The following is a 57,671-nucleotide window of genomic DNA, read 5'->3' as shown; positions in this document are numbered from 1 at the left end:
ATTAACAATCCACATTTTTCCATATTAGATAAGTATGTAGATATTGTAGATTGAGATAATCCTGCTTTTTCTTGAATATAAGTAACACAAACTCCATCATTAAAATGTTTTAACGTTTCATGAGGAGGAAAGTTTTTCTCTGGCTCTTTTAACCATTCTAATATTTGTAATCTAGTTTTATTAGACAAACATTTTCCTATTGCTGTTGCCAATTTAAAATTCATATAATAAATATATCTATATTTTTCGATATATAGAATTATAATTTAAAATATTTTTATAAGCTTTCTTTTGTATGTATAATGTCAGGCTTATCTATATTAGTTCCATCATCTTCCCAAAAACAAACCGGACAAATTAAATGACTTCCTCTCTTTGGTAACGTAACATAATCGTAACAAGAACACTGCTCTGTTGGTGTTGTATTTTCAAATTCTTACCAGTGGCTTTTATCTTTTCTTCGGATATAAATCAGTGTAATAAATTTCTGCTACTATAAACAATATTAAAACTACTTTCATAATCTACTCCTTATTAAATTCACCAATCAACAAATAATAAATCCATAAAATTAAAGGCAATCCAATAGATGAAACCATATCAGTTTTTGTAATTTCTTCATTTCTGAATAAAGAAAATATAATATCAACAATCAATCCTATTAAACAGAAAAGAACTAGAAAAAGAATACTTATGAAAAACTTGCTAATAAAATTCTTTGTTGAAAAAAATGCCTTTTTAGAAGGGGGGGGGTAAATTTTAACAATCCATGTAAAGTTATACTTTCAGGAAAACGACTTCCTCCAATAGCATAAATAATTATATAATATTCTTTATTAAAGAGTTATGAAACTAAATAATAGTTATCATATCTATATTTTTCATGATAAATTTTACACTCTTTATCTGTAACTTCAGATTTTAAATCGAATAAATGAGCTAATCTCATTAAAACACTCCTATTGAAATTACTTGAGTTTAATGCTTTCCTGCTCTCTCCAAATAAATGAATCTTTGTATTTCCTATATTGACAAACGATTTTGAGTAATCTAAATAATCAGTAGAAGACAACCAATCACTGTAATTATTTACTACTTCAAACTCTGATTTTCCATCAAAAAAAGTATAATTAGATACAATACTTTTTTTGAAAGAAAATATATTCTCAGTATTTGAAATGTGCTGATTTGCTAGCATTTTTTAGGTTGGTTGGTTCATTCTTTATCAAAATTTCCCCAAATATAATAAGCTTCTATCTAAAAATTAAAAAAGTACCCAAGACTAACACAATAATAACTGCACCAACAATTTTAGCATGTTTCCAAGGAGTAACATCTATTTCTTTGGTAATTGAAGGTTGATAAATAGTCATTTTAGGCATTATTTTACCAAAAAGTAACATTATCAGTATGTTTGCAACAAACAAAATTCCCATAATATGTAAAAAATGTGGATAAGCTGTTGCTTTGATAACTGCTAAATCTTTAGCTTTTGTAATTCCTTCAGACTTTGCTAAAATCATAGCTTCTTGAGTAAAACATGGCTGCAATACTAATAAACTTGCTAAATACATAAGCACGCCAACGGTTAATACAATTTTTGCTGCAACAGCGGGTACATTTTTAGTTAAAATTCCTACGATTACTACTGATAAAATTGGTACACTTAAACTACCCAATGCTTGTTGAATGTAAGAGAATAATCCATCGGGTGCATTTCCTATAAAAGGTGAAATAAACATTGCAACCAAAGCCAATAACAAACCAAACAATTTACCTGCTTTTACAGTTTCTTTTTCAGAAGCATTCTTATTAAAGTATTGTTTATATAAATCGAACCCAAATAGGGTAGCACTACTATTTAGTAAACTATTAAATGAACTTAATACAGCACCAAATAAAACTGCTGCAAAAAAACCTAAATAAGCTCCTGGTAATACTTCTCTTACTAAAGCTGGATACGCATAATCTGGCGATTCTAAATTTCCTTGAAAAATATGCCAAGCAATGATTCCTGGTAACACTACAATTACCGGAATTAAAAATTTTACAAATCCTGCTAATAGCATTCCTTTTTGTCCTTCCTTCAAGCTACTTGCACCAAAAACACGTTGTAATATCGACTGGTTTGTTCCCCAGTAATACATTTGAGCCAACATCATTCCTGTGAAAATTGTTCCGAAAGGTATTGAAGATTCTATGCCTCCAATAGCATCAAATTTTGTAGGATTTGTTTTCCATAATTCAGATAATCCATCAAAAAAATCTCCTCCACCAATATATACTAATCCGAAAATTGGAATTAATAATCCTCCAATTAATAAACCAGCAGCATTTACTAAATCAGAAACAGCTACCGCTTTTAAACCACCAAAAATGGCATAAATAATTCCGATGATTCCAATAGACCATACACAAATCCAAATAACAGCATTTTTAGATAAACCTAAAGCAGTTGGCAAATCGAACATAGTACTAAAAGCAATAGATCCTGAATATAAAATTGTAGGAATCATTACGACACCGAATGCTATTAAAAATAATATTGATAAAATTGCTTTTGTTTGTTGATCAAATCGTTTTTCTATAAACTCAGGAATGGTAGTAATTCCTGATTGCATGTATTTAGGAAGTAGAAAAATAGCTGTAATTACAATTGCAACTGCTGCTAAAGTTTCCCAAGCCATCACTAAAATTCCTTCGCTAAAAGCCTGACCATTTAGCCCTACAATTTGTTCGGCTGAAAGATTGGTTAATAAAAGCGAACCTGCAATAGTAATTCCGCCCAGACTTCTTCCGCCTAAATAGTATCCTTTTGCAGAATTTTCATCGGTTCCTCTACTTGCATACCAGGCAATTATTGCCACAAAAAGAGTGAAACCAATGAATGAAATAATAGATAGTACATCCATGATTTGATTAGTTTTTAATATTTGGTTAATTAGCCTCTAAATTTAATACTATGGAAGAGAATCGTTTACAATTATTTTGTAAAATATTAATTCAAAAAGAATACATTTCTTTTTGAGTTTGTAAATCAATATTTTACTAACAAATTTTATTTAAATCCCTTTAAATACGGTAGGAGGATACCGATAGTAGTAAAAAGATGCAGGCATTATTAATAATTGCCTATCACCAAATAATTTCTTTTCAATAGACCTGTAAAAACAGATAGTAGTAAGATACTGATTTTAAAGCTAAAAATCAATGAGCCAAAAAGATTTTTTTATGTTATAGCTTCTCTTGACTATACAATCGATGGTAATACCAAGCTGCAATTCCGCCAACAACAGAAAAGATAGCCAACATCCAAAATACATGTTGATGTCCAAGAATTCCTGGAGAGTTATCTAATAAATATCCCATTGCTAATCCTGCAAAAATATCTGGAGTATAGCCTACTAAAGATATTAACCCCACAGCTGTTCCAGTTAAAACTAACGGAATTTGTCCTTGTTTCATTACAGCAAAATACAAACAACGGGCAGCATATACACCTGTGGCTACAATCACTATAGAAATGATAAAAAACACAGAAGTTGTAATAAACCCTAAAGCAAATAATAAAGCGCCTAAAAAGGAAATTAAAAAACCAATCCATAACCAAAGTGTCACTTTTGATTCATGTGCTAAAAAACCTATTCCTATACCAATTACAGGACGTAAAAAGAGTAAAAATGTGCCTATTTTAGCCGAATTTACTTGATTGTACAACAATACATCTTGGGCATACAATGAAAATACATCAGTAATTTTATAACCAACATATGCACACAAAATAATAATCATTAACAACCAAACCGAAGGTAACTTTAAAACTGATTTAATTTGTGAAACGGTTATTTTCTCAATAGTAATTTTTTGTGTTGATTCTTCGTTTAATTTCATAAAAAACCAAACTAATACACCTACCAAAGCTATTACAAATGAAGAAATTAAAATTACTTGTTTAAAAGCTTCTTTATTTTCTGTTACTGAAACCTCTACTGCTTCTGAGGGAATAATAATTGAAAAAACAAACACACCTAACACACCAAATAAAGCTCCTACCAAACCTCTACCAGCATCTAAAAATCCAAAAGCTTTGCTTTGTGATGTGGTACCTCCCCAAATTCTAGTTGCTTTTATCATAGGTGCCCAGAATAAAAAAATGGTTGTAAATCCCCAGTATCCGTATAAAATTTTTAACACTTCTAAATCTGGAAATGATGCATATAACAATCCACCAATAGCAGTCATCCATAAGGCGATGGCTATTAATTTTCTTGGAGCAAATCTATCAGCAATAGGTCCTCCAAAAAAATAGGAAAATAAGGCTACAATGCCATATACAGAAAAACAAACTCCTAATTGTAAATTATCTAAACCAAAGGTTTCTAACACAGTAGGTCTAAAAATTCTAGGCAATACAAATGGAAGTATAAATACCGATTCACCTGCTAAAATTAGTAATGGTAAAAAGTACCATGGAGCTTTTTGGAATTGCATGTAATGTGTTTAAAGTTTTGTAAGAGTTATAAATGTACATTTTAAATTATAAATCTTCTTAAAACACAAGTAATATTCAAATATTAATTAAATTTTGTTGACTTATTGCACTTTTAATTTTTGTTGTTCTACCACAAAATCAAAACACACTTTTTCTAAAGAATCTCCATTTACAGTAGCGTTCCACGGACCGTGACCTTTTCCTTCTAATGGATAAAATTTATAATCGACTCCTGTACTTATGTAATTGTCTCTTAATTTCTCAGCATCAGAAAATAATACAGTTGGATCAGCTGTTCCATGAATGATAACAATTGGTGCATCATTGGTATCAAAGCGTTGGTTTCCGTATAAATCATTCAATATTTCTACAGAAATTCCACTGCCCCAAAAGTCAAGTATCGAATGTACTTTTGTTGTCTGATTTAAATTTGTAGTTGCCAGCGTAGGATCAGTAGTTGTTGATATTTCATTCGTATAATCCTCAGCATCAGTAATTCCTAACATTGTTGCTGTTACAGCTCCTGCTGAACCTCCACCAACAGTAATGTAATTAGTATCTATGTTATAATTGCTTGCATTGGCAAATAACCATCTTAAAGCTGCTTTTGCATCTCTACTAGCAGGATAAATTGCTAAAAACTGCTTAGCTGTATCCGCATCTAAATTATTATCAGCAAACGTAACCCAACTCTGTAGAACAGTTCCAATATCTCCTTGTAATCTGTAATTAATTGAAAAAGTAACCCAGCCTCTGGCAGCAAAATATTCGGCTAAATTTACCATTTGTGGAACATCTTTAGAACCTGAAATAAAACCTCCTCCATGAATTAATAACATTGCAGGTCTGTTTTTATCGGCATTATTAGGAACGTAAGCGTCTAACAACAATGATTTTGTTGTAGTTGTAGTACTGTTATAACTTTCATGACTCAATCCTTGTGCATATTCAATATTCTTAGTTATTGTAAAATCGTAAGTTTCTGAAGAAGTCACAATTGGAGTAGTATCAATTTCATCTTGTGTCATTTCATTATTGGTATTGCTACAAGCAAAAGCGACAAAAAGTATTAGTAATCGTTTCATAAAATTGGGGTTTAGTTTATTAGACGAAACTTTTCAATAAAAGTTTAAAATATCAGTAATTTAGGTATTGTGAGTAAAATTAGATAGACATTTTTAGTGACTTTTTATAAAATTTTACTTCTAAACGAATAGAACAATGCTTAAATTTACAATAATTAAAAAAATAAAACTATGTCTATATCAGATTTATACTCAAGCGGAAAACATAAACAAGAAATTGGTCATTTTGCAAGTGTGGTAAAAATTGCTAAGGTTGATGGTATCATTACAGATGACGAACAAAAATTATTAGATAGAACGGCTAAAAGATTAAATATTAGCGAAACTGAATACAAAGAGATTCTTAAAAATCCTGATGCTTTTCCAGTAAATCCTCCAATAGGTTACGATGAAAGTATTGAACGTTTGTATAGATTAACTAAAATGATTTACGCGGACAAAGATGTTAGTAAAGATGAAGTAGTTATTATGCGTAAAATTGCTACTGCTTTAAGCATTCCTGTTGATAATGTTGAAAAAGTTTGTGATGAAGCAATTCACTTAGTAATGAACGATAATGATTTGGATGATTTTACAGCTGCTATTAAAAAAGTAAACGCTGTTTAAATATTTAAAACCATATCTAAAAGCATTGTATTCGACTCTATCTTTAGTTTTTTTCGAAGTCGATACCTTGCTTTTCTTACACCTTCTTGAGTAACATTTAAAATACCGGCTATTTCTTTGGTTGATAAATTCATTTTTAATAATGCCATCAATCTTAGCTCATTAGCTGTTACAGTTGGGTATTTATTTTTAATGATACTATAAAAATCTTTATGTAGTTGTTCAAAATACTTTTTAAAATTATCCCAATCTTTATCTTCAGTCATATTAAAATTGATTGTTTGAATAAGTTTTTGGTAATTGTACTGAGTATTTTGATCTTCTGCATACTTAATGCTTTCCACTTCTTTTTTTAGTGTTTTTAATGCCTTATTTTTATTTGCTAGATGTAGCGAATTTGAAGTGAGTTCTTTACTTTTTTCTAGTAATTCTTTATCTTTTTTCAACAGTTCTCTATTTAAAAAGTATTTTTCTATGCAAGATTGCTGCTCTTTTCTTCGGAAGGTAAATATGAAATAAGACAATAAAAAAGTTCCTAAAAAAAAGGCAATTATCAATAGAACATGCCTCTGTTTTACTTGCTGATTTATTTTGGTAAGCTTTTTAATTTTTCTCTCTTTTTTATCAAACTCAAACTTTGCTTGCAATTCTCTTGCTTGTTTTTGTTTTTCAATTGCATTTATAGAGTCTTTAAGCAACGATATATATTTGTAATAAGCAAACCCTTTAGCGGAGTCTTTTTTTTGCTCTGCAATAACTGCAAGCACTTCTACGGCATCTTTTTCTAAATCTAAACGCATCGCTTTTTTAGATAATAGTAGTGCTTCCTTTGCATAATATGTAGCAGTATCTAATTTATTCAACTTTAAAAAAGAATTTGCCAATCCAATACTAGTGTAGCTTTTATCTTTATAATCTGATTTAGAATAATTTTTAAAAGCTATTTTTTGAAAATCTACTGCTTTTTGATATTGTTTTTGTTCATAATACAAATCGCCCATAAGAGACTGTAAAGCACAGATTCTTTTCTTATGATTTATACTACGTGCAATTTTTAATGCCTGATTATAAAAGTCTAATGCCTTATCAAACTGTTTAATTCCTTTGAAAGCAATTCCTTTATTTTTCAATAAAACTAGTAAGTGTATTTTATTACCTCCTTGAATAATTTGGGGTAGTGCTTTCTCTAAAAACGTTAATGCTTTTACATATTCTTTTTGACGAATTAATACGTTACTAATTTGAATATTGGTACGCCCCAAACCTGAAACATTATTTCGATGTTCATACAGCGTATTTGCTTTAAATAAATGAGTTAAGCTTTTTTCATCGTGCCGCATCAAAAGATAAGAAACTCCAGTATTTTCAATAGACTTTATGTATGAAACTGAGTCTTTTAGTTTTAAAAATAATCTTCCTGATTTTTTAAAACTTTCAATAGCCTCAAAATAATTACTTTGAAAATTTTGTACTGCTCCAATTTGGTGTAGGGCAGAGGCTTGTCCCCATAAATGATCTATTTGTTGATTAATAGACAGTGCTTTTTTAAAATATACTAACGCAGAATCGTATTCTTTTTCATAATAATGAACAATTCCTAAACAGTTATTGGATCCAGCAATTCCTCTAGGAGATTTGATTTTATTAGCAATTCGTAACGCTTTTTTTATAAACTTTTTTGCTTTCAAATGATTTGCGCTTGCATATTGAATACCTAAATCATTATAAGCTTTTATTAAAGTAGTATCTGTAGTTTTCGTATTCACAATTTGCAGTAAACTATCTACTATTTGCTTATTTTGAGCTGTTACTTTTTTGAAGTAAAATATAATAAAAACAACACTAAAGCTTAGAGCCAATGTTTTCATTGTAAATATTCATTTATGTTGGTAAAACTAGTGTTTTGCTCTTATTAAAAAAGGAAATCATTAAAAGGTAACAATAACATAAACTACCGTAAATAGAAACTTCCCTAAAGAAATTAATTCGATAGGGAAGTTGTAGAACAATTAAAAATTAATAGTTCTTTTTAACTAGCTTGATTGTGTGATTTTTACCATTTTCAAACTGTATATTTAACATATAAATGCCCTCTAAATTTTGTAAATCGATACGAGCTTCTTTTGATTCTCCTACATCTGTAGCCATATCTTTATGAGATAAAATAATACGTCCATTTAAATCTGTTACAGAAAATAAAATTTCTCCTTTTGCGAAGGTTTTGTAGTTGATATTAAAAATACTATTACTTGGATTTGGATATGCTGAAACCGTAACATCCTCTAAATTATTAATAATATCTTCCTCTTTGTGAACTACAGTTGTTATTGCTTTGTGAGTTCTCTTATTTATTACAGAACTACGTTTAGCTTTGTTTACAAAAGGGACTGAGTTTCTACAAAAATCTCCCATTTTACCTTCAAAACCTTCTGTGTTTTTAGTAATAATGTAGTTTTCTCCCCAAATAGGATTGTCAACTCCAGGATAAGAAACAGCAAAATTTTCATTTGCTTTCTCTTCTGCAGTTTGATTTAAATCCGCTACATCAACACTTACTTCATCATAAGAAAATTCAGTAATAGCATCGTACGATTGTCGAACTAATTCACTATTTTGTTGTCCACTTTCACCAACACCAGAAAGTCCCATATAATCAATTTCTAGTGTCACAGAAATCCAATTTTTAAAGTTACTTGCTGAAATGGTTTCAGCACCCATATTTTCTTCTAGGGTATATTCATCTAGTAAATCAGTGATGTCTAAAGTTGTAGGAATAGGATTATCTGCATTTTTACTACTTCCAATTAAAAAAGAATTTGTTCGGACAGAATTCATAGAATACCCTTCTTTATTATAGGTAGTGATTACATAATTCGCCATAAAAAAACCATATTCTGTTCCTTGTACTTTATCCATATTAGTTGTTACATACGGTTTTTCTTTTATGCGAATGTGTCCTCCAAATCGATCTTGTGCATTTTTGACTATTGCTACGGCTATTTTAGGAGTATATACTAAATTAAATACACCTAAAGACTCGTTATAATATGGAAATGCTCCTTTAGTTCCATTTCCTGCTTCAATTGGTGCATATTCTGCATTTTCTGAACCAGGAGTTGTAATTACAACATCTTTAAAAATATTAGATTCTATAGTAAGTGAACCTTTAGCAGCTAATTCTGCAAATACCAAACTTGGCTGAGGATCTGGAAATTGTAATGGAATTACCTTATCAGGTTCATCTTCTAAATTATCTAAACGTAATTTTACAGCATTAGCCGTCATACCTCTTCCACCTCCTTTTATAGCTGTTCCTAATGCATCTAAACCTTCTCCAAGTGCTTCGACAGGGTCTCCAAAAGTATCAGGAAAAGCTTTTCCTGATGCTTTTACAACTTTTCCAGCGGCTGAAGTATAATCACCAACAGACATTATTGTTGTTCCTACATATTGTAAACGTAACGCTTCACGTTCCCAATCTTGTACTTTTCTACCTGGTATGGTAAATTCAGTTTCATTACTCCAAGGCGTATTGTTCCATTCGTTTAAACTGGTTAAACTTATATCTCCTAAACTTTGACTTTGTTCACCAAAAGGAGCATCTAAAACCCCAGTTAAAAAAGAATCTGATTTCTCCATCCATGCATCATAACCATCTGCTCCTGCAGGAATACTTCCGCCTAGAGTTTTCCCTACAATTTCCATTGTTCCACGGGTTACTTTATCTACTTTGATTTGTAAGTTCGATTCAAAGAAACAGGTACACGGATCGTAATTAAACGTAAAATCTACATAGTAAAACTTCCCTTTGTTTGTTCCACTTAACTCAATGTATTTACTGTATTCTGGAGCTCCTAAAAACGGATTATCCAAGGCTTTTCCTTGTAAGTAGCTTGCCCATAATCTTGGTTGATGATATTGACCAGAATATGTAGCTGTTTGTTTATCTGATATAGATACTTTTAAAAAGTTAGCAATAGTTCCGTTATAAACATATAAGAATACACGTAATTTTCCTGTGAAACGGTTGTACAATACGAAGTATGGTTCTCCTCTAAGTTCGTTTTTTTGATTTCCTAATTTATCATATCCAAAATCCATTTGTACAAATTCCCATCCATCAATAGAACTAAAATCTTCTCCACCTTGATAAGTACCATCTACTGAAAACTTAGAAGAAATAGGTCTTAAATTAAGTTCATTTGAATAAAAAGGACTTTTTACATTCACCGCCGTGCGAATTCCTGCAGCATCATAAGCCATAGAATAATATTCTTGTCTCCAATCGAAGGTATTTGTTGGTCTTCCTGAAGGAGCAAAAGAGAATTGAGGATCTGTTGTATGTTCTTCCGGAGCATTTACTGTTCCAAAATCAGTACCACTCACTAAAATTGCTTGTGGTTTATATGAAATATCAATACTACCTCTTCTAACTATCGCTAAAAACCTATTAAAGTTTCCGTTATCACTATTCAATAAAATAGGGGTAGGAACTCCTTTTAACACATATTTTTTATCTCCTTGTTTTGCTAATAGTTTTCCACTTTCATGACCAAAATATATCGGTAAATTAGGCACAAACTCTGTAGCTATTTCTTTTCCTTTATTAAAAATATAGATAATACCATTGTCTCTTTTTTCAATTCCAGAAGTAAGTAATCTTGATCCTGGTGATTGTAATGCTTCTTTACTATAAACACTCACATTATAATCTAACAAACCTAATTTGGCAGCAGCTTTATCATTAAAAACTACTTGAAACATATCTTCTGTTCCTCCTTCTATCAAAGTTGTTATATTTCCTGAACCAATAATGGCTGTGTTGTCTTCAATAGGAGCTAGAAAATCATCCGCCGTAATTCTTGTAAATCTATTGTCAGAATCAGCAACAGCAATATTCTCAATAGTATGTGCATTAGAACTATAAGTGGGCATAATTATATACTGATTTTCAAAAGATTTAAAAGTGTTGAATTCAAAAGTAAAAGGCGTAGTATCTTCCGTTTGTAAACTTTCTAAACTAATATTTTCAGCAACTGCTTTTAAATAATTATTAGCTTTAGCTGCACTTTGAATTATATAATGTTTGTCTTCCTGAGTATTGTATGGCATTACAAATTCAAAGAAATAATTATCATCTATATATTCATTTTCTACGATATCGTTAGTAGCTAGAACTATTGAAAAACTTACATTTGTTTCTTGTAAGTAAATCCAATCAGCACCATTCTCTACACTTACTAAAGCAAAAGCTTGATGTTTAAAATCTTGAACTACCCACCATAACTGATTCTTTTTGATTTCGCTTTTATTTTCATTCTCTACAATTTTTAAACCTGTTGCTACTCTTGTTAAAAAAGAAGTTTCTTTTCCATCTGGAGATATTGTTACAAGCGCCTTTGTTGTTTGGCTCCCCTTAAGATTGGGCACTTGTAAAGACTCAAAACTAAAATCTACTGTTGAAGGAGTAGTTTGCGCATTAATTTGGTTAAAAAAGTATCCATAAATAATGCTAAAACCTATAATTAAAAGTTTTGTTTTCATGATATTAAATACGGATTACCTTTAATTTTGATTGACTTTATCTTCTAGCTGCTGTAATTTTTCCTGTAATTGAAAAATTACTTTTTGCATCATTTTTAATCCGTCTTCTTGTTTTTTTATTTTTTCTTCTTGATTAATGGTATGTAAGTATAATTCTTCAATTTTTTCTACAGAAATAATTACTACTTTATTAACATCTAATCCATTGTTAACTACCTCTTTTTCAGAAGGCATTCCTGGAAGATGCTGATTTTCATCTGTGTAATTTTTCACCTCTTGTAAAGACATTAATTTGTAATCTTTTGCAAATACATAATCAGGGAAAGAAGAAGCGTCTGCTATAAAACCTGTAGCTTTTATTCTTCCTGCCACGTGTACTTGTTCCGTAATATTATTCGGATTGATAGCTCCAAAACCTACTTTACCATCGGTTTTTACATACATTGCATCGCTACCAAAAGCATTTTTTACTGAAAAATGAGAGTTTTCTATATTTGACAATCTAAAATCAACCCCTTTATTAACAAGTACTTGCTGTGAATTCAATACATTTAAAAAATTAATTTCATTCTGAATATTCAATGCTCCTAAAGAAGATATATTTCCTTTTACTGTAATACCTTTTTCTAAATTCACCTCTTCAGTTAAATTGGTGTTTCCTGAAATGGTTAAGTCTCCAGATACTTCTAAATTTGCATCATCAGTTAATGTGGTATTCCCTGCAATTTTTACATTTCCTAAAACATCTAATTTTGCCTGTGGGTCTGTCACTCCAATACCAATATTTCCATCCGGATTTATTTTCATAGCATTTACAGAAGTTCCATTATTTTGAGCGCGTAATTGCAAACCTATACTTGAAGTCCCAAAATAATCTTTTGCCTCTAAATAAGCAGTTCCAGATTGCCCATATCCTTCTTGTGCAGAGAAATATAAACTTCCTTTAGCTATAATATTTCCTCTAGTTTCTAGCGTTTCATTAACAGTTAAAGTCTGTTGAACAATAGTACCCCCGTAACTATTAATTTTTAAGGCATCTCTTATTTGACCATTGAGTTGAGATCGAAATTGCAAAGCAATACTAGATCTATTTGATCTATCTCTAGCTTGAATGTATGCTGTACCGCTTTTATTTTTTCCTTCATAAGCATGATAAAATGTATGACCTCTTGCATAAATATCTCTAATATTAACATCACTCTGTGCGTATGTTCTATTAAAATTTAAAAAACTGATTGACAAAATAATAAACCCCAATAATTGTTTTGTAGTTTTCATAATTAATTTAGTTGTTGTTTTGTATAATTTTTAATTGTTTTTGTAGTTCTGAAACCATCTTTTTCAAATCGTTAATTTCTTTTTCTTGCTGAATAGTATGTAGATACAATTCTTCAATTTTTTCTACGGAAATAGTCACCACTTTTTTAAAATCTAATCCATTATTAATTACTTCTTTCTCTGAAGGCATTCCTGGAAGATGCTGATTTTTATCTGTGTAATTTTCTACCTCTTTTAAAGGCATTAATTTGTAATCTTTTGAAAATACATAGTCAGGAAAAGAAGAAGCATCTGCTATAAAACCACTAGCTTTTATTCTTCCAGCTACGTGTACTTGCTCAGTAATGTTATTCGGATTGATAGCGCCAAACCCCATTTTTCCATCAGTTTTTATATATAAAGCGTTGCTACCGAAAGCATTTTTTATTGAAAAATGAGAGTCTTCTACGTTTGATAATCTAAAATCAACACCTTTATTAACAAGCACTTGTTGTGAATTAAATATGTTCGAAAAATTGATTTGATTTTTAATATCTAATGTTCCTTGGGAAGCTATATTTCCTTTTACTGTAATTCCTTTTTCTAAATTCACCTCTTCTGTTAAATTGGTATTTCCAGAAATGGTTAAGTCTCCAGATACTTCTAAATTTCCATCATCATTTGATGTTGTATTTCCAGAAATTTTCACATTTCCTAAAACATCTAATTTTACTTGAGGATCTACTATTCCTATACCTACATTTCCATCTGGATTTATTTTGAATGCATCTACAAGAGTTCCATTATTTTGTGAGCGTAATTGTAATCCTACACTAGTGCTATTAGAATCATCTCTAGCTTGTATGTATGCAGTACCATCTTTTCTATCTCCTTCAAATGCATGTAAAAAAACATGTCCTTTTGCATAGATCTCTCCATTCACATGTAACTTTTTTTTAGGTGAATTGGTACCAATACCTAAAAGTCCTTCGTCGGTAAGACGCATCTTTTCGTCTACTATAGACCATGCGTTACTATTGAAACCAAATACTATATCTTCACTATCAGAATTATTATCCCAATCTGCAACTAAATATAAATTTGAAGTATCCATAAACATACCGCTTCTGGTTCCAGCTCCTCCTTCCATTTGTACTTCAAATTTTATTCTGTGAAACCAATTACTTCTACTTCCATGAGTAACATAAAAGTTCTGATTTTTTGTATAGGTGGAATTGTCGTCCATAGTTAATACCATAGCCTCCTTAGATTGATATCCCTTACTTTTAGGCCAAGTGTATGTATTACTTATTTGAGAAAAAACAGTTGAAAAAATGCTGAACATTATTACAATTGTAGCACTTATCTTGTATTTAGTATCGTTTGCTGTTTTCATATTTTATTAGTTAAATTTTAGTGTTATTAGGTTTGGTTAACTTCTTTTAATATTTTGCTGGCAAACGTATTGAAATACTTCTCTGAACAATAAAAATAGGGTAGGACAAAAGCGGGACACCCACTTTATTTTACTAAAAATGAAAAACTTGTGTTTTTCTTCAATTTACTTTGATTTTAAAATTGTGTTTGTAAAGTTGTATAGCAATTGAAATAATATGCACTTTATGAAGTTATTATAACACCAATAAACTCAATACTAAATATTTAAAAAGTCAAAAATGTATTGCTAAATAAAAATTTAGTAGTTTAGTGGCCAATAATTATAAAATCCCCAATACAATTATGATTATGAAAAAAAGCTTTTTTATTTTATTAGTTTTTATCTCTGCTTCTACAATAGCACAAGTTAAAAACCGAAAATGGCAATTTGGAGTTGGTGCAAGTGTTGTAAAATTTTCAGATGAAGACGCTTCGTACATTGGAGACAAAAATCTTTTTCAAATACCAAGATTGAACTTAACAGTTCCTATTAACGATAACTTATCTGTTGATGGTGCTATATCTTTTAATTCTTTTGACATAGGCTTTATTGAAAATTCTGCAAAGTATTTTTCTATGGATGGATCTTTAAGATATAGTTTCACTAATTTTTCAGATAAATTTTTTCCATATGTTTTTGTTGGAGGTAGTTTAGTTGACTCTGATAGAAAAATGACTCCTACTTTTAATTTTGGTGCCGGTGCAACTTACTGGATTACTGATAAATTAGGTTTAAATACTCAATTATACTACAAATATTCACTTGAATCATTTGAAAGTATGCGTTCGCATATTCAAATTACTGGTGGTATTGTATTTGCTTTCGATTCTTTATTTGAAGGTGGAGGAGGAAGAAGTGCTTCTTCTGTTGGAGGTGCTTGTTATTACAACCAACATTAATTTTTAGTTAGCAGTGTTTTAGTAACCAGTTTTTAATATACTGTTTTTGCTAAAACACTACTAATTACTACTGCTTAAAAAGAGTATACAATACCGTTTGTAAGTCTATATTGCTCTTTAGGTATTCCTACCACTGGAAATTCATCATATTGATATGTAAAAGTGGTAGAAAACGACAAATTCTTCACTATTCTTAAAGCCAAAGTGGTTTGACTTGAAATTCTAAAATCAGCAAATTCATCTAATCTTGGTTGAAAATAAGTTGTACTAACCAATGAAATGTTCTTTTTTGGAAATAAACTCATTGAAAAGTAAGAACTACTACGCCAATCTTTATGTGTTTGCTCTATGTTAGAAATTTCATTTTCATATTCATACATTACTAAACTCCCTAAATATAGTTTGTACTTTTCTGAAGGAGTTAATTTATATCTAATACCAGATCCTATTAAACCTCTAAAACGAATAGCTGCTATTTCATTTTGCTGAGATTGTATAAAAGATTCTAAAGCAAACCTATTATAAAATCTGTAATTATGCCTAAAATGCTGTGAGTTTTTACTTACTAACTTTGTTGAATTTGCCTCTCTAAAATCTATGTCGTTAATAAAAAGCCATAAATGATTTTTAGTTTTGTATTGTACTCGAATTCTGTTTGAAATACCAAAAATGGTGTTTGCATTTTTTATTAAATGCAAATTCAAACGAACATTTCCAGACCATCCTACTGTATCAGTAACTCTTCTTAAGTTCTCTACATTAATGATTTGAGAAAACCCTACAAAAGGAATAAACAAAAGAATTAGAATGTACTTTTTCATAATTACTGTTGATTAAATACTAGTTTGTTTAGCTATTTTTCTTTTAAATGTGCCCAAAACTAACAAAATATTAATGCCTCCCTATAAAAATGAAGTAAATATTGTTTATTAAATAGCATTTTCACGTTTTTTACTTCTTTTTAAGCTATTTTAAGCCGTTCTTTCTGTTTTACCAAGATTTATATTAATTTATAATAAAAAACCCTCACGTGCTTTAAAAACAAGTGAGGGAGTCAATATTTTTTAACTTGATAATTCAAGTTTATATTTTATTACAAAGCAGCTATCGCATTGTTAATTCTTCGAATAGTAGCTTCTTTACCAATCATTGTCATAATTTCAAACAAATCAGGTCCGGCTAATTTACCTACTAAACTTAAACGTAATGGCTGCATTACTTTACCAAAACCTATTTCTTTTGAAGTAATCCATCCTTTGATATCAGTTTGAGTATTTTCAATTGAAAAATCTTCAATACCATCAATAACCGTAACTAATTCAGTCATTAAATCACCCGTAGTTTCTTTCCACTGTTTTTTGGCAGCTTTAGCTTCATACTCTGTAGGATCTGCAAAGAAAAAGTTTGATAAATCCCAAAAATCATCAACAAATACAGCTCTTTCTTTAATTAAAGCAACTACTTTTTGAATGTATTCTTGTTGTTCTTCAGCATTACTTAAAGCTCCTTTTTCTTTTAAAATAGGTACAAACAAAGAAGTTAACTCTTCATTAGATTTTTGCTGTAAATATTGTTGATTAAACCATTTGGTTTTGTCTGGACTAAATTTTGCTCCAGATTTACTTACTCTACTTAAATCAAAAGCTTCAACAAGCTCTTCTAAACTAAACAATTCTTGCTCTGTACCAGGATTCCATCCTAATAAAGCCAACATGTTTATAAAAGCATCTTCAAAATATCCATCTTCTTTGTATCCACGTGAAACATCTCCGGTTTTTTCATTCGTATATTCTAATGGAAAAACAGCAAACCCTAATTTATCTCCATCACGTTTACCTAACTTACCTTTACCTACTGGCTTTAAGATTAATGATAAGTGAGCAAACTTAGGTGCTTTCCAATCAAAAGCTTTGTATAAAAGTGTGTGAAGTGCTAACGATGGTAACCATTCTTCTCCACGAATAACATGAGAAATTTCCATTAAATGATCATCAACAATATTTGCTAAATGATACGTTGGCATTCCATCAGACTTAAACAATACTTTATCATCTAAAGTATTTGTGTCTATTTTTACTTCACCTCTTACTTCATCTTGTAATACCAAAGTTTCATCTTGAGGAGTTTTAAAACGAACTACATATTTTTCTCCTGTAGTTATTTTTTGTTGTACTTCTTCATCAGAAAGTACTAAAGAGTTTACCAATCTTCCTTTCTCTCTATTATGCCAATTATAAATAAACGTTTTTCCGTTTGCTTCATGCTCTTTTCTGTGTGCATCTAATTGCTCTGCAGTATCAAATGCATAATATGCCCATCCTTTTTCAATTAATTCATCGGCATATTTTTTATATAACTCTTTACGTTCTGATTGTCTGTAAGGTCCAAACTTTTCATTTTTTCCTGGTCCTTCATCAAAAGGAATGTTACACCATTCTAAAGCATCAATTATGTATTGTTCTGCATTGGCAACATATCTTGTTTGATCGGTATCTTCTATTCTTAAAACAAAAGTTCCGTTATGCTTTTTAGCGAATAAATAATTAAATAATGCGGTTCTTACACCTCCAATGTGTAATGGTCCTGTTGGACTTGGCGCGAATCGTACACGTACGTTTTCTGACATTTCTTTGCTTTTTTGATGGCACAAAGATAGTTTTAAAACTGAAAGAAGAAAAGGAAAAATAACTCTTGAAATGTTTCAAAAGTAAAAGGAAAAAAGAAGGTAAAATTTTAACTATTTCTATTACTTAAAAAAAGGGAAAGTATATTAAAACGAAAAGCCAGCATACCCCGATATGCTGGCCTCAAAACTGGTAAAATATAAGATAATTATTTTATTCAAGGGATTATAATAAATAAGGGTAACTATCCTAACAGTTATATCTCTGGTTCAAAATTACAAAACAAAAACAGTTTACCCATAAAAACGGTGGTAACAAAAAGTGACAAAACAGTAACACACTCTTCAAACCCTTATAAATACTAGAAAAAAACAAAAAAATAGAAATATCAAAAAAACACCTTTTTATAAAAAAAGACTCCTCAAATTGATATTTTGAGGAGTCTTTTTGATTAATTTTATGTTGCTTAAAACAGTATTTTGTACTGTTTTAATAGTGTATTTATAGTTTGTAATATACCCCAACTGAAAGTGCCGGAGCTTTAGCAACTCTTCTTCCACTAAGTGCTCCTCCGAAACCTAAATTAGCTCCAAAATTATCATTGAACTCTCCAATTAGTTTTAAACCAAATGCAGCAAAACTTTGATTGTTTACATACAACCCAGTTAAGGTATTTGTTACTGGAATAGCAACCTCTCCATTTTGAAAAGAAGCAAGACCATCTAAAAATCCAGCAATCCATAACCAATCAGTAGTTTTATATCCTAATTCTCCACCTAATTTAAATGCAGAACTATATTCATTTGTTTTTATATCTACTCCTGTAAATGCTTGAATGTACCATGAATCAAATCCTCTACCAACACTTACTACAGGTACAAAAGACCAAGCATCATAACCTGTTCTTAACCCTGATGCTAGTTCAAAATCACCAGAATTAGCTTCAATCATTAACTGACCGGTAATCAACCATTTTTTGTTATAAAAGTTATGTTTTACTCCAAATTGAATGTTTCCTAAAGAAGTTAAAGAACTTTCTGTTGTTAAATTCACTGCTGTATCTACCAAATCACCAGATGATACTAATTTAAGTGGAACATTTGCTATTAAAGTAGTTTTGTCACTTAAACCATATTCAGCATATAATTGTAAAGTGTTATCGCTTATTTCTCTATTGGTACTAAAAGCATCTTCTTTTGCAAATAACTCTGTATATCCAGAAATAGTAGTAAAAGATAATTGTAAATAGGCTTCGTCTTTCTTTTTAGTCCACGGACTTTGTGAAAATGCTATAGAAGCACTAAAAAATAAAAGGTAAGATAGTTTTTTCATTTGTAAATTATTTAAACTGTTGGTTCGCTGAAGTTAATAAACCTTACAATAAAAAAGGTAATTTTTATAAAAACATTGTGAGAGTTCTTAATGATTTTTATGGTTTTAAGTGTTTAAATCGGCATTAACTATAATTCAATTTTTAATTTTTTGATCGTAAAAAAATGGTATTTTCAACAGTTAATAGCCAATGTGTTTCGTTTACTTCAAAAGATTTTTCTTGTTCAATTTTGTTTTATCGCTCTTTATTAGCTCTTCAATTAAAATTATTTCGTCTACATCACTAGTAAAACAAAGAAAATAATAGGAATAATTTAAATCATATAAACATATTTAAAAATTAATTTTTTAAATAAAAAAAAACTTAAAATGTAGTTGCAATTATAATCTTCATTTAATACTGTGAAAGTTGAATTATTTGTAGAAAAACATAGCTTACTATTTCACAGGATTTTAACTTTTTTAACGCCGTATTTACAATTTTAAATTAACTAACTTTACGAGTTAAGATTTTTTATTATGAGTAATTTCAATCAAATTGAACAAAAACTACAAGCATTCAGTAAAAAATATTATACCAATGAACTGATAAAAGGAAGCATTTTATTTGTTTGCATTGGTTTATTATATCTGTTTTTTACACTTTTTATTGAATATTTTTTGTGGTTACAACCTAATTTAAGAACGCTTTTGTTCTGGGTTTTCATTTTGGTAGAAGTTGGTTTATTAATTCGATTTGTATTATTTCCTATTTTCAAATTATTCGGACTTCGCAAGGGAATTAGTTATGTAGAATCTTCAAAAATTATTGGAAATCATTTTCCAGAAGTAAAAGATAAATTACTAAATATCTTACAGTTAAAAACTAGTAGTGTAAATTCTAATTCTTCTGAATTATTATTGGCTAGTATTGAACAAAAAGCGAATGAATTACAACCAATTCCTTTTGTAAAAGCTATCAATTTTTCAGTAAATATCAAGTACTTAAAATATCTTGCTATCCCTTTGTTTATATGGATTATAACTCTTCTTACTGGTGTAAGTGATAAATTATCGCAGAGTTTTAATAGAGTGGTAAACCATAGTGTTGCTTATCAACCACCAGCGCCTTTCTATTTTAATCTTACCAATAAAAATTTAGAAGTTATACAAGGAAATCCGTTAACTATTTATGTTGAAACCAAAGGAAATGTGATTCCTGAAGACGCTAAAATTCACTTTAACAATCAAGAATATTACTTAGATAATAACGGAGCGGGTTTGTTTTCATACACTTTTGATAAAATAGATTCTGATACTGATTTTTATGTAAAAGCTAATAATATTACTTCTAATGAACACCGAATTAATATTGTAAAAACTCCTAGTATTCAAAATATTAGCATTAAAATTAATTATCCTTCCTATCTTAAAAAATCATCTAAAACTTTGCCAAATGCTACTAATATCACTGTTCCTGAAGGAACTCGTGTTACTTGGTTAGTTAGTACAACAGAAACTGAATCAGTTACTTACGAACAAGATTCTATTCAAAATAACTTCAAAAAAGAAGATGATAATACATTTAGTTATCAGAAAAAAATAAAACAAAACACTGATTATCAAATAAGTACATCTAATAAAAAATTAAAAAATTACGAAAAATTACAATTCGCTATCAATACTATTCAAGATGAAAAACCTAGCATTAGTGTAAAAACTAATATTGATAGTGTTTCACGTGGACCCGTTTATTTTGCCGGACAAATAACGGATGATTATGGAATAAGTAAACTAGAAATGGTTTATTACAACATAAAATCACCTAAAAATCAATTAATTAAACCGATTAAAACAAATAAAGAAGCTTTTCAGAGCTTTTTTACAAAGTTTCCAGGCGATTTACAATTAGAACAAGGTGTTGATTATGAAATGTACTTTAGAGTTTTTGATAATGATGCTGTAAATGGCAGAAAAGAAGCTACAAGTAGAAAGTTTTCTTATCGTAAAAAAACAGATGAAGAACTTGAAAATGAGTTATTAAGAGAGCAAGAAAATCATTTAAATAACTTACAGAATTCACTTGAAAATCAAAAGGATAACAAAAAGGAATTAGAGAAAATACAGTCTGATTTACAGCATAAAAAGAACATGAATTGGAACGATCAGAAAAAGATTCAGAAGCTTGTAGAGCGTCAAGAACAATACAAGCAAATGATGCAACGTCAAACTAAAAATTTACAAGAAAATTTTTCAGAAAAGAAAGAAGAAAACGAAGATTTACAAAAGAAAAAAGAAAATATACAAAAGAGAATAGAAGAGCTTAAAAAATTAGACAAACAACAAAAGCTATTAGATGAGCTTAAAAAAATGGCTGAAAAATTAAATAAAGAAGATTTAATTAAAAAAACGAAAGAATTAGCTCAGCAAAATAAGCAACAAGAAAAAAGTTTAGAGCGTGTGTTAGAATTAGCTAAACGCTATTATGTACAACAAAAAATGAATCAGGTTGCTGAAAAGCTACAAGATCTTGCTAAAAAACAAGAGGAATTAAGTAAAAAAGAAAGCACAAAAGAAGAACAAAATAAAATTCAGAAAGAATTTGATAAGGTAAAAGAAGACTTAAAAAACTTGAAAAAAGAAAATGAAAAATTAAAAGATCCAATGGACATTCCTGAGAATAAAGATTTACAGAAAAAAACGGATAATGATCTGAATAAAGCCAAGGAAAACATTGAAAAACAACAAAGCCAAGAAGCTAAGAAAAACCAGAAAAAAGCTGCTAAAAAAATGCAACAGATGAGTCAGAAAATGCAACAATCTATGCAAATGATGAGTAGTGAAATGGAAGAAGAAAACATGGAAGATTTAAGAAGTATCGTTGAAAACTTAATTACATTTTCTTTTGATCAAGAAAATTTAATGGATGATTTTTCGAATACAACATCATCTCATCCAAGTTTTGGTAAAAACTTACGTAAGCAATATCAATTAAAAACCTATTTTGAACATATTGATGATAGTTTATTTGTGCTTTCAATGCGTGTACCAGACATTTCTTCAGATATACAAGATCATTTAGCGAATGCGCATTATAATTTAGATCAATCTTTAGAAAATTTTACTGAAAGTAGGTTTAGAAATGGTATTTCTAATCAACGTTATGTAATGACTTCTGCTAATGAACTTGCTGATATGTTAAGTAATACTTTAGATGCAATGCAAAACCCTAATCCTAGTAGTGGTCAAGGAAAAGGAGGAAAAGGAAAAGACTCTTTTAGCTTACCAGATATTATTCAGAAACAAGAGGATTTAATGAAGCAAATGCAAAAAGGTATGCAACAAAAAGGAAAAGAAGGTGATCCAAAAGATGGAAAAAATGGTAAAAAAGGCGAACAAAAAGGAGAAGAGTCTGGAAAAAATGGTCAAAACGGGCAAAATGGTAAAGATGGAGAGCAAAAGAATGAAGACTTAAATGGAGAACTCTATAAAATATATAAAGAACAAAGTGAATTAAGACAACAATTAGAAGACGCCATCAATAAAAATGGAAAAGAAGGCAACGGACAAGCTAAAAAAGCATTGAAAGAAATGGAACAATTAGAAAATGAAATTTTAGAAAAAGGTTTTACCCAAGGTACACTTCAGCGTATGCAAAGATTAAACTATGAATTATTGAAGCTTGATAAGGCTACTTTTCAACAAGGAAGAGACAAAAAACGTAAATCTACAAGCAATTTGATTCAGTATAACAAAAATAGGGCAGAGGAAATTAAATTTAAAAAACAATTTTATAATCAAACAGAAATCTTAAACCGTCAATCATTACCATTAAAACAACAATATAAGAAAAAAGTACAGGAATATTTTAAAAGAAACAATTAAGGTAACACACCTTAACCCCTAAAAAAACAATGAATTAAAAAAAGAAAAAAACTTTTTCAAAAAGAATAATTAATAATTAACTTTATAAGACTCTTTTTTGGAGAAGTAGTATAAAATGAATTAAAATGGCTAAAAAACATTTTTTAATTATCGTATTACTTACAAACTTTATTTTTGCTAATACGATCCGTCTACCAGAAAATTTTACTGTAAAGAAAACTTTGTCTGGCAAACTTTCTGAAGATTTATCATTACACTTAATCTTTAGTTTGAACACCTCAAATAAACAATATACTTTACATCCTTACTTATTTGATGGTGAAAAAGTTGAAAAACTTCCATTAATTGAAAACAAAAAACAAATAGAAATTGTTTCTTTTCATAAAAAGGGTGAAATCGTTTCTGTTTTTTACAGACCTAAAGCATCTGAAAAGGAATTAATAGAAGTAAATATCAATACAAAAACAAATAGTGTTCTTAAAAAAGAACCACAATCACATAATAACTTTTTAGGTTCTTTTGAAGTTGAAGGTAGCAGTACTTTACTCTACAAAAACAAAAATAATTTTACTATTAAACAATTTTCTGGACTAAATAATAAGAGTTATAAGTACAGTTTTAAAGGAAAAGAGGATGAAATTTATAGGTTTTTAAATCACAAAACATTAACAGCAGTAAGAACTGATGAGTTTGTTTTTAATGGATCTAACAAAAAAAATAAAATTTATCTTTCAAATAAAGGTTTAGTTTTCACAAAAGATTCACCTAAAACCCTTACTACAAATATTTATGAATTGAATTATGAAGGGAATTCAATTGTAGTAAATAAAAGAATGATTACTGTAAAAAAAGCAGATACAATCTCTTTTAAAAAGATGGCTAGCTATTTTACTGATAAAAAAGTATATCAATTAAGCTTAAATAAAGATTTTGCTTCGCTTCAAATAAATGATATTGCTCAAAATAAATTGGTAAATTCTATTAAAATAGACAGTTCTTTTACTACATCTGACTTAGATTACAATAAAAACTTTCTTGGAATTCCTAAATTCTTAACTGAAATGTATCTTCAAAGAACTAGTCCAACTATTACAGTTAATAAAACTATTGATGATAATTACCGTGTACGTTTTAGTTATTTAAACTACTATTTTAATGATGTAAATCGTCATTGGTGGTTTTTTCAACAACAAGAAAAGCTTTGGAGACTAAATCAGAAAGATTTTATGATAAATTCTTCAAGTTTTCATGGTCCTAATCCAACGAATGACTTTACCTTTGACCTAGTAAAAACTAGCACTAATAATTATAGTTTTGAAATATTAGTTTCTGAAAACGGTACTATTTTAAATAAAAAATTACCTGAAACTATTTACAAAAAGATAAATAAAGACAAATACGCTAAAAAATTCAGAAATAATAACAACTATTATTTAAAATCTTACTGTTTTACCAACAACGGATTTAGATATATGGCGTATTCTAAAAAAAATAAAACGATAGAATTATTTAATGATACATTTTAATTACGAATTAGATTTTAATTTAGAAGAGGAGGAGAAAACATCAAATTGGATTCTGGATTGTGTAGAAAAAGAAGATTTTGAGTTAGGAGAAATTAATTACATTTTTTGTGATGATGCGTATTTACATAAAATTAATGTAGAATTTTTAGAACACGACACCTTTACTGATATTATTAGTTTTGATTATACTCTTGGAAAATTAATATCTGGTGATATTTTTATTTCTATTGATAGAGTTAAAGAAAATGCAACAACATATAATGTTTCTTTTAAAGAAGAATTACATCGGGTAATAATTCATGGAGTTTTACATTACATGGGATATAAAGATAAGACCGACGAGCAAAAACAATTAATGAGAGACAAAGAAAATAGTTGTTTAAAAACCTTAAATTTGTAGTCCGTTCCACGTGGAACGGACTTTTTTATTTCACGAAATTCAAGAAAATAGTTTATAAAAGATGAGTTTATTTACAACAGTATATGATGTTATTGTAGTAGGAGGTGGACATGCCGGAAGTGAAGCTGCTGCTGCAAGTGCTAATATGGGCGCTAGAACATTATTAATTACAATGAATTTGCAAAATATTGCACAAATGAGTTGTAATCCTGCAATGGGTGGTATTGCTAAAGGACAAATTGTAAGAGAAATTGATGCACTTGGTGGTTATAGTGGTATTGTTACCGATAAAACTGCTATTCAATTTAAAATGCTTAACAAATCGAAAGGACCTGCAATGTGGAGTCCTAGAGCTCAATCTGACAGGATGCAATTTGCAGAATGTTGGAGGAATTTATTAGAACAAACAGATAATTTAGATTTTTATCAAGATTCTGTGAATGGTCTTATATTCAATGGTGATAAAATTACTGGTGTAAAAACGAATCTTGGGTTAGAAATAAAAGCTAAAACGGTTATTTTAACTGCTGGTACTTTCTTAAATGGATTAATTCATATAGGAGAGAAAACTTTTGGTGGTGGTAGAGCTGGAGAAGGAGCTTCAACTGGAATTACAGAAGATTTAGTTGAAAAAGGTTTTGAATCTGGTAGAATGAAGACTGGAACACCTCCAAGAGTTGATGGAAGATCGTTAGATTATTCAAAAATGACTGAACAACCAGGTGATGAAAACCCTGAAAAATTCTCTTATTTACCAACTACAGCACCATTAAAGAAGCAACGTTCTTGTTTTTTAACGTACACAAATCAAACTACACACAATTTATTAAGAGAAGGTTTTGATCGATCTCCTATGTTTAATGGTAGAATTAAGTCTACAGGACCACGTTATTGTCCTTCTGTAGAAGATAAAATCAATCGTTTTGCAGACAAAGAAAGACATCAAATATTTGTTGAACCAGAGGGATGGAGTACTGTTGAGATATATGTAAATGGTTTTTCTACTTCTTTACCTGAAGATGTACAGGATAAAGCTATTCGATCTATTCCTGGTTTTGAAAATGTAAAATTTTTCAGATACGGTTATGCTATAGAATATGATTATTTTCCACCAACACAATTAACGCATTCTTTAGAAACTAAATTGATTAAAAACCTATTCTTTGCAGGTCAAATAAACGGTACTACTGGTTATGAAGAAGCAGCATCACAAGGATTGATGGCAGGTATAAATGCTGCTTTAAAGACTCAAAATAAAGAACCTTTTATTTTAAAAAGGAGTGAAGCTTATATAGGTGTATTAATTGATGATTTGATTACTAAAGGTACTGAAGAACCATATAGAATGTTTACTTCTAGAGCTGAATATAGAACCTTATTACGTCAAGATAATGCTGATTTAAGACTAACTCCAAGGGCATTTGAGATAGGTTTAGCATCAAAAGAGCGTATGGATAGAGTAGATGAAAAGAAGCAAAAAACAGCTGATTTAATCGAATTTATTAAGAATTTAAGCATTACTAAAGAGGATGTGAACCCTATTTTAGAAGCTAAAAACTCAGCTTTAATTAACCAATCAATGAAGCTTTATAAGATTGCTTCTAGACCTCAATTAAAGTTTGAAGACTTATTAAGTATTGAAAAATTAAATAAATATATTACAAATAACAGCATCGATGAAGAGATTGTAGAGCAAGTAGAAATACATTTAAAATACTCTGGTTATATAGAGAAAGAAAAAAGCAATGCTGATAAATTAAACAGACTTGAAAATGTACCTATTCCTTCAAGTTTTGATTATTCTAAAGTAAAATCATTATCATATGAAGCTCGTGAAAAGCTTAACAATATAAAACCAACTAGTATATCACAAGCAAGTAGAATTAGTGGTGTTTCTCCTAGTGATATTTCGGTTTTACTAGTTTATATGGGGAGATAATTAGTTTTAAAAACATTAAAACAATAGCTAAAAAGGCTGTTTATTCGAATGAGTAAACAGCCTTTTTTATTTATATCTATTAAATAAAGACAACTTTAGAATTCTATTATTATCGTTATTAAAAGCAAAAAACAACTAATTAATCAAAATATTTAAGAGAAAAGGAAGAGAATAAGAGATTATAAAAAGATATCATTGATATAAATACAAGCTATTTTTTAAATAAAAACACTTCTAAAAAGCTTGCGGTAAATCCTAAAACACGATAAAAACATCCTTAAAAACAGAATCAATTGAAGACAACATATCACCACATAAAACATAGCTATAGAAACTATCAAAAACACTTCTAGAAACAACTTATTTCACTTTATAGAAACGTATAAAACGCACTTTAAAATAGAATCAGTTAAAGAAAACAACAGAAGAAAAACGATAAAAAATAATATAAACACAACATCATTCGATATGAAACATGGCTAACAAAACAATTAAAACACTTCTAAAAACAGCATATATATCTTTATAAAAACATATAAAATGCACTTAAAAATTGAATCAATTAAAGAAAAAAACGATAAAAAGGATAAAAAGGATATAAACTCAACATCGTTCCACATGAAACATAATTATAAAAACAATTAAAAACACTTCTAAAAACAGCTTATTTAACTTTATGGAAGCGTATAAAACGCACTTAAAAATAGCATCAGCTAAAAAAACAACAGGATAAAAACGATAAAAAAGATATAAATACAACATCATTACACATGAAACATAGCTATCAAAACAATTAAATCAATTCTAAAAACAGCATATATCTCTTTTTAAGAACATATAAAACACCCTTAAAATAGAATTAGCTTAAGAAAACAACAGGAGAAAAAACGATATAAACGGTAAAAATACAACATCGTTCCACATGAAACATAGCTATCAATACAATTAAATCAATTCTAAAACAGTTTATTTCACTTTATAGAAACGTATAAAACGCACTTAAAAATAAAACAGGAAAAAAACGATAAAAAGGATATAAACACAACATCGTTCCACTTGAAACATAGCTATCAATACAATTAAAAACACTTCTAAAAAACAGCTTATTTCACTTTAAAGAAACATATAAAACGCACTTAAAAAACAGAATCAGCTAAAAAAACAACAAGAGAAAAACAATAAAAGAATAAAAATTCAACATCGTTACATGAAACATAGTTATAAAAACAATTAAAAACACTTCCAAAAACAGCTTATTTCTCTTTGTGCAAACATATAAAACGGACTTAAAAAATAGAACCAGCTAAAAAAAAACAAGAGAAAAACGATAAAAGGATATAAATCCAACATCGTTTCACATGAAACATAGCTATCAAAACAATTAAATTACTTCTAAAAACAGCTTATTTAACTTTATGAAAACATATAATACATCCTTAAAAAAAGAAACAGCAAAAGAAAACAACAGAAGAAAAACGATAGAAAAAGAATATAAACACAACATCATTCTACATGAAACATAGTTATAAAAACAATTAAAAACACTTCTAAAAACAGCTTATTTCCCTTTATGGAAGCGCATAAAACGCACTTAAAAACAGAATCAGCTAAAGAAAACAAAAGGAGAAAAAACGATAAAAAGGATATAAATACAACATCGTTCCACATGAAACATAGCTATCAAAACATTTAAAAACACTTCTAAAAACAGCTTATTTAACTTTATGGAAGCGCATAAAACGCACTTAAAAATAGAATCAGCTAAAGAAAACAAAAGGAGAAAAAACGATAAAAAGGATATAAATACAACATCGTTCCACATGAAACATAGCTATCAAAACATTTAAAAACACTTCCAAAAACAGCTTATTCCACTTTAAAGAAACATATAAAAAACACTTAAAAAATAGAACCAGCAAAAAAACAACAAGAGAAAAACGATAAAAAGGATATAAATCTAACATCGTTCAACATGAAACATAGCTATAAAATACTTCGAAATCTATATAAAAATTTGAACTACAAAACAAAACTTGATCTTGGAATTAAAATCTATTTAAAACATAATAGAGATAATAATAGGAGATAAAAGGAATACGCACTAACATCGTTCCACATGAAACATATCAATCATAACAACTAGAAACACCTTTAAAAACTAAATCAAACCTTGTACTAAAGAACAAGACTCGACCTTAAAATTAAAATCTATTTAAACCATAATAGAGATAACAATAAAAGATAAAAGGAACACACACTAACATCGTTCAACATGAAACATATCAATCATAACAATTAGAAACACCTTTAAAAACTAAATCAAAACTCGTAATAAAGAACAATACTGAACCTTAAAGTTAAATTCTATTTAAACTATAATAAAGATGATAATAAAAGATAAAAGGAACACACACTAACGTCGTTCCACATGAAACATATCAACCATAACAATTAAAAACATCTTTAAAAACTAAATCAAACCTCGTACTAAAAAACAATACTCAACCTTAAAATCAAAACCTATTAAAAACATAATAAAGTTAACAATAAAGGATAAAAAGAACACACACTAATATCGTTCCACATGAAACATATCAATCATAACAATTAGAAACACCTTTAAAAACTAGATCAAAACTCGTACTAAAAAACAATATTAAACCTAAAAATTAAAACCAATTTAAAACTTAATAGAGATAACAATACAGGATAAAAAGAATACACACTAACATCGTTCCACATGAAACATATCAATATCAACAATTAGAAACATCTTTAAAACTAAATCAAATCTCATACTAAAGAACAATATTTAACCTTAAAATTAAAACCTAATTAAAACTTAACAGAGATAATAATAAAAGACAAAAGGAATACACACTAACATCGTTCCACATGAAACATATCAATATCAACAATTAGAAACACTTTAAAAAAACTAATCAAAACTCGTACTTAAGAACAATACTCGACCTTAAAATCAAAAACTATTTAAAACTTAATAAAGATAATAATACAGGATAAAAAGAATACACACTAACATCGTTCCACATGAAACATATCAATCATAACAATTAGAAACATCTTTAAAAACTAAATCAAGCCTCGTATAAAAGAACAATACTCATCCTTAAAATTATAATCAATTTAAAACATAATAGAAACAACAATACAAGATAAAAGGAATACACACTAACATCGTTCCACATGAAACATATCAATCATAACAATTAGAAACACCTTTAAAAACTAAATCAAGCCTCGTATAAAAGAGCAATACTCATCCTTAAAATTATAATCAATTTAAAACATAATAGAAACAACAATACAAGATAAAAAGAACACACACTAACATCGTTCCACATAAAACATATAAACCATAACAATTAAAAACACCTTTAAAAACTAAATCAAACTTCATACTCAAAAACGATACTCGACCTTAAAATAAAAAAATAAATCTAATTCATAAAAAGAGAATAACCGAAAATCATAGAATCACAATCCAACATCGTTCCACATGGAACATATTTAAAAAAAATCAAAAAACATGAAACGTTCCACGAGGAACATTTCATATTTTTGAATTATCAAATAAGATTTAGTTCCACGTGAAACGTAAATAATAAATGGAGAAAAAATTAAGAGACAAAAAAACTTTATACACCAAAGCAATAGATTATACGGTAAGTAATAAAGAGTTTAAAATTTATCATAATAAAGAATATGATTTATTATATACAGATCCTATACCAGACGACCTAAGTTCTTATTATGAGAGTGAAGATTATATTTCACATACTGATAGTAAAAAAACAATTATAGATAAGGTATATCAATTAGTAAAAAATTACACTATAAAGAAAAAACTAAAACTAATTAATTCATTTCATACAAATGAGAAAACACTATTAGACATTGGAGCTGGTACTGGTGATTTTATTAATTTTTGTAAAAAGAATAATTGGAATGTAGTGGGAGTAGAGCCATCAAAAAAAGCAAAGGAAATTGCTTCAACTAAAGAATTAGTTTTACTGAGCTCAATAGAAGAAATAAAAGAAGAAAAATACGATGTTATAACAATGTGGCATGTGTTAGAACATATACCTAATTTAAATGAGTACATTAAAGCATTAAAAAAATTATTAAAGAAAGATGGAGTACTGGTAATAGCAGTTCCTAACTTTAAAAGTTATGATGCTAACCATTATAAAAATTTTTGGGCTGCTTATGATGTTCCTAGACACATATGGCATTTTTCTAAAAAATCAATCTCTCAATTATTTTCAGATATTAATATGAAAGTAGAAAAAATATTACCGATGAAATTCGATTCATATTATGTTTCAATTTTATCTGAAAAATATAAAAATGGAAAAAATAATTTTATAAAAGCTTTTTTTACTGGTTTAACATCAAATTTAAAAGCTATGAATAGTAAAGAGTATTCTTCTCTTATTTACATCATAAAAAACATGTAAAACTTATTTTAACACAATTTTAAAGATATATAAAACTAAAAACATACAAATACCTTGATTAAAATTAAAAACCTCTTAAAAACGATATTTTAAGAGGTTTTTTAATAAATAAATATTATTTACAAATAATTAAATATAAGATTTAGCTATTTAATAAAAATACACCAAAAATTGTAATTATGAAGTAAACAGCAAGTGTCATTGCTCCTGCATAATCTTTTGCTAGTCTTTGACCAATTAATAAAAAAATTAAAGTTAAAGCAGAAAGTTCTGTTCCTAATAAAGCTAAACTTTTTTCTCCTGTTGTTATTAAATTGAAAATACCAACAAACATAAAAGCACCTGCCAAAATTTCAATTACTAAAATAATTGCCAACAAAAGTGGAACCATATTTTTTAAAGGTGAATTTTTAAAGTGATCTTTAATAAATGATAAATTTCCTTTCCAATCAGAAACTTTATCAATACCTGATTGTAAAAAAGTGACTGTTAGAAAAAGTAGAATTAAAATTTCTGTTATGTTCTTTTGTAAAAGTTCCATGTAAAATAGTTTGTTAAGATAAAATTACTACTATTTGTAACAAATAAAAAAAATTGCGTCATATAAGTAACAATAAATAGTATATTTATAATATTATCAACAAAAAAATTTAACTATGCCACTACAAATTATTATACCTTTAATTTTCTTCTCAATAATAGTATTGATATCTGCTTTCTTCATTGTAAAGCAACAAAGCGCTGCTGTTGTAGAGCGATTTGGTAAATTCCAAAGTATTCGTCACTCAGGTTTACAATTAAAAATTCCTTTAGTAGATAGAATAGCAGGTAAATTAAGCCTTAAAATTCAACAATTAGATGTTATTGTAGAAACAAAAACTTTAGACGATGTATTCGTTAAATTAAAGGTTTCTGTACAATACAAAGTAATAAAAGATAAAGTATATGAAGCGTTTTATAAGCTAGATTATCCACACGATCAAATTACATCTTATGTATTTGATGTAGTACGTGCTGAAGTACCTAAAATGAAGTTAGATGATGTATTCGTTAAAAAAGATGACATTGCAATTGCTGTTAAAACAGAATTAAATGAAGCAATGATGACTTACGGTTATGATATTATTAAAACATTAGTAACAGATATAGATCCTGATGCACAAGTGAAAGAGGCTATGAACCGTATTAACGCTGCTGAAAGAGAAAAAGTAGCAGCTCAATTTGAAGGAGATGCACAACGTATTTTAATTGTAGAGAAAGCAAAAGCAGAAGCTGAGAGTAAGCGTTTACAAGGACAAGGTATTGCTGATCAAAGACGTGAAATTGCACGTGGTTTAGAAGAATCTGTAGAAGTTTTAAATAAAGTAGGTATCAATAGTCAAGAAGCATCAGCTTTAATAGTTGTAACTCAACATTATGATACGTTACAGTCTATTGGACAAGAAACTAACAGTAACTTAATTTTATTACCTAATTCACCTCAAGCAGGTAGTCAAATGCTAAATGATATGGTAGCTAGTTTTACAGCTAGTAATCAAATAGGTGAAGCAATGAAAAAAACGAAGAATAAGAAGAACGATGATTTAGGATAAAAACTTTCTGAAAATCATGTAAATAAACAAAAACCAGGAGCATTGCTTCTGGTTTTTTTACGTTTATCAACTAATGTTTAACGTTCATCAAACAAATTTAAATTGTTAATATTCTATTTGTTCCTTTGAAATAACTAAAAAAAAAGGAATGAAATTTTATAAACAATTATTAAGCGCAGTATGTATTGCTAGTATAGGTTATCTAAATTCTCAAACAGCTAATCAAACAAACTATAAAACTGATATAAAGTCATTTATAAATAATTATGATCAAAATAATGAGATATCAGTATTAATTATTGATAATGACAAATCTGAGTATGTAGGTTTTAAAAAAGAATTAAATACTGTAAATGAAGTAAATAACAGTGATCATATTTTTGAAATAGGATCTATTACAAAAGTATTTACAAACATATTATTAGCTAATTCTGTTAATGAGGGTAAAAGTAGTTTAAATGAATCTTTACAAAGTAATTTTAGTTTTCCTATTACTAATGGAAATGCTATTACTTTAACTAATCTAACCAATCACAGTGCTGGTTTTCCACCATTGCCTACAAACATTTATAAACAAATGGAATTAACTCCAGATAATCCATATTCAAATTATACAGAAAATGATTTAAAAGAGTATTTAAAGACTAAAATAGAATATACTTTTAAAGTAGGTGAGAGGAGTGAATATTCTAACCTAGGAATGGGATTATTAGGATATGTATTAACAAAAAAAGTGGGAAAAAGCTATGAACAACTTGTAAAGGATGTTATTTTTAAACCTCTTTCAATGACACAATCTTCAACTAAAATTTTAAATACAACTAAATTAGTTAAAGGATTAAATGAAGAAGGGGTTGTTACTAGTAATTGGGATTTTACAAATGCTTTGGTAGGAGCAGGGGGAATAAAGTCAACTATTGTTGATATGGAGAAATTCATACGTAAGAACTTCGAAAATGATCCGGATTATACATTACCATTAAAAGAGACATTTAAAGTTAATAAAATGGCTAAAATTGGCCTAGGTTGGCAAATTATTGACAATGGAAAGCAACAATTTTGTTGGCACAATGGTGGAACTGGTGGTTATAGATCTTGTTTGGTATTTCATAAAGAAACCAAAAAAGCAGTATTAGTACTATCAAATATTTCTGCTTTTCATGAAAATGCTGACGGTGTTGATAATTTATGTTTTTCTATCTTTAAGAAATTAATGAAATAATGAAGAAAAGAATTCTCTTAATCATATTACACTTATTATTCTGGTTAATAAACTATTATTATGTGAGTTCTGGTAGTTTAAATTGGAATGGATTTGGTGAGGAACATAACTTACTAAAGAAAGCATACCTCTATGGTATGTTTTTTAATGCTTTTTTATTTTACATTCAAATATTTTGGTTGGTTCCTAAATTTTACATTCAAAACAAAAAAACTGCATTTTGGATGTTTTCTATTGGTATCTTTTTAGTTATAAATACTATAGAAACATTTTTAGATGTACAATTAGCAACCACATATAAAATTTATGATTTCCCACTATTTGTTGCAGCTATTATGTGGTTTTATCATAATGCTATTTTTCACTTTATATATTTTATTGTAGGTTTTTATTATCGATTTCAACAGGAATACATCAAATCTGAGAGAATAAAACAAGAATTATTAGTTGAGAATCATAAGGCCGAATCAAAGTACTTAAAAGCGCAATTAAATCCACATTTTTTATTTAATGGAATCAATAGTATTTATCACTTAATAGGTAAAAATGACGTTAGTGCTAAAAACACATTGTTAAAGTTCTCTAATTTATTACGTTATCAATTATATGAAAGTAATGGTAACAAAATAGAATTACATAAAGAGTTAAAGTATATAAAAGAGTATGTAAGCATAGAACAAATAAGAAAAGGTTCTGATATCAATTTAAATTTTTCTATTGATGTACAAAATGAAAATAGTTTTATAATGCCATTGTTATTAATTCCTTTTATTGAAAATGCTTTTAAATACGTAAGTAATCATGTTGATGCGGCAAACAATAATATTTCAATTCAAATAAAAGAAGAAAACAATATTTTAAACTTAAATGTTGAAAACACAAAAGATCCTATTATTTACAAAGAAAAGAGTGGAGGCATTGGCTTAAAAAATGTGAGGAAAAGACTAGAGTTAATGTATCAAAAAAAACATTTATTAAACATTAATTCTACAGATGACAAATATTTAGTAACCCTTGAAATTGAATTAAATTGAAAAAAATAAATTGTTTAATAGTTGATGACGAACCAATTGCAAGAGAAGGTATCAAAGAATACTGCGATCAAATACCTTCTATACACGTAATAGCATTATGTAAAAACGCCATTATAGCTAATGAATATTTACAATCTAATGTAATTGATTTAATATTTTTAGATATTAACATGCCATTGTTAACAGGATTAGAATGGCTTAAAACATTAAAAAACTCTCCATTGGTAGTAATTACTAGTGCATATGCTGAACATGCCTTAGAAAGCTTCGATTTTGAAGTGATCGACTATTTATTGAAACCAATATCTTTTGAAAGATTTTTTCAGGCTGTTAATAAAGCAGAACGATTGTTGAATAAAGAGTCAACAGATGAAAACTTGTTTATCAAAACTGCCAATTCAATTAAAAAAATTAATACTGATGATATTTTATTTATTGAATCGATGCAAAACTATGTGAAAATAATTACTAGTGAAGAAACTATTATTAGCCATTCTACTTTAAAGCAAATGTTAGATTCTTTACCAAATTCTGAATTTATTCAAACTCATAAATCGTATGTAATAGCTAAGAAAAAAGTAAATGAGATTATAGGTAATCAAATATGTATAAAAGGGCATAAAATACCTATTAGTGTTCGTTTAAAGAAAGAAGTAATAGCTGAGTTACTAAACTAAAAAAAGCTCATAATAAAATATTACGAGCTTTTGATTATATGATCTTTCTTGAATTATTTCTTTTCTTCTTGATCTTCTTCTTTAGTTGCGTCTTTGAATTCTTTGATTCCAGTTCCTAAACCTCTCATTAATTCAGGAATTTTTTTACCACCAAATAATAAAACTACTAAAATTACGATAACCGCAATTTGCCAAGGTCCTACAAATCCAAGAAATATTGTTAATGCATTCATTATTCAAAATTTTATGTTACAAAGATATAAAAACAATCTTAGTTTCTATCTTCAATAGCACCACCAATTACCTTTTTTTCATCTATAACTTCAGGCTGCCCTTTGTAAAGTATCGTACCACCAAAACTTACTTTAGCATTTAATGTTTCACCTGAATGAACTTCTGCTTTTGCACCAGAACCAGCTTTAATTGTTGACATGTTATCAACAACTAATTTATAACCGTGATAAGTAGCTGCTAAATCAACGTTAACAGTCTGGTTTTTTGCTTTACCTCTTAGTCTGATAATTCCACCAGAAGAAGCCTTTACAGTTAAATGTTTGGTATCTACATCTAAATCGGCAAAAGCGCCTTCTTGGGCTTTTATTTCTATATGATTTTGAATGAATTGATCTTCACTAGAAATTGATACACCTTCATTTACATCAATAACAGCAATATCTTTGTTAAAATATAAAACAGCTTTTACTTTACCATCAGCCATAGTTTCTGGAAAAGATAATTTAATTTTTAGTGTTTTATTTTTTTCTTTGATTTTTACTTTATCAGACTTCTCTCCTGTTATTACTAATTCTTGTTTATCTGACTTAATTAACTTAATATCAATACCACTATATACTTTTAAGATATCAAAATCTCCTAAAGTTCTAGTAATAGTGGTTTGAGATAAACAAACAAAAGAGTACAAACAAACTGTTAATAAAAGTACTTTTTTCATTTTAATCTACTTAGGTGATATATATAAAAACTTTTTATACAGTGTATTCGTATATTTTTGATGTTAAATTTTAATGTTCAATTAAATCGAAATCTAAGTGTTTACGCTCAAGATCGGTATGTTTTACTTTTACTACAACATTATCACCTAATTGAATAATTGCGTTAGTAGATTGTCCAACAACAGCGAATTGTTTTTCATCAAAAATGTAATAATCATCTTTAATATCTCTAATTCTAACCATTCCTTCGCATTTATTACTTAGAATTTCTACATAAATTCCCCATTCAGTAACACCAGAAACCACACCTTCAAATTCTTGATCTTGATGATCTTGCATATACTTAACTTGCATATACTTAATAGAATCTCTTTCAGCTTTAGCTGCTAATTCTTCCATTTTTGAAGAATGTTTACAACGCTCTTCGTATGTTTCTACTTTAGCTGAATTTCCTCCATCTAAATAACGTTGCAATAAACGATGTGTCATAACATCAGGATAACGACGAATTGGTGAAGTAAAATGACTGTAATATTCAAAAGCTAATCCGTAATGACCAATATTTTGAGTAGTATAAACTGCTTTACTCATAGATCTTATGGCCAAGGTTTCTACTAAGTTAGACTCTCCTTTACCTTTTACATCGTTTAATAACTTATTTAAACTATCAGAAGTAGTTTCTCTTGTTTGAGTATCTATTTTATAACCAAACTTGCTAATAACATTTTGTAAAGAAGCTAACTTTTCAACATCTGGTTCATCATGTACTCTATAAACGAAAGTTTTATTAGTTGGCTTTCCTCCTTTGGCTCTACCAATAAATTCAGCTACTTTTTTATTGGCTAATAACATGAATTCTTCAATTAATTTATTAGCATCTTTAGCTTCTTTAAAGTAAACTCCAATAGGATTTGCTTCTTCATCTAAATTAAACTTAACTTCCACTCTATCAAATGAAATTGCACCAGATTTCATACGCTTACCACGCATCTTTTTGGCCAATTCATCTAATTTTAAGGTAGCTTGTACTATAGCATCATCAACTGTGTAAGCTTCTCCTGTTAAAGAAACTTCTTGTGGTACTACATTACCTTTGGTTTCAATAATTGCTTGTGCTTCTTCATAAGCAAAACGTTTATCAGAATATGTAACTGTTCTACCAAACCATTGATTGATAATATTGGCTTTATCATCCATTTCAAATACAGCAGAAAATGTTAGCTTTTCTTCATTAGGACGTAATGAACAAACTCCGTTGGACAACATTTCTGGTAACATAGGAACCACTCTGTCAACTAAATAAACAGAAGTTGCTCTATCATAGGCTTCGTCATCTAAAACAGTATCTGGCTGAACATAATGAGAAACATCAGCAATATGAACACCAATCTCATAATTACCATTCTCTAGTACTGTAAACGATAATGCATCATCAAAATCTTTAGCATCTTTAGGATCAATTGTAAAAGTTAAATCTTTACGCATATCTCTACGCTTTGCTATTTCATCTTCTGTGATGGCTACAGGTAGCTTTTCAGCAGCTTTTTCTACTTGTCTAGGAAATTCATAAGGCAATCCATATTCTAATAAAATAGAGTGAATTTCAGTATCATGATCACCTGGTCGTCCTAAACTTTGAATTACTTTACCAAACGGATTTTTAGATCTATCTGGCCAATCTGTAAGCTTAGCAACAACTTTATCACCATTTTCAGCACCTCCTAATTTTCCTTTAGAAATAAAAATATCAGCATACATCTTAGGACTATCTGGTACCACAAAACCGTAGTTTTTATTCATTTGTAAAGTACCAACATACTCTCTTTTAGTACGTTCTATTATTTCAACAACATCAGCTTCAAGTTTAGAGTTCTTCTTTTTATGATAAACATATACTCTAACAATATCATCTTGAAGCGCTTTATTAAGGTTTACTGAAGGCACAAAAATATCTGACTCAAAATCATCACAAATGAAATATCCGTTACCATTAGAAGTCAAATCAATGGTACCTATATGATATTTACGTTCAGCATTAATTTTAAACTTTCCTTTTTCAACTTCTACAATCTTCTTATTTACAGCAAGTTCTGCTAATTTTTTAATTATCTGATTTTTACCATCTGTGTCTTTAACATCAATTTTAGAGGCTATATCTCTATAGCTAAAAGACTTACTTCCATCTTCATTTAAAACTCGAAAAACCTTTCTTGTTAAGTCTTTTATTACCTTTCCTTTCTTCTTATATATCTTCTTTTTTTTAGGCATAAATTATATGTAATTTGTTTTGTACCAAAGTACAAAGAATAATCTTTAGTTTTTTTTCTTAAAAAAATCTTAAAATAAATGTAACAAATCTATAAAAAATTCGTCTTTAATATAACCAAACAAGTTAAAATTGAAAAACTTACGTAAAATAGTGATTGCATTTCTTCTTATTTTTTTAATAGGAATAGTAGTTACTGTTGTAAGTATCAACACTACTTTAAACAAAAAAAGACCTTCAATTAACTTAAAAACTAAAGAAAGTACTTTATATCTATTAGAAATAAATCACTTTTAAACAGTCTTTCAACAAAATTTACTTATTTAGCTTTAAACTTTGGTACAGCAGTTTTAATTTTTTCTGCAAAGCTAACAGTTTTTAACAATCAACTGCAATACTTAAACATTTTTTCGCAAAACTTACTAAAAAAGAAAAAGCCACTCTTAAAGTTTTTACACTAATCATTCTCTAATCATAAGTTCTATTCATTTATATCAGTAAGTATAAATCTAAATTCATCTCAACTTAAGAATTTCAAAATTTCACTTATCAACATATTATATTATTAATAAAAAAAGATTTTAAAAATTTAAAAAAAGAATACTGATTATAATAGCGTGTTAATTTGTGGCATTTAATTGTGAATTTAAATTTTGATTTGTCAGTTATTAAATACAATTAACAATTTATATACTTAAAAGTGTGTTGTAAATCAGTAGTTAAGTGTAGTTATTAACAAAACTTATAAACAGGTATTCACTAATTTTATTGAATAGTTTATTATTCAATCATTGTAAATAAACTGTAAATTTATTGTTGATAAATCATAATTAAAAAAGCAAAAAAAAAGTTGCATAATTCAACCCAAGTCTTGTATTGTAAAAAAAAGTAAGAAAGACAAAAAATATTATGAGAATCTTCTTATAAGTTCTTAACAATTCGGTAATATAGGATAAAACCTTTATTTTAAGTAGGTTATTAAGTATCCCAAAAAAAGCATTGTTAATTACTGTTGATAACCGTTAATAACCCTATTTTTGTAGCTATTAACACAACTAAAACCAGTTTATTATGACAATTGCCATTGGAAATGACCATGCAGGTACTGAATACAAGTTTGAAATTATAAAATTGCTTGAAGAATTAGGTCATAAAGTAATTAATTTTGGAACAGATACTAATGATAGTATGGATTATCCAGATGCTATACATCCAACTGCTGATGCTGTTGAAAAAGGTGATGCTGATTTCGGAATTATTTTATGCGGTAGTGGAAACGGTGCACAAATGACTGCTAATAAACATCAAGGGATTAGAGCTGCTTTATGTTGGAATAATGAATTAGTAGCATTAACTCGCCAACATAACAATTCTAATGTATTAACAATTCCTGCACGTTTTGTGTCTTTACAACAAGCTTTAGGTTTTGTAAAAATATTTTTAACTACTGATTTTGAAGGTGGTAGACACGAAAATAGAGTGAATAAAATAGCTTGTAGTTTATAATGATTTTTCAAATAAAAACATTTAACGAGTTAACAACTTCTGAACTGTATGATTTACTTCAATTACGTTCAGAAGTTTTTGTTGTTGAGCAAGACTGTGTATATCAAGATATTGATGGTAAAGATGCTAAAGCATTACATGTTTTAGGTGTTAAAAACGAAAAGATAGTTGCTTATACACGTTTGTTTGATAGTGGCGATTATTTTGATACACCTAGTATTGGTAGAGTAGTAATAAAGGCTTCTGAACGTAAATATGGTTACGGACATTCGTTAATGAAAGCTTCTATTGATGCTATTTCTGATACATATAATAAAACAACCATTACTATTTCTGCTCAAAAGTATTTACAGAAATTTTACGAATCACATGGTTTTGTAAAAATAGGTGAAGAATATTTAGAAGATGGTATTCCACATATAAAAATGGTAAAAAGCTAATGCACATTGAATTTACTCAAATATCTGTTAAAGACAAAGACTTTGTTTTGACTTTATTTAAAGAGGCTGCTATTAAAATTGCTAAAATGAATATTAACCATTGGCAATATTGGAAGAATCCGCCTCTTGAAAAAATCAAATGGGTTGAAGAAGGTATTCAGAATGGTGAGTTTTTCTTTATAAAAAATACTAACGATGATATTATAGGAATGGTTAGAATTTTAAATGAAGATATATTGTATTGGGGACAACAAGAGGAAAAATCGTTATATGTACATTCTCTTGTAGTTAGAGAAGATTTTAATCGTAAAGGAATAGGCAAAATTATTTTAGATAAAATTGAAGGTATAGCAAAAAAAGAAGGATGTATCTTTTTAAGATTAGATGCAGTAGCTACCAATACTAAATTATGTAACTATTATGAAAAACAAGGTTTTAGTAAGGTTGGAACTAAGAAGTTAACAAACAGTGTTAATAACCTTTATCAAAGAGCTTTAACTTAATGTTATATAGTTGTTTACTAAATTAATAGAGTTTATCAACTTCAATAACTTCACCAGCTTTTAAATCATTTAAAACAATATCGCCAACTCTAACCCTAACCAATCGAAGAGTTGGAAACCCTGCTGCCGATGTCATTTTACGAACTTGTCTGTATTTTCCTTCTTGTAAAGTTACAGATATCCAAGAAGTTGGGCCATGTCTATCATCTCTAACCTTATAAATTCGTTCAGGAAAATTAGGATTCTCTATAACAACAACTTTACAAGGTTTAGTCATGTACTTTTCACCATGAATTCCAATTTCAATTCCGTTTTTTAACTTTTCAATAGCTTCATTGGTAATAGCACCATCTACCTGAACATAATATTCTTTTTCTACTTTACCTCTGGTAGTAATATGGTCACTAACTTTACCATCTGTAGTTAACAATAATAAACCTTCAGATTTTACATCTAAACGACCAATAGCCATAGTTTTTTCAGGAAAATCAAAATCTAACTCACCTAATAATTTTTTTCTTCTTTTAGTTTGGTTATTAATAAATTGTGAAAGAAAACCATAAGGTTTGTGAATGATGAAATGTCTATGTTTTGTCATTTTATATGTTAGAGATTTAAAGCTTGAAGCTAAAAGTTATACAACTTTTAACAGTTGGAGTTAAACCGAATTCAAACGCAAAACTACAACAAATACGAATCTTAAAAAAGAACGTAAAAATCGTGTAGTTTTTCATAACTTAGCAGTTCTTATTTACATAACATTTTTTGGCATTTTATGGCAGCAGATAAAGAAAAGGAAGCGAAATTAAAAGCGCTTCAACTTACGCTAGATAAATTAGATAAATCTTACGGTAAAGGTACTGTAATGAAGTTGGGAGATAAAGTAATTGACGATGTTGATTCTATTTCTTCTGGTTCTTTAGGTTTAGATTTGGCATTGGGTGTAGGAGGATATCCTAGAGGAAGAATCATAGAAATATACGGACCAGAATCATCTGGTAAAACAACATTAACTATTCATGCTATTGCTGAAGCACAAAAAGCAGGAGGTATTGCTGCTTTTATTGATGCAGAACACGCTTTCGATCGTTTTTATGCTGAAAATTTAGGTGTAGATGTTGATAATCTAATAATTTCTCAACCAGATCATGGTGAGCAAGCTTTAGAAATTGCTGATAATTTAATTCGTTCTGGAGCTATTGACATTGTAGTAATTGACTCGGTTGCTGCATTAACTCCTAAATCAGAAATAGAAGGTGAAATGGGAGATTCTAAAATGGGATTACATGCTCGTTTAATGTCTCAAGCCTTAAGAAAATTAACAGGTACTATTAGTAAAACTAACTGTACGGTTATCTTTATTAACCAATTACGTGAAAAAATTGGAGTAATGTTTGGTAACCCAGAAACTACTACTGGTGGTAACGCATTAAAATTCTACGCATCTGTTCGTTTAGATATTAGAAGAAGAACGCAAATTAAAGATGGTGATAGAGTTATTGGTAACAGTACTAAAGTTAAGATTGTTAAAAACAAAGTAGCACCACCTTTCCAAACCACAGAATTTGATATTATGTATGGTGAAGGAATTTCTAAAGTTGGTGAAATTTTAGATATTGGTGTAGAGCTAGGTATTGTTAAAAAGAGTGGATCGTGGTTTAGCTACGGTGATACTAAATTAGGTCAGGGTAGAGATGCTGTAAAAGGTTTAATTAAAGACAATCCTGAGTTAATGGAAGAACTTGAAACAAAAATTAAAGAAGCTATAGAAAATCAGGAATAGATTAAAGTTTGTTTTATAGAATTATAAAGGCTGTTGATGAAAATCAACAGCTTTTTTTATAAGTATACCTAGGGTAAATTATAACATAAATGTATACATATTAACATATTATAAATACATACATTTATGAAACAATTTTACTTTTTATTTTTTGGATTGTTATCAACCATACTTTACAGTCAAAGTATTGTTATTAATGAAATCCAAGCAAAAAACACGAATACATACGAAAATCCTGCTACAGGTGAATATTCTGATTGGATTGAATTAAAGAATTTAACTGCTTCTGAAATAGACATCAGTGGTTATTTTTTAAGTGATGATGTTGACAATGTTAAAAAGTGGGAATTTCCATCAGGAACTAAAATTGCTGCTAATGGTTTTTTATTAATTATTGCAGATGATGAGAACACTGGTTTACAAACCAATTTTAAACTTTCATCATCTGGTGAAGAAGTTATTTTATCAAAACCAGATGAATCTGAAATACAAAAAATAGCATATCCTGCCATTCAAAATGATATTTCATATGGAAGATTAAGCGATGGTACATATAGTTTTTTGAAGAAACCAACACCAAAAACTGATAATATGGATTCGGATGCATTTAAGTTATTAGATGTTGATATCAATATTAGTATTCCATCAGGACTTTACGCAACTAGTCAAACAATAGAAATTTCTAAAACAGGAGAAGGAACTATTTATTACACTTTAGATGGATCTTTACCAACTACAAGTTCTTCAGTATACACATCTCCAATAACTATTAATAACAACACAGTTTTAAAGGTAATAGTTATTAAATCACTTACAGAGTATAGTATTGCAGAAAATAGATCTTATATAATTGGTGCTACTCATAATTTACCAGTTGTGTTATTAACTTCAGATAATTCTTCTTTTAATTCAATAAATAAAGAAGTAATTGATGGTAGAGTAGCGTTTAATTTTATAGAAAAAGACGGTACAGTAGTTATTAATCAATATGCAAATTTTAGAGAATCAGGAAAAACATCTAGAGGATTTCCTCAGTTAAATGGAAAGATTGAAGCAGATAAAGTGTATGGTGATGGAGATTTTGATTATAAAATGTATCCTTATAAAGATATTGATGAGTTTGATAGCTTTTTATTAAGAAATGCAAGTCAAGATTGGGCTAATACACATTTAAGAGATGCTTTTATAGCTAGGTTGTTAGGGAAAGATAATTTAACCAATACACCATTTGAAGCTTACAGACCAGCAGTTTTATATGTAAATGGAAAGTATCAAGGTATTATTAACATTAGAGAAGATGATGATAAAAATTATGTAAAGCACAATTTTGGATTAAAAGATGATGAGTTTAAAGTAAAGCTAGGACAAGGAACATTTGTTGATTTTCATTCACTTAATTTTAATACCGAAGCTGATAGAACTAAATTTTCTAAACTAGTAGATTTTTATGAACATTTAAGTTTAAAATTATTATTTGCTTTTGCACCTCCTGGCGAATGGGGTTGGCAAGTTTGGGAAGATTTATCAGGAAAAACAGGTACACAATTTCACTATAATTTTCATGATTTTGATCCTATTTATGGATTGGCTTTTGATGGTGCTAATTTTACCAATATTGAAACAGATTTAATGCCTGTTAATGATTTAATGGAAACACAAATAAAAGATTATGAGCCTTATAAAAAAGAAGCAATTCATTTTATAGCAGCAAGTATTAATCATATTTTTAATGCCGATAGATCATTAGAAATTCTCAATGAAATGCAAGCAGAATTAGAAAGTGAAATACCTGCTCATGCAGTTGCTATGACTAAATTAGCAGACGATTCAAGTTTAACTTACCGAACAGATGAATTACCTTTTTCTAATGTATCGCAATGGAAAAGTAATTTAGCCGATTTAAAAACAAATATTTCTAACCGATTTGATAGGAATATTTTTACTAGAATAAAAAACGAATATTCATTAGATGCCCCTATACAAGTAACATATGAAAGTTCTGATATTTCCAAAGGGTTTATTAGAGTACACAATGTAAAGTCTCTTAAAAACACTTTTACAGGAACGTATTTTAAAAACATTCCAATACGTTTTAAAGCAGAAGCATTGCCTGGTTATAAATTTGTAAGATGGGAGGGAGATGTTACCGGAAATGATGTAGAAATAACAACTTCTTTTACATCTGATGCTAGTATAAAAGCAATTTTTGAGCCTGTAAGCACATTCACAACAAATTTAGTAATTAACGAAGTTCAAGGTAAAAATGATACTACAATAGCTGATGAAGCAGGTGAGTATGATGATTGGATTGAAATATATAATCCAGGAACAGCAGCGGTTAATTTAGCAGGGTATTATATTTCTGATAATGTATCAGAACCATTAAAATGGAAGATTCTAGATACAGATGCAAGTAAAACAACCGTAGCTTCAAAAGGTTACTTATTATTATGGGCTGACAAAGACACTGATCAAGGAGAAAATCATTTAGATTTTAAATTAAAAGGAACAGATCAAGTAATTTTAACAGCTCCTGATGCTACAACTAAAATTCAAGAGATATCTTTTACAGATGTTGATACAGATACTTCATACGGTGCAAAAGAAGATGCAGATAGCGAATATATTGTATTTACTACTCCAACACCAGGAGCTTCCAATAATTCATCATTAAGTACAGAAGACAATAACATAGATGAAGTAAAAATAAATACATATCCTAATCCAACTAAAAACTCAGTTACTATTCAAGGAATTTTAGAAGAAGTAACATGGAAGTTATATAATATTAACGGACAGTTAGTTAAAAAAGGAATCAGAAAAGAATTTGATATAACAAATCTTCACACAGGATTATACATTTTAAATATTAATAATAAAATGAATTTAAAGATTGTTAAAAATTAATTTTATATAAGGTCTTAACAAAAAAAAACTTAATAAAACATTAAAATATTATTTTTTTATACAGTGTTTATACCCAATTTATACATAATCAGTATTTTATATTGTTTTAAGTTTGTTTTTATCAAGAAAAAAATGTAATTTTCTTATTCATTTTAAAGCCCCCCAATATTATGAATAGATTTGTATATCTACTTTTACTCGCATGCGCATTTTTTAATGTAAACTACACACAAGCACAAAACAATGCGGATCAACTTATTAATGAAGCCATAGAAAAGGCTAAAGAACAAGACAAGCATGTTTTCATCAATTATTTATCTACTTCATGTAAGCTTAGTCAAAAAATGAAGAAACAAATGGAAGATGATACATTTAAGTTATTATTCAATTTAAATTATGTAGTAGTAAATGTAGAAGTATCGGACGAGGAGAAATCTAAGTATGTAACATGCTCTAACCCTGTTAAAACATTCGGAAGTGTAGAATGTAAAGAGATAGAGTTTCCATTTTGGAGCATCTTAGATAATGAAGGAAATTACATTACTGTTTCAATTAATGAAGGTAGTGATAGTAAAATTGGTTTTCAATCTAACACTGAAAAAGTGAATAGTTTTATTGAAGTAGCTCAAAATTACGGTTCAAAATTAAATGAGGATGAACTTTATTTGGTATCTAATCAATTAAGCAAAATGAATAACCAAGAAGGACTATAAGATATTAAAATCTTACAAAAAATTAAAAGCTGTCTAAATACATAGACGGCTTTTTTTGTATAGATAATTATAGCTAATTTAGTTTTAAAAGAAACTAAATGATTGCAATTTCTAAAGAAATAGAACTTAAAGAAATTTTAAATTCTGATACAGATACTTTATTTAATTTAATGAGCGAAGTATACCCTGCTGCTTATGATTATTTTTGGGAAGATGGAGGTAAATGGTATATAAAAAGTCAGTATTCTAAAGAAAACATTTTAAAAGAGTTAGACGAAGAAAATACGTCTTATTACTTTGTTATTTTTAAAGGAGAAATTATAGGTAATTTTAGAATTCATTGGAATAAAAAATTAGAAGGTTTTGACGATAAAAAGACAGTAAAACTTCATAGAATCTATTTACATGCTAAAGCACAAGGAAATGGAATTGGAAAAAAATTACTATTGTGGTTAGAAGAAGAAGCAATAAAAAAGCAATATGAATTGATATGGCTAGATGCTATGGATGAAAAACCACAAGCTTTTCAGTTTTATAAAAAAATGGGATATCAATACCATTCGCATTGCTTTTTACCTTTCGATTTATTACATGACGAGTATCGAAAGATGAGTCAGATTTATAAACAATTGTAAAATAAGTTAACGGTATAAAAGTTTTTAGTTGACAATTTTTAAAATTGTCAACTAAAAATATTATTTAACTTTTTCAACAACAATTATACACCAGTACTACCAAAACCACCAGCACCACGTTCTGTTTCATCTAAAACAGTAACTTCTTGCCATTGTACACGCTCATGTTTTGCAATTACTAACTGAGCAATTCTTTCACCATCATTAATGTCAAAATCTTCATTAGAAAGATTTACTAAAATTACGCCAATTTCACCTCTATAATCAGCATCCACAGTTCCAGGTGCATTTAATACAGTAATTCCTTTTTTAGCAGCTAAACCACTTCTAGGTCTTACTTGAGCTTCATATCCTTGAGGTAATGCAATAAACAAACCTGTTTTTACAATAGCACGCTCTAACGGCTTTAATGTAATTGTATTTTCTATATTTGCTCTTAGATCCATTCCTGCAGAACCTTCGGTTTCATAAGTAGGAATTTGATGTTTGGACTTATTAATTATTTGTACATTCATTGTTAAAATTATTAGCTTTCAAATATAATTAACCTCTCCGATTATACATACGTTTGTAGATTTATTAATTTAGCGTTTGTAAACAAACAATCAATTATGAATAAATTTGAAAAAATAGCTGTCATAGGTGGTGGAAGTTGGGCTACAGCTATCGTAAAAATGCTTTCAGAAAATTGTACTACCATAGGGTGGTATATGCGTAGTATTTATGCAGTTGAACATATTAAAAGAAATAAACATAATCCTAATTACTTAAGTTCTGCTGAGTTACACCCAGAGCAATTAGATTTAACCAATAACATAAACGAAGTAGTTGAAAAGTACGATGTACTAATTTTTGCCATACCTTCTGCTTTTTTAAATTCTGAATTAGAAAAATTAGAGGCTTCTTTAGAAAATAAAATCATTTTTTCTGCGATTAAAGGTATAGTTCCAGAATCAGGTTTAATTGTTGGTGAACATTTTCATACGAAATACAATATATCGTACGAAGATATTGGAGTAATTGCAGGACCTTGTCATGCTGAAGAAGTGGCTATGGAAAGACTTTCTTATTTAACAATAGCTTGTCAGGATGAGAAAAAAGCAAAAAACTTAAGTAATAAAATTAAAAGTAGATACATTAAAACAAAAGTATCAGACGATATTTTTGGTACTGAGTATTCTGCAATGCTTAAAAATATTTATGCGATTGCTGCTGGAATTGCACACGGATTAGGTTATGGAGATAATTTTCAGTCGGTGTTAATGAGTAATGCTATTAGAGAAATGAAGCGTTACATTAAAAAAGTACATCGTATGAAACGTAATATTAACAACTCTGCATATTTAGGAGATCTTTTAGTTACCGGATATTCTGTATTTAGTAGAAATAGAATGTTTGGAAACATGATTGGTAAAGGATATACAGTAAAATCTGCAATGTTAGAAATGAATATGGTTGCAGAAGGATATTATGCTACAAAAAGTGCGTATAAAATTAATAAAGAAAACGGAGCAAAAACACCAATTATAGATGCTGTACATAGCATTTTATATGAAAAGAAAGAGGCGAAAGATGTATTTGATAAGCTAACAAATATGCTAGACTAATAATTTCTAGTTAAAAGTATAAAAAACCCTTCAAATAATACTTTAGTTATGAAATTCAAATTTACTTCTAACGCCTCTATATTTTTGGTATTATACCGTGGCGCAAAAGTAAGTTAAAAACTAAAAATAACAAGGTGTTTAGCGTATTAAATATTTTAAAAAAAAGTTAATTAAAAATTAACTGATTTTTATATTTTTACAACATTTAGTATATTATTAAACATAATGAAAACAATTCAAGAAGCTGTTGAGATTACTATAAGAAAAACACCTTTTATTGAAGAAGCGTTAAACGAAAAATTAATCAATGTTTCTTCATTAGCTAGGGTAATTTTACCAGAAGTAGCCAGACAGTTAAAAAAAGAGGTGAAAGTTGGGGCTGTTATGATGGCAATCAACCGATTATCTCCAGCAAACGAATTAAGAATTCGTAAGAATATTAAAAAACTAGCCTTAAATTTAGGTGATGTAATCGTACGATCTGATTTATGTGATTATACTTTTAAAAATACACCAACTTTATTTAAAAGAATTGCGGCTATTTTAGCAGAAGCATCTGAAAGCAACGATTTATTTTTAACAATATCTCAAGGTATTTTTGAAACCAATATTGTTGCAAGTAAAAGTTTACAACCATTAATTAAAACTACTTTTAAAAATGAGGTTGTCATTAATAATGTTGATCAACTAGCTTCTATTACTATTAAATTACCTAAAGAGAATTTAGAACAATCAGGTATTTATTATTTTATTTTAAAGCAATTTGCATGGGCAAATATTGCAGTACAAGAAGTTATTTCTACTACACATGAAATGACAATTGTAGTAAAAGAACAAGATGTAAATGAAACCTTTTCAATTTTAATGGATTTAAAATTGAGTTAACACTTATAAATGGAGAAAAAAGATCCGTATGCTTCGCTTAGAATAAAGGAATTTAATATTTTTTTATTAGTACGATTTTTATTGGTTTTTGCATGGTCTATGCAGTTTATTATAATAGAATGGCAAGTATATTCAATAACCAAAGATCCGTGGAGTTTAGGATTAATTGGTGCATTTGAGTTTCTTCCTGCCTTTTCAATGGCATTGTTTGCTGGTCATATTGTTGATCAAAAAGAAAAACGAAACTTATTTGCACTCTGTATTGGTCTTTTTTCTTTAATTAGTTTAGGATTGTACTTTTTAACAAATCCTAATTTTACAGAAGGTTGGAACTCTAAAACAATACTATATTTAATATATACATTGGTATTTTTTGGAGGTTTTTTACGCTCTTTTTTCGGACCCACTATTTTTTCGTTAATAGCCTTAATTGTACCAAAAAAATTATATCCAAATGCAGCTACTTGGAGTAGTTCTACTTGGCAAATGGCCAGTGTTTTAGGACCAGCTTTTGCCGGATACATGATTTATTTAATAGGAGTAAATATATCTTTATGTATTGTTTTTGCACTTGTTTTATGCTCTTCATTTTTAGTTTTCTTAATTAAAAGGAAACCTATTATGAATCCTAAGACAAATGAACCAATTTCAAAAAGTTTAAGTGAAGGAATAAGTTTTGTATTTAAAACAAAAGCTATTTTAGGAGCTATTACCTTAGATATGATTTCGGTATTATTTGGTGGAGCAATTGCTTTATTACCTGTTTTTGCTCAAGATATTTTACAAGTAGGATCTAAAGGTTTTGGTGTTTTAAGAGCTGCACCTGCTATTGGTGCTTTTTTAACAATGTTAATTACTGCTTACATACCTATTAGTAAAAACGCCGGAATGAAGCTGCTAACAGCCATTTTTGGCTTTGGTGTATGTATTATTGTTTTTGGTTTATCAACTAGTTTTTGGGTTTCTTTAGTTGCTTTATTTTTTAGCGGAGTTACTGATGGAGTTTCAATGGTAATTCGTCAAACAATATTACAATTAAAAACTCCCGATCATATGAGAGGAAGAGTTTCATCTGTAAATTCAATGTTTGTAGGTTCTTCTAATGAATTAGGAGCATTAGAAAGCGGATTAACAGCAAAGTTGATGGGAACGGTTACCGCAGTTGTTTTTGGTGGAACTATGACCTTGCTAACCGTTATAAGTACAGGTATTTTAAATCCAACACTTAGAAAGCTAGATTTAACTAAAGATTTAGAAAAACACGAGGCTAGTTAGTGAGCAATCTTTTTCCAGTTAGCATCTGCTTTTTTTCTTAATTCTTCAGGATTTTCATTTAACCAAAGCTTTAAAGTATTTGTTCCCCAAGAATTATAAAAAAGATATAATTTACCATCTCTAATTTCATAAGTTTTAGGATCAACACCTACTTTTTCACCCTTTAAACCAATTGCATAAGCACAATAACCACCGTACTGAGGTATGTATTGAGTAGGATTATTTTTAAACATATTTAAGTGATCTTTATTCGAAAATCTGAATGTAACATTATCATATTCTGTAGTATAACTTTTAGATCCTTTTGCCGGTTTGTTGTAAAAATATGAAACTACATCATAACCATTTGCAACAACTCCTTTTTTGAGATTGTAATCATTTTTTTGTGAAAACCCAGTACAAGAAACTGCAGTAAAAAGAAAAAGTAATAAATATCTCATAGTTATATAATTTAATTCGTTGAGATAGTCGTTAAAAACAAAATCAGATTACAAATGAGATAGTTAAAATTAAAAGAAGTGTTTTTTAAACCATAAATAATAACTAAAATACCCCGTTGCAAAAGCAAACGGGCATTTAATTTATAGTATAAGCAGAAAGAATTTAATTACTTTCTTTTTTCATTTCTGCCCAATTAATATCTCCTTGTTTTTGTAAAGCTTTAGTATCTTCTTCTTGCCAATCGTTTAGTTTATTTGAAAACCAAGCATTGTAAAATAAATATAGCTTACCATCTCTAATTTCATATACTTCAGGATTTACATCCATTTTTATTTTCTTTTTAGCAACGGCATATGCACAATATCCACCGTATTGAGGTACATATTTATCAGGATTTTTTAAAAACTCATTTAAACTTTCTTTATTAGCAAAATGGAATGTTCTTCCATTGTAATCTGTACTAATTGTTTCGTTACCTTTTACAGGTTTAGTCTCATTAAAATAAGAGATAACATCATAGCCACTTACGGCCAATTTTTCATCTGAATTAGAAGTACAACTAGAAAAAATAGCGAATGAAACAATAGTTAGTAAATAAATAGTTAGTTTTTTCATTTTAATGAAAGTTTTTTAATGTGCACATAAATATACCTAAATGAAATTATAAAACCATTAAATTACATCCACGAATGTCTGATGTATCAAAACGACCTATAATTTCAAAAGAATTATCTGTATAAACTTTTCCTAAATCTTGTGTAGCAATAAAAGAGCAAGAATTAAAATTGGCCAAATCTATGACATTAATTCCACCCGTTTTTCCTGTTTTTTGAATGGTTAAAGGGTCTTCAGTATCTCTAGTGATAATATGCATCCAAGGTGGGCATTCAAACACTCCATTACCTTTTGAATATCCTTGACTTAATAATTCAGTCATACCATATTCAGAATGTATGTTATCAACTCCAAAACCATCACTCAGTATAGCATGGAGCTCTTTTCTAATTAATTCTTTTCTGCGACCTTTCATACCACCAGTTTCCATTATAATGGTATTACTAAGGTTAAATTGGTATTTCTCAACCAAATCTAACAAAGCAAAAGAAACGCCTATTAAAAGTACTTTTTTATGTTGCTTTTGCAGTGTATTTAATTTTTCGGCTAATTCCTCTAAATTATGCAAATAAAAACCGCTTTCTGGCTGTTTAGAGCGATTAATTAAATCATTTACCATATATATTAAAGAAGAACCTTTTCGTTCTAAATAATTAGGTAAAAGCGCTAGTACAGTATATTCTTCAATATTTCCGTAAAAATGTTCAAATCCTTTTAAATAACTTGTTTCATACCAAGAAGTGTCGGTAACCAAATGTTTACTGGTAGTACTGCCAGTGGTACCAGAACTTGTAAACGTTTCTTGAATTTCATCAGTAGATGATAGTATTTTTTTCGATTTAAAAAACTCTATTGGTAAAAAAGGAATTTGATCTATAGAAGTAATATCAGAAGGATGTACATATAATAAATCACAAAAAGAACGATATACAGCATTGTTTTCAAATTGATGTTTAAAAACTTGTAAAGTAGCCTGTTTAAAATCAGCTTCAGATTGTATATTGAATATAAGTTCTTTCATGTTTTGCAAAAATAAAACTATTCTACGCAACCTTTTTTAAATTTATACATCTTATTAGTAAATAAGTGAATGTTTTGCTAGCTAAACAATAATATTTAAACATTAAAAACTTAAAAATGAAAAGAATATTAAAACTTTTATTGATTTGTTTGATTGTTACTTCTTGTAATGATAAAGAAAATAAAATCATAGTAATTAATAATTGTAAGGTAGAAAATCCATTATATGATTTAGCTTGGTTAAACACACTTAAAGAGAATATAGAAAAATCAGCAAATGCTTCTGCAGCTAACATATACCAATATACCTATAAAAATGAACCAACTTTTTTAGTAAATGATTGTGTAAACTGTACAGATGCATTAGCAATTTTATATAATTGTTCTGGGGAAGCTATTTGTGAATTTGGAGGAATTGATGGTAGAATTACATGTCCTGATTTTAAAGATTTTGCAAAAGATAAAAAGCTTTTATGGTCTAATACAAATCAATTAATTATTGATGAAGAATTATATACCAATACTGAAGCAAATGACTCAATAGTAGATGTTTCTATAAATGGAGATATTCTTACCATTACTGTTACAGATAGTGGTTGCGATGGTAGTGCATGGAATGTGAATTTAATAGATTCTAGTACTGTTGCTGAATCACTTCCTCCACAAAGATCTTTAAAAGTTCAGCTATCTAATCCTGAATCATGTTTAGCTATTATAACCAGAGAATTTGAATTTAATTTATCTGAATTACAAATTGATAGTAGTAATGAATTAAGTTTGATAATAGATAACTGGGATACTCCAATTACTTATACTTACTAAATAATAAATAATGAAAACAATACAATTATTTTACATACTTACAGCTACATTTTTTATGTTTAACTGTAGTACTAATGAAGAGTTAGTATCTGATGATGTTTGGCATTTAGTAACTATTGACGGAGGATTATCGCCAGCAACTAATTATAGTAAAGGAGAAATAACTTGGTTTTTTAATACCCAAGCTAAAACAATTACAATTAAAAATTCAGTATCAGCTTTTGTAAATTCTCCAGAACCTTTTACAAGCTCACAAAGTGGTGTGTATAATTATACCATTGAAAAAAGAAATGATATAGATTATTTAATTGTGGGTAGCAGAGAAGGAGCAATGAAATTTACAGCACAAGGATTAGAAATAGACTATGGAATAGCTCATGATGATGTGCGCTATACATTTATCAAATAACAATAAATAAAAACAAAAATAATATGAATAAGTTTATAATTATACTAGCGTTTATAACAACATTAGTTTCGTGTAATAAGAATGAAGAAATAATCATTTTAGAGGATAATTTGCTAATAGGAAATTGGTCAGAAGTTACATATGATAACGATTTAATTACTTTTAAAAGAGTTTTAAACTTACCGCAAAATGCCTATGGATTTTCTTTTAGGTATGAATTTCCAAATTTTACAGAAAGAACTTCTGGATGGTGTGGTACACCACCACTTACCTTTTTTAATGTTAATGGTAATTGGGAGGTAAAAGGAGATATTTTAAAAATTTATGATGTAAATACTCCAAATGTTCAAGGGGCTTCGCCAGTTTTATTATATAGTTTTAGAATAGTTTCTTTAACAAATGAGACTTTAAGTTTAAAAAGAGAAATTACTGATCAAGAAAAAGATTATCAGAAACTAATGGAGGCTTATGATGATTTTTATAATATGATAGCTGGTAAAACTTGTACAGATGAAAGTGAATGGGCGTTTGTTGGATACGGAGCTAAAGCTTGTGGTGGTTTTCAAGGATTTATTCCTTATCCAAATACTATAGATGAAGCAGTATTTTTAGAAAAAGTAGCAGTGTACACTCAGTTAGAAGAAGAATACAATACAAAATGGTCTATTATTTCTGTTTGTGATATAATTGTTGAACCAGAAGGAGTTGTTTGTGAAAACGGATTACCAAAATTAAAATATTAACCCCAGAAAATGCATTAGAAATTCATTTTCTAATGCATTTCTGAATTAAAAAATGAATTAAAATTTTTAGCATATCGAACTAGAAAAGCTCATAAAAAAGTGCAAAAAAAACGATTTGCAAGCGCAAACAAAAGTATATCAGTTATTTGCTGGTAAGCTCTTTGCTTTGAGTTTAAAATATGCTAAAAATCAGCAAGATGCAGAAGATGTTTTACAAGATAGTTTTTTAACTATTTTCAAAAAAATACATCAATATTCAGGGAAAGGATCTTTTGAAGGATGGTTAAAGAGAATAGTTATTAACACAGCTTTGCAAAAGTATCGAGAAAACTCGCCATTGTATCTTATAAAAGAAGAAGCTGAAGCTCATGAAGAAGAAGTAATTTTAGATGAAGATAGTATTAATGTTGATTTTTTATTGGCGCTAATTCAAGAATTACCAGATAGATATAGATTGGTTTTTAATTTATATGTACTAGATAATTTTTCGCACAGAGAAATTTCTGAGATGTTAGAAATTTCAGAAGGTACCTCTAAGTCTAATTTATCAAGAGCAAGACAAATACTCAAAAATAAGTTAGAAGAACATCAACAAAAATTAGAAAAAGCTTAGCAATGAAGGATAAGAATATAGATAGAATTTTTCAGGAACAATTAAAGGATTTAGAAATAACTCCTAACCCTGAAATATGGAAAAATATTGAAGATGAGCTCACTAAAAAGAAGAAACGAAGAGTCATTCCTTTTTGGTGGTTATCGTCAGGTGTTGCAGCTTCTTTATTGTTAGTTTTTGCACTATTTCCGTTTAAAAAAACGACAAATATTAATTCAATAGAAAAATTACCAGAAGAACAAATAATTGTAGCGCCAACAAAGAGCTCTAACGACGAGGGCAATGAGGAAACAAAAATTTTGAATTCTTTTAAAGAAGAATTGGTAATTAAAGAAGATACTATTAATAGAAAAAACAGTAACAATATTACAACTGTTGCAAAAATATATCCGATAGAAAAAGAGGAGAAAGGTTCGATTGTGTCGAATAATAAAAAGGTTGGTTTGCAAAAAGATGAAGTTGAAGAATTCAGTAAGGGTGATTCTTCAAATTCAAAAATAGCTATGAAAAAGTTTTTAAAAGAAGACAAAGTAACAGAAGGTGATGTTGCACAAAAAGAACCAGTAAAGGAAACTAAAAAACTTCCTTTTAAACCAGTTTCTGAAGAAGAGCTTATTTCTAATGAAATAGAGAAGAAATTACGAGATAAATGGAGTATTTCTCCGATGGTAGGTATTGTAGCTTCAAATTCGCTTTCTGAAGGTTCTGCAATAGATGCTAATTTGAGTAATAATACGCTTACAAGTGGCGAAACTATTGCTTATGGTGTAAAAGTAGCTTATGAGATTACTGATAAATGGGCTATTCAATCAGGAATTCAGTTACAAAAAAATATTATAAATACAGAGAATGTTGGTTTTGTAGAAAATGGTAGATTTTTAAATAACCTTACTAATGTAGAGATTAATAATACTGAAAATTTAGAGTTTATCAGTTTAGAAAATACAGATAACAATATAGGACAAGATGCAATCTCTACACCAGATTCAGAATCTAATGCCTTAAGAGGTTCTTTACAACAAGAGTATAGTTATATAGAAATTCCTTTAGAAACTACATATCAATTATTTGCTTCTAAAAGTGTAAAAACTAATTTAGTTTCTGGTTTCAGCACATTGTTTTTAACTAACAATTCAATTACAGCTAATTCAGATACTTTTACAGCTGTTTTAGGAGAGGCAAATAATTTAAACAATGTGAATTTTAGTGGAAATATAGGAGTAGATTTTAATATTAAACTTTCTGAAAAACTTGATTTTAATATCAATCCGATGTTTAAAGCACATTTAAACACATTTTCTAAAGAAGCTGAAGGTTTTAAACCTTATAATGTTGGTTTGTATTCAGGATTGAGATATCGTTTTTAATAATAAACAAATTCACAAAGAATTAGAAATATTTATAATGAAGTCATCTTGACTTTTCAATTTTATGAAATTTCTTTAATCCGATTACAATAAATGCTAGGAAATTAAAGCCTTTCCAACTAGTAATTGTGGTGTCAAATCTATTCAATAAAGAAC

47 protein-coding genes and 1 pseudogene (1 of these 48 running past the window's edge) are annotated in these 57,671 nt (G+C 28.6%); 26 read left to right on the top strand and 22 right to left on the bottom strand.

Annotated elements, in window-relative coordinates; translation table 11 throughout:
- The 6 genes and pseudogenes from EYW44_RS08100 to EYW44_RS08075 form a co-directional block, all read right to left on the bottom strand.
- Positions 1–224 carry the 5' portion of an ArsR/SmtB family transcription factor gene (locus EYW44_RS08100; protein ID WP_132723165.1) on the bottom strand. 79 nt of this gene lie to the left of the window's left edge, so 224 of the gene's 303 nt are visible here — the first part of the coding sequence; its start codon is at positions 222–224; its stop codon lies off the left edge, out of view.
- A 53-nt stretch (positions 225–277) separates the two neighbouring features.
- Positions 278–397 (bottom strand): annotated as a pseudogene (locus tag EYW44_RS22875) (CPCC family cysteine-rich protein); the annotation flags it as partial.
- Positions 398–844: 447 nt separating this feature from the next.
- Entirely contained in the window at positions 845–1,198 is a 354-nt protein-coding gene (locus EYW44_RS08090; RefSeq protein WP_132723164.1) for a hypothetical protein, read from the bottom strand.
- Positions 1,199–1,253: 55 nt separating this feature from the next.
- A complete protein-coding gene (locus tag EYW44_RS08085) occupies positions 1,254–2,912 on the bottom strand; it encodes a solute:sodium symporter family transporter (RefSeq protein ID WP_132723163.1) in 1,659 nt (552 codons plus the stop codon).
- Between the two features lie 322 nt (positions 2,913–3,234).
- Positions 3,235–4,491 carry an MFS transporter gene (locus tag EYW44_RS08080; protein WP_132723162.1) on the bottom strand — a complete coding sequence of 419 codons (1,257 nt, stop codon included), beginning with the start codon at positions 4,489–4,491 and terminating at the stop codon, positions 3,235–3,237.
- Positions 4,492–4,593: 102 nt separating this feature from the next.
- Complete coding sequence (locus EYW44_RS08075) at positions 4,594–5,577, bottom strand: alpha/beta hydrolase (RefSeq protein WP_207893760.1); 984 nt, start codon at positions 5,575–5,577, stop codon at positions 4,594–4,596.
- A gap of 171 nt (positions 5,578–5,748) precedes the next feature.
- Between EYW44_RS08075 and EYW44_RS08070 the strand changes: the two genes are divergently transcribed.
- Positions 5,749–6,183: a TerB family tellurite resistance protein gene (locus EYW44_RS08070; protein WP_132723161.1), complete on the top strand. Its 435-nt coding sequence runs from the start codon at positions 5,749–5,751 to the stop codon at positions 6,181–6,183.
- On the opposite strand, the gene EYW44_RS08065 is transcribed toward EYW44_RS08070, so the two are convergent.
- The 4 genes from EYW44_RS08065 to EYW44_RS08050 all read right to left on the bottom strand — a co-directional run bounded on the left by EYW44_RS08065 (position 6,180) and on the right by EYW44_RS08050 (position 14,380).
- Entirely contained in the window at positions 6,180–8,051 is a 1,872-nt protein-coding gene (locus tag EYW44_RS08065) for a tetratricopeptide repeat protein (protein ID WP_132723160.1), read from the bottom strand. The two genes, EYW44_RS08070 and EYW44_RS08065, sit on opposite strands and share 4 nt — an antisense overlap.
- Before the next feature lie 148 nt (positions 8,052–8,199).
- Positions 8,200–11,727, bottom strand: a complete 3,528-nt coding sequence (locus tag EYW44_RS08060; protein WP_132723159.1) for a T9SS type A sorting domain-containing protein — start codon at positions 11,725–11,727, stop codon at positions 8,200–8,202.
- A gap of 21 nt (positions 11,728–11,748) precedes the next feature.
- Positions 11,749–13,005, bottom strand: a complete 1,257-nt coding sequence (locus tag EYW44_RS08055; protein ID WP_132723158.1) for a hypothetical protein — start codon at positions 13,003–13,005, stop codon at positions 11,749–11,751.
- 7 nt (positions 13,006–13,012) lie between these two features.
- Positions 13,013–14,380 (bottom strand): hypothetical protein, encoded by a 1,368-nt coding sequence (locus EYW44_RS08050; RefSeq protein WP_132723157.1) that lies wholly within the window; start codon positions 14,378–14,380, stop codon positions 13,013–13,015.
- A gap of 350 nt (positions 14,381–14,730) precedes the next feature.
- On the opposite strand from EYW44_RS08050, the gene EYW44_RS08045 reads away from it, so the two are divergent.
- A complete protein-coding gene (locus tag EYW44_RS08045; protein WP_165872183.1) occupies positions 14,731–15,321 on the top strand; it encodes an outer membrane beta-barrel protein in 591 nt (196 codons plus the stop codon).
- Positions 15,322–15,395: 74 nt separating this feature from the next.
- Here the strand turns inward: EYW44_RS08045 and EYW44_RS08040 are convergent, their stop codons facing one another.
- The 3 genes from EYW44_RS08040 to EYW44_RS08030 all read right to left on the bottom strand — a co-directional run bounded on the left by EYW44_RS08040 (position 15,396) and on the right by EYW44_RS08030 (position 19,277).
- A complete protein-coding gene (locus tag EYW44_RS08040) occupies positions 15,396–16,142 on the bottom strand; it encodes a DUF481 domain-containing protein (protein ID WP_132723155.1) in 747 nt (248 codons plus the stop codon).
- Between the two features lie 272 nt (positions 16,143–16,414).
- Entirely contained in the window at positions 16,415–17,947 is a 1,533-nt protein-coding gene (gene gltX, locus EYW44_RS08035; protein ID WP_132723154.1) for a glutamate--tRNA ligase, read from the bottom strand.
- Positions 17,948–18,446: 499 nt separating this feature from the next.
- Positions 18,447–19,277, bottom strand: a complete 831-nt coding sequence (locus EYW44_RS08030; protein ID WP_132723153.1) for a hypothetical protein — start codon at positions 19,275–19,277, stop codon at positions 18,447–18,449.
- Positions 19,278–19,796: 519 nt separating this feature from the next.
- On the opposite strand from EYW44_RS08030, the gene EYW44_RS08025 reads away from it, so the two are divergent.
- From EYW44_RS08025 to EYW44_RS08005, 5 genes are all read left to right on the top strand, one after another.
- Entirely contained in the window at positions 19,797–23,141 is a 3,345-nt protein-coding gene (locus EYW44_RS08025; protein WP_132723152.1) for a DUF4175 family protein, read from the top strand.
- A gap of 125 nt (positions 23,142–23,266) precedes the next feature.
- Complete coding sequence (locus EYW44_RS08020) at positions 23,267–24,667, top strand: hypothetical protein (protein WP_132723151.1); 1,401 nt, start codon at positions 23,267–23,269, stop codon at positions 24,665–24,667.
- The gene (gene ybeY / locus EYW44_RS08015; RefSeq protein WP_132723150.1) at positions 24,654–25,067 is read left to right on the top strand and encodes an rRNA maturation RNase YbeY; all 414 of its coding nucleotides are present in this window, start codon (positions 24,654–24,656) and stop codon (positions 25,065–25,067) included. Before EYW44_RS08020 ends, ybeY begins: the two co-directional genes overlap by 14 nt.
- Positions 25,068–25,128: 61 nt before the next feature.
- Entirely contained in the window at positions 25,129–27,006 is a 1,878-nt protein-coding gene (gene mnmG, locus EYW44_RS08010) for a tRNA uridine-5-carboxymethylaminomethyl(34) synthesis enzyme MnmG (RefSeq protein WP_132723149.1), read from the top strand.
- Positions 27,007–30,635: 3,629 nt separating this feature from the next.
- Positions 30,636–31,487 (top strand): class I SAM-dependent methyltransferase, encoded by an 852-nt coding sequence (locus EYW44_RS08005; RefSeq protein WP_132723148.1) that lies wholly within the window; start codon positions 30,636–30,638, stop codon positions 31,485–31,487.
- Positions 31,488–31,629: 142 nt separating this feature from the next.
- Here EYW44_RS08005 and EYW44_RS08000 read toward each other — a convergent pair whose 3' ends face one another.
- Entirely contained in the window at positions 31,630–32,028 is a 399-nt protein-coding gene (locus EYW44_RS08000) for a DoxX family protein (protein WP_132723147.1), read from the bottom strand.
- Positions 32,029–32,143: 115 nt separating this feature from the next.
- Between EYW44_RS08000 and EYW44_RS07995 the strand changes: the two genes are divergently transcribed.
- The 4 genes from EYW44_RS07995 (at position 32,144) to EYW44_RS07980 (ending at position 36,012) form a co-directional block, all read left to right on the top strand.
- Positions 32,144–33,079, top strand: coding sequence for an SPFH domain-containing protein (locus tag EYW44_RS07995; RefSeq protein ID WP_132723146.1), 936 nt, complete (start codon positions 32,144–32,146; stop codon positions 33,077–33,079).
- Between the two features lie 148 nt (positions 33,080–33,227).
- Positions 33,228–34,301, top strand: coding sequence for a serine hydrolase domain-containing protein (locus EYW44_RS07990; protein ID WP_132723145.1), 1,074 nt, complete (start codon positions 33,228–33,230; stop codon positions 34,299–34,301).
- Positions 34,301–35,335, top strand: coding sequence for a sensor histidine kinase (locus tag EYW44_RS07985; RefSeq protein WP_132723144.1), 1,035 nt, complete (start codon positions 34,301–34,303; stop codon positions 35,333–35,335). The genes EYW44_RS07990 and EYW44_RS07985 overlap by 1 nt, the downstream gene beginning before the upstream one ends.
- The gene (locus EYW44_RS07980) at positions 35,332–36,012 is read left to right on the top strand and encodes a LytR/AlgR family response regulator transcription factor (protein ID WP_132723143.1); all 681 of its coding nucleotides are present in this window, start codon (positions 35,332–35,334) and stop codon (positions 36,010–36,012) included. Before EYW44_RS07985 ends, EYW44_RS07980 begins: the two co-directional genes overlap by 4 nt.
- Before the next feature lie 53 nt (positions 36,013–36,065).
- On the opposite strand, the gene EYW44_RS07975 is transcribed toward EYW44_RS07980, so the two are convergent.
- From EYW44_RS07975 to rnr, 3 genes are all read right to left on the bottom strand, one after another.
- On the bottom strand, positions 36,066–36,245 hold the full coding sequence (locus tag EYW44_RS07975) for a Sec-independent protein translocase subunit TatA/TatB (RefSeq protein WP_132723142.1): 180 nt from the start codon (positions 36,243–36,245) through the stop codon (positions 36,066–36,068).
- 38 nt (positions 36,246–36,283) lie between these two features.
- The gene (locus EYW44_RS07970; protein WP_132723141.1) at positions 36,284–36,964 is read right to left on the bottom strand and encodes a head GIN domain-containing protein; all 681 of its coding nucleotides are present in this window, start codon (positions 36,962–36,964) and stop codon (positions 36,284–36,286) included.
- 70 nt (positions 36,965–37,034) lie between these two features.
- A complete protein-coding gene (rnr, locus tag EYW44_RS07965; RefSeq protein ID WP_132723140.1) occupies positions 37,035–39,233 on the bottom strand; it encodes a ribonuclease R in 2,199 nt (732 codons plus the stop codon).
- A 1,069-nt stretch (positions 39,234–40,302) separates the two neighbouring features.
- Between rnr and rpiB the strand changes: the two genes are divergently transcribed.
- Genes rpiB through EYW44_RS07950 form a run of 3 tightly spaced genes read left to right on the top strand, consistent with a single transcriptional unit; the run spans position 40,303 to position 41,680 of the window.
- Positions 40,303–40,737, top strand: coding sequence for a ribose 5-phosphate isomerase B (gene rpiB / locus EYW44_RS07960; protein ID WP_132723139.1), 435 nt, complete (start codon positions 40,303–40,305; stop codon positions 40,735–40,737).
- Complete coding sequence (locus tag EYW44_RS07955) at positions 40,737–41,177, top strand: GNAT family N-acetyltransferase (protein WP_132723138.1); 441 nt, start codon at positions 40,737–40,739, stop codon at positions 41,175–41,177. Before rpiB ends, EYW44_RS07955 begins: the two co-directional genes overlap by 1 nt.
- Positions 41,177–41,680 carry a GNAT family N-acetyltransferase gene (locus EYW44_RS07950; protein ID WP_132723137.1) on the top strand — a complete coding sequence of 168 codons (504 nt, stop codon included), beginning with the start codon at positions 41,177–41,179 and terminating at the stop codon, positions 41,678–41,680. Before EYW44_RS07955 ends, EYW44_RS07950 begins: the two co-directional genes overlap by 1 nt.
- A gap of 22 nt (positions 41,681–41,702) precedes the next feature.
- Here EYW44_RS07950 and EYW44_RS07945 read toward each other — a convergent pair whose 3' ends face one another.
- Positions 41,703–42,278 carry a pseudouridine synthase gene (locus EYW44_RS07945; RefSeq protein ID WP_132723136.1) on the bottom strand — a complete coding sequence of 192 codons (576 nt, stop codon included), beginning with the start codon at positions 42,276–42,278 and terminating at the stop codon, positions 41,703–41,705.
- 177 nt (positions 42,279–42,455) lie between these two features.
- On the opposite strand from EYW44_RS07945, the gene recA reads away from it, so the two are divergent.
- The 4 genes from recA (at position 42,456) to EYW44_RS07925 (ending at position 47,718) form a co-directional block, all read left to right on the top strand.
- Positions 42,456–43,463 carry a recombinase RecA gene (gene recA, locus EYW44_RS07940; protein ID WP_132723135.1) on the top strand — a complete coding sequence of 336 codons (1,008 nt, stop codon included), beginning with the start codon at positions 42,456–42,458 and terminating at the stop codon, positions 43,461–43,463.
- 126 nt (positions 43,464–43,589) lie between these two features.
- Positions 43,590–46,370, top strand: coding sequence for a lamin tail domain-containing protein (locus EYW44_RS07935; protein ID WP_132723134.1), 2,781 nt, complete (start codon positions 43,590–43,592; stop codon positions 46,368–46,370).
- Between the two features lie 170 nt (positions 46,371–46,540).
- Positions 46,541–47,083: a thioredoxin family protein gene (locus tag EYW44_RS07930; protein WP_132723133.1), complete on the top strand. Its 543-nt coding sequence runs from the start codon at positions 46,541–46,543 to the stop codon at positions 47,081–47,083.
- 98 nt (positions 47,084–47,181) lie between these two features.
- Positions 47,182–47,718 (top strand): GNAT family N-acetyltransferase, encoded by a 537-nt coding sequence (locus tag EYW44_RS07925; RefSeq protein ID WP_132723132.1) that lies wholly within the window; start codon positions 47,182–47,184, stop codon positions 47,716–47,718.
- 83 nt (positions 47,719–47,801) lie between these two features.
- On the opposite strand, the gene dut is transcribed toward EYW44_RS07925, so the two are convergent.
- The gene (dut, locus tag EYW44_RS07920; RefSeq protein ID WP_132723131.1) at positions 47,802–48,233 is read right to left on the bottom strand and encodes a dUTP diphosphatase; all 432 of its coding nucleotides are present in this window, start codon (positions 48,231–48,233) and stop codon (positions 47,802–47,804) included.
- A gap of 96 nt (positions 48,234–48,329) precedes the next feature.
- On the opposite strand from dut, the gene EYW44_RS07915 reads away from it, so the two are divergent.
- The 3 genes from EYW44_RS07915 (at position 48,330) to EYW44_RS07905 (ending at position 51,485) form a co-directional block, all read left to right on the top strand.
- Positions 48,330–49,325 carry an NAD(P)H-dependent glycerol-3-phosphate dehydrogenase gene (locus EYW44_RS07915; protein ID WP_132723130.1) on the top strand — a complete coding sequence of 332 codons (996 nt, stop codon included), beginning with the start codon at positions 48,330–48,332 and terminating at the stop codon, positions 49,323–49,325.
- Positions 49,326–49,550: 225 nt separating this feature from the next.
- Complete coding sequence (locus EYW44_RS07910; protein ID WP_132723129.1) at positions 49,551–50,210, top strand: hypothetical protein; 660 nt, start codon at positions 49,551–49,553, stop codon at positions 50,208–50,210.
- A gap of 9 nt (positions 50,211–50,219) precedes the next feature.
- Positions 50,220–51,485 (top strand): MFS transporter, encoded by a 1,266-nt coding sequence (locus tag EYW44_RS07905; RefSeq protein WP_132723128.1) that lies wholly within the window; start codon positions 50,220–50,222, stop codon positions 51,483–51,485.
- On the opposite strand, the gene EYW44_RS07900 is transcribed toward EYW44_RS07905, so the two are convergent.
- The 3 genes from EYW44_RS07900 to EYW44_RS07890 all read right to left on the bottom strand — a co-directional run bounded on the left by EYW44_RS07900 (position 51,482) and on the right by EYW44_RS07890 (position 53,562).
- Positions 51,482–51,925 carry a YHS domain-containing (seleno)protein gene (locus EYW44_RS07900; RefSeq protein ID WP_132723127.1) on the bottom strand — a complete coding sequence of 148 codons (444 nt, stop codon included), beginning with the start codon at positions 51,923–51,925 and terminating at the stop codon, positions 51,482–51,484. The genes EYW44_RS07905 and EYW44_RS07900 overlap by 4 nt on opposite strands.
- A gap of 163 nt (positions 51,926–52,088) precedes the next feature.
- The gene (locus EYW44_RS07895) at positions 52,089–52,541 is read right to left on the bottom strand and encodes a YHS domain-containing (seleno)protein (protein ID WP_132723126.1); all 453 of its coding nucleotides are present in this window, start codon (positions 52,539–52,541) and stop codon (positions 52,089–52,091) included.
- Between the two features lie 46 nt (positions 52,542–52,587).
- A complete protein-coding gene (locus EYW44_RS07890) occupies positions 52,588–53,562 on the bottom strand; it encodes a LuxE/PaaK family acyltransferase (RefSeq protein WP_132723125.1) in 975 nt (324 codons plus the stop codon).
- Positions 53,563–53,678: 116 nt separating this feature from the next.
- On the opposite strand from EYW44_RS07890, the gene EYW44_RS07885 reads away from it, so the two are divergent.
- The 5 genes from EYW44_RS07885 (at position 53,679) to EYW44_RS07865 (ending at position 57,515) form a co-directional block, all read left to right on the top strand.
- Complete coding sequence (locus EYW44_RS07885; protein WP_132723124.1) at positions 53,679–54,383, top strand: DUF6970 domain-containing protein; 705 nt, start codon at positions 53,679–53,681, stop codon at positions 54,381–54,383.
- 10 nt (positions 54,384–54,393) lie between these two features.
- Positions 54,394–54,792 (top strand): hypothetical protein, encoded by a 399-nt coding sequence (locus EYW44_RS07880; RefSeq protein ID WP_132723123.1) that lies wholly within the window; start codon positions 54,394–54,396, stop codon positions 54,790–54,792.
- A gap of 23 nt (positions 54,793–54,815) precedes the next feature.
- Entirely contained in the window at positions 54,816–55,535 is a 720-nt protein-coding gene (locus EYW44_RS07875) for a hypothetical protein (RefSeq protein ID WP_132723122.1), read from the top strand.
- Between the two features lie 73 nt (positions 55,536–55,608).
- Positions 55,609–56,148: an RNA polymerase sigma factor gene (locus tag EYW44_RS07870; protein ID WP_132723121.1), complete on the top strand. Its 540-nt coding sequence runs from the start codon at positions 55,609–55,611 to the stop codon at positions 56,146–56,148.
- Positions 56,149–56,150: 2 nt separating this feature from the next.
- A complete protein-coding gene (locus tag EYW44_RS07865; RefSeq protein WP_132723120.1) occupies positions 56,151–57,515 on the top strand; it encodes an outer membrane beta-barrel protein in 1,365 nt (454 codons plus the stop codon).
- Positions 57,516–57,671: the final 156 nt, after the last annotated feature.

Source organism: Tenacibaculum sp. M341, assembly GCF_004337695.1.
Classification (GTDB): domain Bacteria; phylum Bacteroidota; class Bacteroidia; order Flavobacteriales; family Flavobacteriaceae; genus Polaribacter.
This window is presented reverse-complemented; position numbering and strand designations above follow the sequence as displayed.

Excerpts from the sequence above, each read along its gene's own strand:
- EYW44_RS08090 (WP_132723164.1), bottom strand. The coding sequence starts at position 1,198 with ATGCTAGCAAATCAGCACATTTCAAATACTGAGAATATATTTTCTTTC.
- EYW44_RS08085 (WP_132723163.1), bottom strand. The coding sequence starts at position 2,912 with ATGGATGTACTATCTATTATTTCATTCATTGGTTTCACTCTTTTTGTG.
- EYW44_RS08080 (WP_132723162.1), bottom strand. The coding sequence starts at position 4,491 with ATGCAATTCCAAAAAGCTCCATGGTACTTTTTACCATTACTAATTTTA.
- EYW44_RS08075 (WP_207893760.1), bottom strand. The coding sequence starts at position 5,577 with ATGAAACGATTACTAATACTTTTTGTCGCTTTTGCTTGTAGCAATACC.
- EYW44_RS08070 (WP_132723161.1), top strand. The coding sequence starts at position 5,749 with ATGTCTATATCAGATTTATACTCAAGCGGAAAACATAAACAAGAAATT.
- EYW44_RS08065 (WP_132723160.1), bottom strand. The coding sequence starts at position 8,051 with ATGAAAACATTGGCTCTAAGCTTTAGTGTTGTTTTTATTATATTTTAC.
- EYW44_RS08060 (WP_132723159.1), bottom strand. The coding sequence starts at position 11,727 with ATGAAAACAAAACTTTTAATTATAGGTTTTAGCATTATTTATGGATAC.
- EYW44_RS08055 (WP_132723158.1), bottom strand. The coding sequence starts at position 13,005 with ATGAAAACTACAAAACAATTATTGGGGTTTATTATTTTGTCAATCAGT.
- EYW44_RS08050 (WP_132723157.1), bottom strand. The coding sequence starts at position 14,380 with ATGAAAACAGCAAACGATACTAAATACAAGATAAGTGCTACAATTGTA.
- EYW44_RS08045 (WP_165872183.1), top strand. The coding sequence starts at position 14,731 with ATGAAAAAAAGCTTTTTTATTTTATTAGTTTTTATCTCTGCTTCTACA.
- EYW44_RS08040 (WP_132723155.1), bottom strand. The coding sequence starts at position 16,142 with ATGAAAAAGTACATTCTAATTCTTTTGTTTATTCCTTTTGTAGGGTTT.
- gltX (WP_132723154.1), bottom strand. The coding sequence starts at position 17,947 with ATGTCAGAAAACGTACGTGTACGATTCGCGCCAAGTCCAACAGGACCA.
- EYW44_RS08030 (WP_132723153.1), bottom strand. The coding sequence starts at position 19,277 with ATGAAAAAACTATCTTACCTTTTATTTTTTAGTGCTTCTATAGCATTT.
- EYW44_RS08025 (WP_132723152.1), top strand. The coding sequence starts at position 19,797 with ATGAGTAATTTCAATCAAATTGAACAAAAACTACAAGCATTCAGTAAA.
- EYW44_RS08020 (WP_132723151.1), top strand. The coding sequence starts at position 23,267 with ATGGCTAAAAAACATTTTTTAATTATCGTATTACTTACAAACTTTATT.
- ybeY (WP_132723150.1), top strand. The coding sequence starts at position 24,654 with ATGATACATTTTAATTACGAATTAGATTTTAATTTAGAAGAGGAGGAG.
- mnmG (WP_132723149.1), top strand. The coding sequence starts at position 25,129 with ATGAGTTTATTTACAACAGTATATGATGTTATTGTAGTAGGAGGTGGA.
- EYW44_RS08005 (WP_132723148.1), top strand. The coding sequence starts at position 30,636 with ATGGAGAAAAAATTAAGAGACAAAAAAACTTTATACACCAAAGCAATA.
- EYW44_RS08000 (WP_132723147.1), bottom strand. The coding sequence starts at position 32,028 with ATGGAACTTTTACAAAAGAACATAACAGAAATTTTAATTCTACTTTTT.
- EYW44_RS07995 (WP_132723146.1), top strand. The coding sequence starts at position 32,144 with ATGCCACTACAAATTATTATACCTTTAATTTTCTTCTCAATAATAGTA.
- EYW44_RS07990 (WP_132723145.1), top strand. The coding sequence starts at position 33,228 with ATGAAATTTTATAAACAATTATTAAGCGCAGTATGTATTGCTAGTATA.
- EYW44_RS07985 (WP_132723144.1), top strand. The coding sequence starts at position 34,301 with ATGAAGAAAAGAATTCTCTTAATCATATTACACTTATTATTCTGGTTA.
- EYW44_RS07975 (WP_132723142.1), bottom strand. The coding sequence starts at position 36,245 with ATGAATGCATTAACAATATTTCTTGGATTTGTAGGACCTTGGCAAATT.
- EYW44_RS07970 (WP_132723141.1), bottom strand. The coding sequence starts at position 36,964 with ATGAAAAAAGTACTTTTATTAACAGTTTGTTTGTACTCTTTTGTTTGT.
- rnr (WP_132723140.1), bottom strand. The coding sequence starts at position 39,233 with ATGCCTAAAAAAAAGAAGATATATAAGAAGAAAGGAAAGGTAATAAAA.
- rpiB (WP_132723139.1), top strand. The coding sequence starts at position 40,303 with ATGACAATTGCCATTGGAAATGACCATGCAGGTACTGAATACAAGTTT.
- EYW44_RS07955 (WP_132723138.1), top strand. The coding sequence starts at position 40,737 with ATGATTTTTCAAATAAAAACATTTAACGAGTTAACAACTTCTGAACTG.
- EYW44_RS07950 (WP_132723137.1), top strand. The coding sequence starts at position 41,177 with ATGCACATTGAATTTACTCAAATATCTGTTAAAGACAAAGACTTTGTT.
- EYW44_RS07945 (WP_132723136.1), bottom strand. The coding sequence starts at position 42,278 with ATGACAAAACATAGACATTTCATCATTCACAAACCTTATGGTTTTCTT.
- recA (WP_132723135.1), top strand. The coding sequence starts at position 42,456 with ATGGCAGCAGATAAAGAAAAGGAAGCGAAATTAAAAGCGCTTCAACTT.
- EYW44_RS07935 (WP_132723134.1), top strand. The coding sequence starts at position 43,590 with ATGAAACAATTTTACTTTTTATTTTTTGGATTGTTATCAACCATACTT.
- EYW44_RS07930 (WP_132723133.1), top strand. The coding sequence starts at position 46,541 with ATGAATAGATTTGTATATCTACTTTTACTCGCATGCGCATTTTTTAAT.
- EYW44_RS07925 (WP_132723132.1), top strand. The coding sequence starts at position 47,182 with ATGATTGCAATTTCTAAAGAAATAGAACTTAAAGAAATTTTAAATTCT.
- dut (WP_132723131.1), bottom strand. The coding sequence starts at position 48,233 with ATGAATGTACAAATAATTAATAAGTCCAAACATCAAATTCCTACTTAT.
- EYW44_RS07915 (WP_132723130.1), top strand. The coding sequence starts at position 48,330 with ATGAATAAATTTGAAAAAATAGCTGTCATAGGTGGTGGAAGTTGGGCT.
- EYW44_RS07910 (WP_132723129.1), top strand. The coding sequence starts at position 49,551 with ATGAAAACAATTCAAGAAGCTGTTGAGATTACTATAAGAAAAACACCT.
- EYW44_RS07905 (WP_132723128.1), top strand. The coding sequence starts at position 50,220 with ATGGAGAAAAAAGATCCGTATGCTTCGCTTAGAATAAAGGAATTTAAT.
- EYW44_RS07900 (WP_132723127.1), bottom strand. The coding sequence starts at position 51,925 with ATGAGATATTTATTACTTTTTCTTTTTACTGCAGTTTCTTGTACTGGG.
- EYW44_RS07895 (WP_132723126.1), bottom strand. The coding sequence starts at position 52,541 with ATGAAAAAACTAACTATTTATTTACTAACTATTGTTTCATTCGCTATT.
- EYW44_RS07890 (WP_132723125.1), bottom strand. The coding sequence starts at position 53,562 with ATGAAAGAACTTATATTCAATATACAATCTGAAGCTGATTTTAAACAG.
- EYW44_RS07885 (WP_132723124.1), top strand. The coding sequence starts at position 53,679 with ATGAAAAGAATATTAAAACTTTTATTGATTTGTTTGATTGTTACTTCT.
- EYW44_RS07880 (WP_132723123.1), top strand. The coding sequence starts at position 54,394 with ATGAAAACAATACAATTATTTTACATACTTACAGCTACATTTTTTATG.
- EYW44_RS07875 (WP_132723122.1), top strand. The coding sequence starts at position 54,816 with ATGAATAAGTTTATAATTATACTAGCGTTTATAACAACATTAGTTTCG.
- EYW44_RS07865 (WP_132723120.1), top strand. The coding sequence starts at position 56,151 with ATGAAGGATAAGAATATAGATAGAATTTTTCAGGAACAATTAAAGGAT.